Below are 53,182 nucleotides of genomic sequence, written 5' to 3'. Positions count from 1 at the left end.
GAACGCCGCGAGCGTCTCGGCGACGACCCGACTACCGAGGTCGCGGAAGGCGATAGAGATGATCCCGGTCGACATGACGAAGCCGAAGTACGCCGGGTCGAGCCGCCGGATCGTCTCGCCGAAGCGACGAGCGGCCGACGGGTCCGCAGAGTCGGGTTCGCTGTCTCCGTCGTGGACGTCGTCGATCTCGTCGATCATGGCCAACACTCGTGGGTCTGTCAGTCGCTCCTCCAGCCGGCCGCAAATGACTGTCGCTACGTATCGTCGACAAACCGGCTGGCGAGGTAGAGGTCGACCGGCGAGTGAGGATCGGCTGACGAGAGACGAGCGAGCGCGCGGATCGCCTGAACGCACAGGTCGCCGCCGACGTCGGACGAAAAGAGCCGACAGCGCGGTCGACGACGGTCAGTCGTCTGCGGTCGCGGGTTGACCGTGCTGTATCTCGGTGCCGAGCAGGTCGAGGAACTGCGCCAGCCACTCGGGGTGGTCCGGCCACGCCTGCGCGGTCACGAGGTTGCCGTCGGTCGTCACCTCGTCGACCCACGAACAGCCGGCGGCCTCGACTTCCGGCTGGACGGCGGGGTAGGCGGTCATCTCGTAGCCGTCGAGGACGCCCGCGGCGGCGAGGATCTGCGGGCCGTGACAGAGCGAGGCGACCGGTTTGTCCGCCTCGAAGAAGTGCCGTACTGCGTCGAGCACCTCGTCGTAGGTGCGGAGATACTCGGGGGCGCGGCCGCCGGGGACGACGAGCGCGTCGTAGTCGGCGGGGTCGATCTCGTCGAACGTCGCCGTGAGTTCGAAGTCGTGCCCACGCTCCTCGAGGTACGTCTGATCGCCCCGGAAGTCGTGGATGGCCGTCTTCACCGTCTCGCCTTCCTCCCGCTCGGGACAGACGGCGTGGACCTCGTGGCCGACCGCCTGCAGCGCCTGAAACGGCACCATAATCTCGTAGTCTTCGCCGAAGTCACCGACGATCATGAGGATCTGCTGTCCGGACATGGCGTTCGAATCGTCTCGCCGAGAACCCATAACGGTACCTCCGGGAGCGGCGTCTCCTGAATCGGCGCGTCGAATCGGTAGGGACCGGTCGACGTCGGCCAGTCGGTCGTCTCCGGCGATCGCGCCTGCGTGTTCGTCGGCCGTTCAGTTCTCGAGCACCGTTCCGATGTCGGCGACCGAGTCGAGTACGTAGTCCGGTTGCACGTCCGAGTCGTTCAGCGTCCGCTCGTCGGTGACGCCCGTCCGGACGAGCACCGTCGTCATCCCCGCCCGGGCCCCGAGCGCGATGTCGGTGTTCAGTCGGTCACCGACGACGAGACAGTGCTCGGCGGGAATTCCCAGATAGTCCAGCGCCAGCGACCGGGCGTACGCGTCGGGTTTACCGAGCACGCGGTCGGGGTCGCGCTCGGCGACGCCCGCGACGGCCCGGATGATGGCACCGGAGCCGGGGACCAACCCTTCGTCGGTCGGGATGGTGACGTCGGGGTCGGTGCCGACGAACGGGACGCCGTCGTCGAGTGCGTAGAGCGCGGCCGTCAGTCGGTCGTAGCTGAACTCGCGGTCGATGGAGACGACGACCGCCTCGGCGGCGTCCGGGTCGGCGACGACGTTCAGTCCGGCGTCGACAACCTGTTCGTGGAACCCCGACTCGGCGACGAGAAACAGCGCGTCGTCGGCGTGGTGTTCGCGGAGGTACGACACCGTCACCGTCCCCGAGGTCATCACCTCGTCGGCGTCGACGTCGAGACCGGCGCGGTCGAGCCGTTCGACGTATGCCGCCGGCGCTTTCGTCGGGTTGTTCGAGAGGAACAGTCGTCGGAGGCCGGCGTCGTCGAGCGCGTCGAGCGCCTCGCGTGCGCCGGGGATCGGGGTGTCGCCGCGGACGACCGTCCCGTCGACGTCGAGCACCACACCGCGATAGGTCATTGGAGGCCGTAGGGAGGGCGGCGGATTGAACCTTGCCACCGACGACGTCGGTCGGCGGTCGCTTCGGCGAACCAAAGAACGAATAGCCAGCGACCCTCAGGGCGTCGTAGTGACGAACACGCAGCTGACGCACATCCAGATCGACAACTACGGCCCGTGGACGGTGACGCCGGAGCCACGGAGAGAGATGGACCTCCAGACGCTCCAGTCGCGGCTGTTCGCGGACCTCGCGCAGTTCGTCGGCGGACGCGGCGGGTACGTCTTCTTCACCCGCTTCGACAACATGGTCGCCGTCACGAACGGGCTGGACCGACGGGACCACGAACTGCTGCAGGAGTCGGTCGGCAACCGCTATCCGGTGACCCTGAGTCTGGGCGTCGGCGTCCACGAGACTCCCGTCGAGGCGCTCGAGACGGCGACGGCGTACGTACAGGCCGCCGGGAGCGCACAGGACAGTACGCGACGCGAGGTGCTCGCCGGGGACTTTCACGCCGACGGCGCGGCCGACGACCTCCACGTCGCCCACTTCGACGTCGACGACGCCACCGGCAAGTACACCGACCGTCTCAACGAGTTCGACACGTTCATCCGCATCGAGCAGGGGTACGCAGCACTCATGCGGTACATGCGCGAGGAACACGGCGCGCTCTCCTTCTTCGTCGGCGGCGACAACATCATCGCCGTCTGTCCGGAGCTCTCCGCCCAGCAGTACGCCGCCGCGATCGACGCCGTCGAGGAGTCGGTCGGCGTCGAACTGAAGGTCGGCGTCGGTACCGCGGCGACGCCCCACGAGGCCGGGTTCGCCGCGAAGCACGCCCTCGAAGACTGCCGGCACCGGGGCACCGCCGTCGAGTTCGCCGGTGCGGCCGACCACCCGCTCCCGGACACCGACTGACGATGCCCGCCCGGTCGCTCTACTTCACCGCTCCCGGCGAGGTGCGCGTCCGCGAGCGGCCCGTCCCTGCTCCCGCCTCGGGCGAGGTGCGCGTTCGGACCGTCGTCTCCGCGGTGAGTCCGGGCACCGAACGGCTCGTCTACCGGGGCGACGCGCCGACGGACCTCTCGGCGGACGCCTCGATACCGAGTCTCCAGGGCGACCTGGACTATCCGCTGCAGTACGGCTACGCGGCCGTCGGAACGGTGAGTGCCGTCGGCGACGACGTCGACGACCGCTGGCTCGACCGGACGGTGTTCGCGTTCAACCCCCACGAGAGCCACTTCCTGGCCGACCCCGACGACCTCCACGTCGTCCCTGACGACTGTTCGCTCGAGACGGCGGCGCTCCTCCCGAACGTCGAGACGGCGCTGAACTTCGTGATGGACGGCCGTCCGGTCGTCGGCGAGCGCGTCGTCGTCTTCGGTCAGGGCGTCGTCGGGTTGCTCACGACGGCGATACTGTCGACGTTCCCGCTGGAGCGACTAGTCACCGTCGAAACCGTCGCTCGCCGCCGGGAGCTGTCGCGGTCGTTCGGGGCTGACGAGAGTTTCTCGCCGGACGGGGTACGGGCGGAGTTCTCACCCTCGGAGTCGTCGGTCGACGCCGACGTGCCGACGGGCGCGGACCTCGTCTACGAACTCTCGGGGAACCCCGAGGCGCTCGACGACGCCATCGACGTCACCGGTTACGACGGTCGCGTCGTCGTCGGCTCGTGGTACGGCGAGAAGCGATCTGACCTCGCGCTCGGCGGGCGGTTCCACCGGAGTCGGATCGACATTCGGAGCAGTCAGGTGAGCACCATCGACCCCGACCTCCGCGGCCGGTGGACCGCAGAGCGGCGGTTCGAGCAGGCGTGGCAGTGGCTCTGCCGACTCGACGCCGACCGCCTCGTCACCGACCGGTTCGCGCTCGGAGACGCCGCCGACGCCTACCGTCGCCTCGACACCGACCGGGAACGGACCGTCCAAATCCTCTTTACTTACGGACAGTGATGGGGTGGACATGTATCGCGTGACCGTCGAGCGCTCGTTCGTCGCACAGCACTTCCTGACGGTGCCCGACCCCGGCCCCGAAGGCGAGGTCCACTCGCATCGGTTCACGGCCGAGGTGGGGTTCGAGGGACCGGAGCTCGACGAGTTCGGCTACCTCGTCGACATCGACGCAGTGAAGGCGGCGACGACGACGGTCGTCGACCGCTACCGGGATACGACGCTCAACGACCACGAACCGTTCGCGGGTGAGAACCCGAGCGTCGAGCGGTTCGCACGGATCTTCTGCGAGGCGGTCGTCGCCGAGGTCGACGCCGACGTCCCCGAGCGCGCACGAGTCAAACTCTGGGAGGACGACGAGGCGTGGGCGAGCTACGAGACCGCCCTGTGAGCGACTGATGCGCGTCGGTCTCGTCGTCTACGGCGACCTCGACACGCGCTCCGGCGGCTACGTCTACGATCGGCAGCTCGTCGACCACCTCCGGGAACTGGGCGACGAGGTCGAGCTGTTCTCGCTGCCGGAACGGCGGTACGGCCGGGCGTTCGCACAGAACGTCGACCGGTCGTTCCGTCGCCGTCTCCGTGCGGCCGACCTCGACGTGCTCCTCGAAGACGAACTGTGTCACCCATCGCTCCTCTGGACTAACCGTCGACTCGACTTCGACGCCCCGGTCGTCGCGCTCGTCCACCACCTCCGGTCGGCCGAACGGCACGCTCCTTGGAAGAACGGGTTCTATCGTCGGGTCGAACGACAGTACCTCCGGGGCGTCGACGGCTACGTCTACAACAGCGAGACGACCAGATCGACGGTCGCGGCGCTCGCGGAGCCGTCGCCCGGAGTCGTCGCCTACCCTGCCGGCGACCGCTTCGGAGGAGCACTCTCGCCGGAGACGGTCCGCGAGCGGGCGCGAACACCGACGCTCCGCGTCGTCACGCTCGGCAACGTCACTCCCCGGAAGGGGATCCACACGCTCGTCGAGGGGCTGGAACGAACGCGGGGCGACTGGACGTTGACCGTCGTCGGCGACGACGCGGCCGACTCGGCGTACACGGCGTTCCTCCGGCAGCGGATCAAGCGACTCGGCGTCGCTGGGTCGGTCAGCTTCACGGGACGACTCGCGGACGACGACGTCGCCGACGTGCTCGCGCGGAGTCACGTACTGGCGATGCCGTCGACCTACGAGGGGTTCGGTATCGCGTACCTCGAAGGGATGGCGTTCGGACTGCCGGCGGTGGCGACGACGGCGGGCGGGGCCGCCGAGCTGGTGACGGACCGCGTGAACGGGCTGCTCGTCGAACCCGACGACCCGAGCGCCGTCACCGACGCACTCGCGCCGCTGTGTCGCAACCGCGAGCGACTCGTCAGACTGAGTCTCGCGGCGCTGGACCGCTACCGGTCGCATCCGACGTGGCGCGAGACGGCCGAGACGGTGCAGGGGTTCCTCCGGTCGCTCGCCTGAGTGCTCCTGCCGACACATTCTTTATTTTAATAATATCTTTTTATCCGATGAATACAAGCAGGTAGATAATGAACAGAACGGTATGGGCGTGCCGGAACCAGGTCTCGCTCCGGAGTCGGAGTTCCGGTTACTCGTCGAGCAGGTCGAAGACTACGCAATCTCGCTGCTCGACCCGGCGGGGCGAGTGGTCACGTGGAACGCGGGGGCTGAGCGGCTCAAAGGCTACACCGCCGAAGAGATACGAGGGGAGCACTTCTCGACGTTCTACCCGGAGGAGGCCCGCGAACGACGCGTTCCGGAACGACAGTTGGCGGTCGCCGCCGACGAGGGGCGAGTCGAGGACTACGGCTGGCGCGTCCGGAAGGACGGATCGCGGTTCTGGGCACACGTCGTCGTCACCTCGCTCTGGGAGGACGGTGAGCTCCGCGGGTACGGCGAGGTCATCCACGACCTCGACGAACACAGGCGGGTCGACGAGATCCTCGACCGCATCAGCGACGCCGTCGTCGCCTTCGACGAGCGACTCCGGTTCACGTACGTGAACGACCGGGCGACGAAGTTGTTCGCCCGACAGGAGGAAGAGCTCGTCGGCAGCGCACTCACGGAACTCGTTCCGGCAGTCGAGTCGACGCGGATACACCGCGAGCTGCGGCGAGCGCTCGAGACCCAACAGCCGAGGACTTTCGAGCACCACTCGGAGCTACTGGATCGCTGGGTCGACGTGCGGATCTACCCCTCTGACAGCGGTCTCTCGGTCTCCGTCCAGTCCGTCTCCGAACAGCGTGAGCAGCACGAACGGCTCCGCGAGGAGAAGGCGCTCGTCGAACAGATCCTCGAGGTGAGTCCGATGGCGATGGCCGTCTTCGACGCGACGGGGACGGTCGTCCAGAGCAACGCACGGGCCGAGGCGTTGCTCGGCGAGGAGGGACGGCCGCTGTTGGGCCGCAGTCTGGAGGGGACGGAGGGGACGCTGTACGACGAACAGGGCGACCCGCTGTCGCTCGAGGACTACCCGACCCGGACGGTGCTCGAAGAGGGCGAGCCGGTGCTCGGCTACAAACACGGGGTCTAACTGGAAGACGGGACGTTCCGCTGGCTCTCGACGAGCTTCGCGCCGATACGGAACGAGAGCGGCGACGTCGTCCGGATGGTCGTCGCCGCCGAAGACATCACCGACCTCAAACGGAGCGAACAGCTGTTACAACAGCAGCAGGCGGAACTCGACGAGACGATCGCCGAACTCGAACGGTCGAACGCCGAACTGGAGCAGTTCGCCTACGTCGCCTCCCACGACCTCCGGGAACCGCTGCGGATGGTGTCGAGCTACCTCGAACTGCTCGAACGTCGGCACGGCGAGACGTTGCCCGAGGACGCGATGGAGTTCCTGCAGTTCGCACTCGACGGGTCGAAGCGACTCCAACGGATGATAAACGACCTGCTGGCCTACTCGCAGGTCTCTCGGGAGTTCGACGACGTGGAACCGGTCGACTTCGAGACGGTCGTCGAGCGCGCGAAAGAGAACCTCACCGTCAGTGTCGACCGGACGGGCGCCGAGATCACGAGCGACGACCTCCCGACCGTCGAAGGGAGCGAGACGCTCCTCGTCCAACTGCTGCAGAACCTGTTGAACAACGCCATCAACTACTCCGAGGGGACGCCACGGGTCCACGTGTCGGTCGAGCGGCGAGACGACGAGTGGCGGTTCGCAGTCGAAGACGAGGGCGTCGGACTCGACCCCGAGGAAGGAGAGCGGATCTTCACGCTCTTCTACGGCAACAGCGTCGACGGCGCGGGGATCGGCCTCGCGATCTGTCAGAAGATCGTCGAACTCCACGACGGACGGATCTGGGTCGAGTCGACGCCGGGGGAAGGGTCGACGTTCTACTTCACGCTCCCCTGTGGATGAGAATCACGCCGACGTCGAACGACTGCACTCTTTTTCCGTCGCAACAGACGACGGTACTCCCGAACTCCGACGGCGTACGCACTACTCGACGGTGACCGAGGGGTACCGACGTTCGCGGTCGGTACGCGTCCGGCTGAAAAGCTCGGCTATGCGGTCGACGTATCGGCTTGCACTTGGTTCTCCCACTCGCGCCGTTGGTCCAACTTCTGCCGCCCGAGGTCGGTCAGATGGTAGTAGTTGGTCCGCCGGTCGAGTTGGCCCTTCTCGACGAACCCGCTCTCGACGAGGTGATCGAGGTTCGGGTAGAGCCGACCGTGTTTGATCTGTTGTCCGAAGTCGCGCTCGAACCGTTCTTTGATGTCCTGTCCCGACGGGTGGTCGAGTCCACTGATGACGTATAGCAGGTCACGCTGGAACCCGGTGAGGTCGAACAGCATACTCCTACAGTACGTCCTGCGAGAGCATAGCAATTGTCAATAGTATAGAATATACGGAGCATCTGCTGCCGCAGAAGGACAGTTTCTAGCTCCTTTTTCGTTGAACCGTTCGGCCTCTCACCGCCGACACGAGTTACACGAATCCCGTGCGTCGATTGATGAACTGCGACACACCCCTATTTCAACCAGGCTGCGTCGAGAACAAACATATCGACGTATTGATACGACGTCGGTTGGAACTCGAAACGCGATACGGCCGTACTCCGCTCTGGAGGCGGTCGTGTCGCCTCGTCAGAGGCACTCACCCCTCCATCCCATCCGCTCGCCGTCTCGCAGACGTCCGTCGGTGAACGCGAAGATCGGGAGAGCGATTTCACTCGCCGTGTGAGTTCGCAAGGAAGTGGGGTCGGAGGGATTTGAACCCCCGATCGACTGATATCTCCGGTCTGCCTCGGTACTCCAGAGGGTCGTCAACGCGAACCGATGATCAGTCGGTCGCTCGGAATATCAGTCTGGAGTTCGTCACCGGGCGTTACCTCTGGAGTCAGTCGCCATGCCGGGCTTGGCCACGACCCCTTGCACTTCTTCGTATGGCGAATTGCCTAAAAGGGGTTTCGGTTATCGGTCGTCGTCGGCCCAGTCGCAGTCCTGACATTTGTAGCCCGTGACGAACTCCGTCACGCTGGGCATATATCCGACTTGCAGGACGTTGCCGCCGCACTCGGGACAGTCCCGATCGGCGTCCTCGATAGGTTCGGCCTCCATCGGCTGTTCGCCCTCGATCAGTTTCGCGAGTCGCTTCGGCGTGACCATCCGCCCTTGGACGACGCGGTTGCTCATACGCTGTCGAATCGGCCCAGCCACCTAAACACTCCGTCACGGCACCGCAGAACGAAAGCGACGAGCGAGAGCCGACCCGCTCAGAGCCAGGGAGCGCGAGCCTCGTCTTCGCCGGGGTAGCCGTAGCCGGAGTCGGAGTCGTCCGACTCGGCGGTCGTCGGGTCCGGGACGTCGTCGACCGCCGGGTCCGTCTCGTCGGCGTCGACGTCCGAGGCCTCGTTCTCGTCGTCGCCACCGTCGGGGACGGCGGCGTCCGCGTCGACCGACTCGGACGCCTCGAGCGTCGACCCCGAGTTGGGGTCGAGCGCGAAGACGGCCGTCACGCCGAGCGTGACGAGCGCGATCGGTGCGTCGCTGGGGATGCCGGGGACGCCCAGCACCGACAGCGCCAGCATCCCGAGCGCGACCGAACTACCGAAGCGGAACAGGTCGATGTCGACCACGCCACGCAGGCGAGGTGCGAGCAGCGCCACCGTGAGCGCGAAGGCCAGCCCCACGCCGACGGCGGCGACGGCCGGGAACACCGTCGCCATCTCCGGCGTCAGTTCGAGACCGCCACCGGAGGGGTCGAAGCTCGCGACGAGTCCGAGTCCGATGATGGCACCCGGGCTCGGCAGATACTCGCCGACCTTCGAGGAGGCCGTCTTCGCGGCGATCGCGAGGATGACGATGCCCGCGAACCGCTGGAAGGTGTCGAGATCGAGCACGTTCGCTAACGTCTGGGCGAACATCGCCTCCAGTGCGGCGACCGGCAGGAGGATGGCCGCCAACAGCAGGATCGAGAGCACCTGTTCGCGGCGGGTACCCTCCATCTCCGCGAGGATGACCGCCATCGTCGCCGACCCCCCGAAGACGAGGAGTCCGGTCTCGACGATGTCGGTCGGCGTCTGTAACGCGCCTGCGACGATGAGCGCCGGCAGGATGCCGTCGACGAGTGGGAGCCCCATCACCGTCGCGAGGAGTTTCGTCGCGCCGCCTACCTGTTGCTCGAGTCGGAGAGCGACCGGATGCTGTGAGACACTCATTCGGAACTAACGGCCGTCACCATCGGCCAAACGGCGATACGAACGCAACTCTCCCGAAGCCGCGCCGTCGGATCCGAAAAATCCGAAATTCGACTCCGGTTTAAATGTTCGCCACATCGCTGTAAAGGAGACGCCGGATACGGGGATCATCTGACCGGCAATGCGCGATGCAGCGAGACTGTCGGAGTCCATGTCTCAACTGTGTGGGAGTAAAGTAATAAACGTTGTGTGGGACGTGGCCGCATGTGACAACAGATACTACAGTACACTACTTAAACTCGCCTTGAGAACGTAGCGAATCGGCAATATTCTTCGACACACCGTCATTGTGAACGCGTGACTAGGGTGATTATTCGGGCAGGATTCGGGCGCCTCCGCGGGCCGCCGCCGCCGGAACGCGTTACACAAACGTGACTATTATGGTGGGATTCTCTGTGAATAGAACGCACGGACGTGCTGACTCGCAACGCTTTTGCCCCGGGAGAGTTCACGATTTATATGGCGAACGACGTTCCCGAACGAGAGTCCTTTTCGGAGAAACTGCGCGTACCCGAGTCGTTGACCTTCGACGACGTGTTGCTCCGCCCGATGGAGAGTCGGGTCGAACCCGACGACGCCGACGTCTCGACACGCGTCTCGACGAACGTCGAGCTCAACATCCCTATCCTCTCGGCAGCGATGGACACCGTCACTACGAGCGACATGGCCATCGGGATGGCCCGCGAAGGTGGTCTCGGAGTTCTCCACCGAAACATGACCGTCGACGAGATGGTCGAGGAGATCGGACGCATCAAGCGTGCCGACGAACTCGTCATCGCCCGCGACGACGTCGTCACCGCGAGTCCCGACCAGACTGTCAGCGAGGTCGACACGATGATGGAGCGTGCGGGCGTCTCCGGTGCACCCGTCGTCGACGACGACGACACGGTGCTGGGAATCATCTCCGGCACCGACATCCGACCGTACCTCGAGGTCGGCGAGTCCGACGCCGTCCGCGAGGCGATGACCGACGAGGTCATCACCGCCGGCGAAGACGTCACTGCGCGTGAGGCGCTCGAGCTGATGTACGACTACAAGATCGAGCGCGTCCCCATCGTCGACGAGGAGAACCGCCTCGTCGGACTGGTCACGATGCAGGGCATCCTCCAGCGCCGCGAACACGAGAACGCCGCCCGCGACGACGACGGGTCGCTGCTCTGCGGCGTCGCCGTCGGCCCGTTCGACGAGGAACGTGCCGTCGCCGCCGACGAGGCCGGCGCGGACGTGCTGTTCATCGACTGTGCGCACGCACACAACCTGAACGTCATCGACGCCGCCCGCGCGATCAAAGAGAACGTCGACGCCGACGTCGTCGTCGGCAACGTCGGTACCCGCGAGGCCGCCGAGGCGGTCGTCGACTTCGCCGACGGTATCAAAGTCGGCATCGGCCCGGGGTCGATCTGTACCACGCGCGTCGTCTCCGGCTCCGGCATGCCGCAGATCTCGGCGGTCGCCGAGGTGGCCGACGTCGCCGCCCCCGAGGGCGTCCCCGTCATCGCCGACGGCGGTATCCGCTACTCCGGCGACGCCATCAAGGCGGTCGCCGCCGGTGCCGACGCGGTGATGCTCGGTTCCTACTTCGCCGGCACCGACGAGGCGCCGGGTCGCGTCATCACGATGAACGGCAAGAAGTACAAGCAGTACCGCGGCATGGGCAGCGTCGGCGCGATGAAGTCCGGCGGCGGCGACCGCTATCTCAAAGAGGCCGAAGAGGACGAGGAGTTCGTCCCCGAAGGCGTCGAGGCCGCCACGCCGTACAAGGGGAGTCTCGCCTCCGAACTCCACCAGCTCGTCGGCGGGATGCAGTCCGGCATGGGGTACGTCGGTGCCGTGACCATCCCAGCGTTCAAGGAGAAATCCCAGTTCGTTCGTGTCTCTGCGGCCGGCCAGACCGAGGGCCACCCGCACGACGTGATGATCACGGACGAAGCGCCGAACTACAGTCCCGACGAGTAGCGACGGGACGATCGCCCCCGAGCGTCGTCGACGACGAGGGTCGCCCGGGGATGCGAGTGACGCGTCAGTCGAGTCCGTCTCCTTCGACTTCGCACTTCGGACTGCAGTACCCGTTCTCCGCCGCGTTCGATCCGCCTAACGCGCGGAACGATTCGCCACAGTTCGTACAGTCGTAACTCTCGAAGTCGCTCATGGTCCACCGGGAGTTGTCGCCGGACGGTCAAATCCGTTGTGGCGGTCAGTGCAGACAGAAGCGGCCGCCGCCGACGGTACAGCGGAGACGCGGCTGCGTGTCGAGGTCGGATATACGGCGCCGTCGACGACACCTCGATAAACTCCTCCGAGCCGAGGGAACGCATTAATATCCGTGTGGGGCGTGAACCCTCGATAATGGACTCTGCGGAGTTACGGGGTGCCCTGGAGGACGCGGGGCTCTCGCAGTATCAGGCCGAGGCGTACAACACGCTGCTTCAGTTGGGCTCTGCGAGTGCGACCGAGCTCGCCGACGCGTGTGCCGTCCCGACCGCCCGGATCTACGACGTGTTGCGCGATCTGGAGTCGAAAGACTACATCGAGACGTACGACCAAGATAGTCTTCACGCGCGCGCACGGAACCCCGAGGACGTCCTCGCGGACCTCCGCGGACGCGCGGAGATGCTCGTCGACGCCGCCGACGAGATCGAAGAGCGGTGGGAACAGCCGGAGGTCGACCGCCACAAGGTCAGCATCGTCAAACGGTTCGACACCGTCTTCGACCGGGCGGCCGCGACCATCAGAGACGCCGAGTACGAGGTCCAACTCTCGGTGACGGTTGCGCAGTTCCGCGAGTTGCGTCCGGCGCTGCAGGCAGCCGTCGACAACGGTGCCATCGTCAAGATCTCGATCCACACGCCGCCGACCGAAAGGCAGGAGCTCCCCCCACAGTCGGCGTTCGAAGACGTTGCGACGGAGGTCCGCCACCGGGAGCTCCCGACGCCGTTCGTCGCCCTCGTCGACCGGACCGAGACCTGCTTCGCTCCGCACGCGGGGTCGCTCAACCAGTACGGCGTGTTGGTGGACGACTACACGCTGACCTACGTGTTCCACTGGTACTTCCAGACGTGTCTGTGGGAGGTGTGGGACGTCGTCTACGACGGCCGCCCCGACGACCCACCGATGTCCTACGCCGACATCCGACGCTGCGTCCGCGACATCGAACCGTTGCTCGAGGCGGGCGTCGGACTCACGGTGACGGTCGAGGGGTTCGCGACCGACACGGGCGAGAGCGTCTCCATCAGCGGAACCGTCGTCGATCTCCTCTACGAGGGGATGGGGTCGACGGAGGGGTCGCCGCCGCTGTCGCAGTTGGCCGGACAGGTCGCCATCTCCGTCGAGACCGATCGGGACGTGCTCACCGTCGGCGGCTGGGGGTCGGTGCTCGAGGAGGTCGAGGCGACCCGCATCACCATCGAGGCGATCGAGGAGAACTCCCACGTACTCGAACGGTGAACGACCTAAATTGAACACCAAGTGGTATTTTGATATAGTCGCACGGACCATTGCAGGGCGTGAGTGTTGACACGGCACCACTGACCGACAAATGAGTGACGCACCCCCGCTCGTCCTCGTGGTCGAAGACGAGCGCGATCTCGCCGACCTGTACGCGACGTGGCTGAGCAGCGAGTACCGCGTTCGGACCGCCTACGGAGGATACGAGGCGCTCGACGCGCTCGACGACGAGGTCGACGTCGTCCTGTTGGACCGGCGGATGCCCGGCCTGTCGGGCGACGAAGTGCTGGAGGCCGTGCGCGACCGCGGTATCGACTGTCGCGTCGCGATGGTGACGGCCGTCGAACCGGACTTCGACATCGTCGCGATGGGGTTCGACGACTACCTCGTCAAACCCGTCACGAAGGAGGCGCTCCGGGAGACCGTCTCGACGCTCTGTACGCGAAACGACTACGACGAAGGCGTCCAAGAGCTGTTCTCGCTCGCGTCGAAGAAGGCGCTCCTCGAAGCGGAGAAAGGAGGGTCGGAACTCGAGGAGAGCGACGAGTACGCCGAACTCACCGCGCGCATCGAAGCGCTCCAGTCCGACCTCGACGAGACCGTCGGCGGCGTCGACGACCACGACTCGTTCGTCGGCTTCTATCGGGACCTCGACCGCGAGACGAGCGAGAAAGAGTGATCCGGACCTGTAGCGGCGACTAACGGCGGCCGTACCCCCACGCCTCCATCACGTCGACGACGTCATCGACGTTCCGAAGCCCGGCTCTCACCACCGCCTCGCGGACGTCGAGCGACATCACGTCGTCGCCGCCGAACCGCTCGTCTATCTCCCGTTCCAGTTCGTCCAGCTCCGCCGCCGTCGTCTCGCGAACGTAGACGGGCAGCGCGTCGCGGTCTGCCTTCACCGTCCGCCGCGCGAAGATGAACGGGAGGTCGGCGACGCCGGACCCGTCCGACTGTGTCGCCGACTCGGCGTCGTCTATCTCGTGGACGGGGGTCGCGTCGCCTCCGTTACGACCGGTCGACGGCGACTCCTCGTAGCTGTCACCGCTCGACCCGTAGGTGTCGCCGGCCGAACCGTACCGGTCGTCTTTCGTCATCGAGCCACCTCCTCGGGCGTCGCCGCGGCGTCGACGCTCCCTTCCTCGACGATACGCGCGACCGCCTCGAACTGGTCGAGCAGGTCCTTCTCGTAGTCCCGGAGTTCGCGCGTCTCCGAGGACTCCGCGAAGGTGAACAGATCCATCTGCGCCTGCCACGCCTGTTTCAGCACGTCGCGCTTGCGGATACCGAACGGCGTGACCGGTTTCCCCTCACCCTCTAACTGCTCGCGCACCTCGCGGTAGATGTTCGAGTCGCCCACCTCGTTGGGGACGACCGCGACGATGCCCAGCCGAAAGTCCTCGTCGAACGTCTGGAAGCCGCGCTGCATACTGTCGAGCGTGTCTTCGAGACCGTCGATCGAGACGCTCCCCTTCCGGGTCAACTCGATGGGGATGACGACGTCGCGGGCGGCGACGAGCGCGTTGTCGACGAGCACGTTGAGCGTCGCCGGCGGGTCGATGAGGAAGTAGTCGTACTCCGCTGCCAGCGGCGCCAACGCCGACCGGAGGCGGAACTCTCGGAGGTTCGTCCCGCGGGCGGCCATCTCGCTTTCGATGTTGGCCAGTGCCTCGTGAGAGGGGATGAGGTCGAACGCGCCGGCGTCGACGACGAGGTCGCTCGCGTCGCCGTCCTCCGCGAGGAGCACGTCGCCGAGGTGGTCGCGGTCGCCGGTCTTCAGCTCGCCGTAGCCGACGTGGTCGGTGAGACTGCCGAGTTGCGGGTCGAGGTCGACGACCAGCACGTCGGCACCGCGTCGTCCGAGCGCCGCGGCGGTGTTCGTCGCCAACGTCGTCTTTCCGACACCACCGGATTCGCTCCACAGAGTGACAGCCCGTTTCATACGCCGGGTCTACCGTAGAACCCTACATAAAGTTCCGTCAGACACTCGTACCGGAGAGTACAGATAGAGAGATATCCAGACATTTCTCCAGACAGCTATCCAGCTATCTGTAGAGACAACCGAGAAATAGCAGCCCAATCGGTGAGACTTCGACTGTGGGGTCGTTACCGTCCCGTTCGGGGCTCACAGCGGAATGGTCGTCCCGACGTCCGCCTCGCTCGCGCGGTCGAGCAGCTGTTCGGCGGCCGCGGCGTCGAGCACCGCCGACCCGACAGAGTCGACGACGAGTATCTCGTCGGCCGTCGCTCGGCCGACCTCCCCCTCGAAGACCGCAGAGAGCGGGTGGAGGTCCTCGACCTCGAAGCCGACGGCCGCGAGGTCTCCGACGGTGACGGCCTCCTCGGGGACGTCGGCGAAGACCCGCGCCGCTCGCTCTATCGTCCTCGCGTCGAGTTCGCGCATCGACGGCGTGTAGGCACCGACGGCGACGACCAACGTCCCCGGTTCGAGCGCGTCGCCGTCGAAGACGGGATCGATGCTCGTCGTCGCCGTGACGACCACCGACGACCCTGCGAGCGCCGCCTCCGGCGAGTCGACCGCCGTCGCTTCGAGACCCTCCTCGCGGAGCGCCGCCGCGCAGGCCTCCCGCGAGTCGCTCGGCGAGTAGACGGAGACGCGTTCGACGTCCGTCGCCGCGGCGATCGCTCGCGTCTGCCACCGCGCCTGCGTCCCCGCGCCGACGACGCCGAGCGTGACCGGTTCGCTCGCCGCCAGATGCGCGGCCGCGAGACCGCCGATACAGCCCGTCCGTGCGTTAGTGACCCGCGTCCCGGCCATGTAGGCCGCCGGCAGCCCCGTCTCCGCGTCCGCCAGTGCGATCGTCGCGTTCACCGTCGGCAACCCCCGTTCGGCGTTGCCCTCGTGGACGCTCGCGAGTTTCGTCGCGAAGTAGGTCGCGCCGTGAACGTAGGCCGGCATCGTCAGCGCCGTCCCGAGCGGGTCGTCGCCAACGAGACCCCTCCCGATGGGGTAGTGCGGGCGCTCCGGGCGTTCGACCTCGCCGCGACCCTGCTTGACGAACGCCTCCTCGAGCACTGGGAGGAGCGACTCGAGGTCGAGTACGGCGGCGACGTCGTCGTCCGACAGGAACCGAACCATACTCCCCCGTTGCGCCGGGACCCAGTTAGCGGTTGTCCCGTGCCAACGTTTATCAGATGATGTGCAGTAGCTCCCCCATGACCGTCGTCGTCGTCGGAGGGGGGATCGTCGGACTCGCGAGCGCCTACTACCTCGCGACTCGCGGCCGAGACGTCGTCGTCTGCGAGAGGGGGACCGTCGGCGGTGGGAGCACCGAGCGCTCGGCCGGCGGGATCCGCGCACAGTTCTCGACGCCGGTGAACGTCGAACTCTCCGTCGAGAGCATGCGGGTCTGGGACCGCTTCGAGGCGGAGTTCGGCGTCGACATCGGCTACCGGCAGGTCGGCTACCTCTTTCTCGCTCGGACGGCGGCGACCGCCGAGGCGTTCCGCGAGAACGTCGCGATGCAGCGGGAGCGGGGCGTCCCGAGCGAACTGCTCGACCCCGAGACCGCCCGCGAGCACTGTCCGGCGTTGCACGCAGAGCAGTTCCAGGCCGCCACCTACTCGCCGACCGACGGCTTCGCCGATCCGTATCTCGCCCTCCAAGGGTTCGCGACCGCGGCCCGAGAGGCAGGAGTCGACGTTCGCACGAAGACGCCGGTGACGGCGATACACCGCGAGCGCGGCGGGGCGGGGCGAGTCACGGGCGTCGACGCGGGCGGCGAACACGTCGAGGCGACGCACGTCGTCGACGCCGCCGGCGCGTGGGCGGCGGACGTCGCCGCGCTGGCCGACGTCGATCTCCCCATCGCGCCGCGGCGCCGACAGGCGCTGGTCGTCGACCCCGAGACGCCCCTCCCGGAGGACGTTCCGCTGACGATCGACCTCGACACGGGGTCGTACTTCCGTCCCGAGCGGGAGGGGGCAGCCATCGTCGGCGGACACTTCGAGGCGACCGATCCGGACCAAGACCCCGACGACTACTGCCAGTCGATCGACCTCGAGTGGGCCGCGACGGCGCTCGAACGCGCCGCCGACTGTGCGGGCTACTTCGGTCCCGACTCTCGTATCCGACGCGGGTGGGCCGGCCTCTACGCCGTCACGCCCGACCACCACCCCATCGTCGAGGAGACAGTCCCCGGGTTCGTCACCGCCGCAGGGTTCTCCGGCCACGGCTTCCAGCACGCGCCGGCGACGGGACGGCTCGTGGCGGAACTCGTCTGTGACGGCTGCGCGTCGCTCGTCGACGTCGGCGACCTCCACAGCGACCGTTTCGTCGACGGGGAGAGTCTCGTCGAACGCAACGTCGCGTAGCGGTCGTTACTCGCCGATCTCGTCGACGGCGACGTTCACGGACTCCGGGAGGTCGTCGATGAGGACGACCGCCTCGCCCTCGATAGCCTGCGTGTCGTCTTCGGTGTAGACGTCGGTCGTCAGTCGGTAGCGGTCGCCGCCGAGATCCTCGACGATCTCACAGGAGGCCGTGGCCCGACTGCCGATCTCGACCGGTGCCTGGAACGAGAGATCCTGCGAGAGATACACCGTCAGCCCCGGGAGTCGAGCGAGTGCGGCGCTGACGAGTCCTGCAGCGAGCGCGCCGTGGGCGATGCGCCGCCCGAATCGGGTCTCCGCGGCGTACTCGTCTTCGAGATGGAGACGGTTCGTGTCGCCGGTGCTCGTCGCGAACCGTTCGACGTCCTCCCGACTGAGGGTCTTCGTGAACTCGGCGACGTCGCCGACGGCGACGCGCCCCCGCTCGAGACACCGACACTCGAATTCCCACTCGGGGTCTTCGAGCGCCGTCTCCGGACGGACGACGTACGTCGTCTCTTCGGGTGGTTTCGACGCTGGTTCGGGGCGCGCGTAGCGCGGAAGGTAGTACGAGAGGTCGGTCGTCGCGAGCATCCCGACGAGTTCGTCCCCGTCGGTGACCGGGAGATGTTCGATTCGCTCTTCGCGAAGCAGTCTCGCCGCCTCCGTGATGTCGTCGTCGTAGCCGACCGTGACTAGCGGTTCGGAGGCGAACTCCGAGACGGTCGTCGTGTCGGGGTCGGTGTCGGCAGCCAAGATGTGGGTGAGGTCGGATTCGGTGACGATACCCACCGGGTCGCTGTCTCGGCACACGATGAGTGAGTCGACCTCTCCCTCGACGAGTTTGACGGCCACCTCTCGGGCCGTCGCATCGGGTGCAATCGTCCGCACGTCGGCAGTCATAACTTCTGACACGGGGATGGAGACGAGCATCGTGTACGAAACGGAACACGTACTGGTATGCTCTTTGGGCGAAATATCGGAAAGAGCGTCAGGAGGGACTGTCCCGTTCTCGTAGCTTCTCGGGTGGGGTGCCACCAGAACCCGACACTGTGTATCTCCGTATGGGATTTATTCGCCGTCCTCCTCCGAGGGCGGCGCTCGCGGGTTACGACGAGACGAACGTCTCGATGCGGTCGAGCGCCTCTCTGAGGTCGTTCATCCCCGTCGCGTACGACACGCGGAGGTGGCCCTCGCCGCCGTCGCCGAAGATCCGACCGGGGACGACGGCGACGTTCTGCTCTTCGAGGAGCGCCTCGGCGAACGCCTCGTCGTCGCCGCCGCAGTGGGGGAACGCGTAGAACGCGCCCTTCGCCTCGAAGCAGTCCAGCCCCATCTCGTTGAACCGCGAGAGCACGAACCGGCGACGCCGGTTGTACTGCGTCCGCATCTCGACGACCTCGTCGTCGCAACTGCGCAGGGCCTCCAGCGCCGCGAACTGCGCCGTCGTCGGGGCCGAGAGCATCGAGTACTGGTGGATGCGGTTCATGGCGCCGATGGCGTCCGACGGACCGAGCGCGTAGCCGAGTCGGAGCCCGGTCATCGCGTAGGCCTTCGAGAACCCGTTGAAGACGACCGTCCGCTCGCGCATCCCGGGGAGCGTCGCGATGGAGGTGTGCTCTCCCGAGTACGTCAGCGCCGCGTAGATCTCGTCGGCGAGGACGGCGAGGTCGTGTTCCCGGACGAACTCGGCGACCTCCGCGAGGTCCTCGCGGTCCATCGTCGCGCCGGTCGGGTTGTTCGGATAGCAGAGCACGAGCACGTCGGCGTCGGCCGCGCCAGCCGCCTCGAGGTCCTCGTACGTGAGTTTGAAGTCGTTCTCCATCCGCGTCGGCACGGCGAGCGGTTCGCCGCCGGCGAAGACGACACCCGGGACGTAGGAGATGTACGACGGCTGGTGGACGGCGACGGTGTCGCCGGGGTCGACGAGTGCCCGCATCGCGACGTCGACGGCCTCGCTCGCGCCGGAGGTGACGAGGATCTCCTCGTCGGGGTCGTACGACTGGTCGTACCGGGTGACGTGCTCGGAGATGGCCTGTCGAAGGTCACGCCGACCGCGGTTGGCGGTGTAGGAGGTCTTCCCCCGTTCCAGCGAGTCGATGGCGGCAGACCGGGCGGCCCACGGCGCGCTGAAGTCGGGTTCGCCCACGCCGAGAGAGATGACCTCGTCTTTCTCCTCTGCGAGTTCGAAGAACCGCCGGATACCCGACGGTGGGACCTGCTGCACTCTGTCTGCGAGCTTCATGGTGAGACGGAGAGACGGTCGTCGTCGTCGCGGTCGCCGAACTCGATGCCCCGCTCCTTGTAGGTCTCCATCACGAAGTGCGTCACCGTCTGGGTGACCTCCGGGATCGGCGCGATCTGTTCGGAGACGAAGTTCGAGACGTCGTGCATCGAGTCGCCCTCGACGTCGACGGCGAAGTCGTAGTCGCCGCTGATGAGTCGCAAGGAGGCGACCTGCGGGAACTTCGTGATCCGCCGGGCGATCTCCTCGTACCCCGTCTCGCGGTCGAGTTCGACGTTCAGTTCCACCTCTGCCTGCACGTGCTCCTCGTCGACGCGGTCCCAGTCGACGACGGCCTGGTAGCCGCGGACGGTACCGTCGGCCTCCAGTTCCGCGATGAGAGACTCGACCTCCGCCGCGTCTCGTCCGATCTGACGTGCGAGGTCGTCGGTGTCTTCGCGGGCGTTCGACAACAGGAGGTCGAGGAGTTCTCGTTTCGCGTCCATACCAACCCCCTCTCCGTCACGGACAAAAGTGTTTGCCACCGCCGCAATACACGGCATGGCACGATACGAAACGGCGATTCGGTTCCGCGACCTGCGTCAGCGCTCGCGGAGACGCCAGTTCGCCTCGAGTCCGCCCCACGTCAGCGCGGCCAGCGCGCCCAGCACGACGGCGAACACCTCGGGAACCCCCATCCAGACGGGCGTGATGTACATCAGCCCGTTCAGATACTTCCCGGGGATGAAGTTCTTGACGGCGATCCAGAACTGGTCGCCGACGTTCCCGGTGCGAGAGTCGACGTCGGCCGACTGGGCGCTGGGACCGTTCGTCGACTCGTCGCCCGTCCCCAGTCGCTCCGCCTCGTAGGGGAAGGCGATGTTGACGTCCCAGACGATCTCGCCGTTCTCGTCGACCTCGAAGACGCGGTTGCCGTTCGAATCCGAGATCAGCGTGTGACCGTTGGGCAGGCGATCGGCGTCGCGGGGCCACTGCATCCGGGCGTCGCGCCAGATCCACGTCCGTTCCCACTCACCGTCGTCGGTGCGCTGGTACTCGAGGACGCGGTTGTTCTCGCTGTCGGCGACGATCGCCGCCGGGCCGCCGTTGCTTTCGTTGATGAAGTCGGGGTTGTGCTGCTCGTAGAGGACGCTGTAGTCGTCCTCCTCGCCGAGCGTCCACTCCTTGTCGAGCGACGTCGAATTCGGTTGCAGGAACACGACGCGGTCCATGTTCCGCGGACTGACCATGATGCGGCCGTCGTCGAGCACCTCGACGTCGTTGATGTGCGACCAGTCTTTCGGGAACTCGCCGCCGGTGTCCTCGGTGGAGAGCGATTCGGTGGCGTTCCAGCGCCACTCGACCTCGTCGGTCTCGGTGTTCACGACGAACACGCCGTCGAGGAAGATGTCGGCGACGACGAGATGCGTCTCGTTGAGGCGGTCGACGTCGTGGTAGCGAGTCGCCTCCTTCCCCGGCGTAGCGTGACCCCAGACCTGCTCGGACTCACCGGTCGAGAGGTTCACTCGCTCGACGCCGTTGTACGTACAGGCACCGGCCTCGCTGTGGACGTCGTAGTACGTGTCCCACGTCTCCTGATCGACGCCGTAGTCGCTCGGGTTCCACTCGGTTGGGCACTCCTCGGATTCGAGGTGGTCCGCGTAGGAGTACTCGACGGTCGCCTGTGTCCCCTCAACGGGGTCGACGTCCCAGTATCGGGTGTGGGAGTCGTTGTAGTAGAGAACGCTCCCGTCGGGGTTGAACGCGACCAGTTCGGCCAGGGCGCGCGGGCCTTCGCTTCGTTCGCCGCGCCAGGAGTTCGAGTCGGTGGCGACGACGGTGATGCCGTCGGCCTCGGGGGCGATCGGGTCGTCGGTGGTGACGTCGCCGTCGCCGGTCAGGTGTGACTCGAACGTCGTCTCGGACGACGACTGTGCGAACCCGTAACCGACGCCGACCACGGAGAGGACGATCACCGAGGCGAGGGCGATCCGAAGGTGGCGTTTGGAGATCCTGCTCATGTCGTCGTGTCTGCGTCGAAAACTGCTGTCGACTGGTGGCTCGTGTTCCGGTCCATCAGAGGAAGGGTACGAGACACCCAGGTTTGAGCGTTCTGTCTTAGTCGTTCGAGCGGGCCTTGTCGAACTGCTGGGCGGGGAGTCGAAGCTCCTCCAGCCCCGGCAGCGACTTCACGTTGTAGATGATCTTCAGTTCGTCCGTCTTCGGCACGCTGATGCAGGAGAGTCGAAGTCCGCGGTCGACCATCTCCTGCGAGAGGATGTGGTTCGAGGGCATCTCCACCTCCCCCTCGACGACGGCGATGGCGCAGTTCGCGCACGCACCGCCGCGACACGCGTAGGGCCACGGGTAGCCGCACTTCTCGGCCGCGGCGAGCAGGTTCTTGTCCGAGGTGAACGACAGTTGGCCGTAGTCCTCGGGATCGAGGTTCGCGTCGGCCGCCTTCTCGAATAAGTCGTCGTCGCCGAGGTCCCACCCGTGGTCCGCGAGCGTCTCGTAGTTGAGATACTCGACGCGGTAGCCCTCCTCCTGCTCGTCGTCTTCGTCCTCGTGGTCGGCATCGTCGGCGCCGCCGGCACCGTTAGTCGCCTCGTGTGCGGGGTCGTGGCCGTTCCGGCTGGCAGTGTCGTCGTTCGCTCGGTCCGCACGCTCGATCTCGAGCGGTTCGTCGGCGTGGCCGTCTTGGATCTTCTCGTAGGCCGTCTGGACCAACAGGAACTCGCGCGTCGACCCGCCCTGGTCGGGGTGAGCCTCCTTCACTCGCTTTCGGTACGCACGGACGACCTCGTCGTCGTCGGCGTCCGACTCGATGCCGAGAATCTCGAACGGAGAATCCACACGCGTGATTAGGGGGGGCGAGCCATAAATGCTGATTCATCGGCGACTGCTGCCCGCTCCCTTCCCGGTCGCGTCGACAGGGTAGAGGCAGTCACCCCTCCAGAACCGATTAGTCCGTGACGGTCCAAGGGACAGACGACCATGGTGACGATGGAGTCCGACTCAGAACTGACGCGCGGGGACGCCGCACCCGCGTTCGAACTGCCCGGAACCGACGGCGAGACGTACACGCTCGACTCGTTTGCGGACGAGGAGGCGCTGCTCGTCGTGTTTACCTGCAACCACTGCCCCTACGCACAGGCGAAGATCGACCTCCTGAACGACGTCGCCGCCGAGTACGACGACGTCGCCGTCGTCGGCATCAACCCCAACGACGCCGAGGAGTACCCTGACGACTCCTTCGAGACGATGCGCGAGTGGGTCGAGGAGGGTCGCATCCGGTACGACGCCTACCTGCGCGACGAGTCACAGGAGGTCGCTCGCGAGTACGGCGCGGTCTGTACGCCCGACCCGTTCCTGTTCGCCCGCGAGGGCGACGGGTTCGTCCTCGCGTACCACGGCCGCGTCGACGACGCGCTCAACCCCGACGACGACCCGACGGAGTTCTACATCCGTGAGGCCATCGACGCCGTCCTCGCCGACGACGACGTCCCGTTCGAGGATATGCCCTCCCGCGGCTGTTCGATCAAGTGGAAGAACTGAGAGGACGACCGGCCGACCCGAGCGTGTCTACTCGGCCGTCGACCGGACGTCTTCGAGGGCGTTCCGGGCGTTCTCGATGGCGGCCTCCCGCTTCGCCGGATACGCCTCGACCTTCGCACGGAGGGTGAGACCCGCCCCGCGTCTGACCTCGCCTTTGAACGCGGCCTGTTTGTCGAGCGTCAGGAAGAACGCGCAGTTGTCGTCGACGCGGTCGTCGAGTTCGTCCATGACGGTCTCGACGTCGGGGAGTTCGCTGAGTCTGGTGAGCACGTGGCGGATGTCGTCCGCGCGCTCGACGCGGGCCGAGAGGACGACGATGCGGTCGCCGTGGTGGCCGGCGTTCTCGACGCGGTCGATCTCGAACTCCTCGGGGAGGAACGTCCGGACCGCCTCGGTGACGCGTTTCTCGTCTTCGGTGGCGTAGCAGAACGTACGAAGGTCGATATAGTGAAACGGCACGCTCGACATGAAGAGTGCTACGAGGGCGGAGGGAAAAAGGCCTGCTTCTCGGGCGTCGCGTCGACGTCGGTTACGCTTCGTCGGCTTCGTCTTCGTCGGCGTCGACGTCGTCTGCGGCCTCGAGCTGGTCGGCGGCGATGCCGACCTCCTGTCCGTCGTCGAAGCTAACGGTGTAAGTTGCTTCGCCGAACATCGACTCCATCACCTGTGTGATGGTGCCAGTCTCGCCGTCGAACTCGCTGTGCTTGTCGTTCAGGACGACCTTGTCGTCTTTCTCGAAGCTCATACCCGACCTTCCGCCGCTCCGAATAAAAGGCCGATGATTCCCCTGCGGACGGCGTCGAAGCCTTATTTTTCCGTCCCCATCTAGAAGAGGGTATGTCACTCTCACGTCGTCTGCATCGCCGTCGACCACCCGACCGTCACGAGGAATGACGACCGTCGACGAACTCTGGTTCCTCGCGGACGAAGCGAGTCAACAGGCCGAACAGGCGTACCACACGCTCGACGACCGCCACGACGGGTTCGTCGAACACGAGCGGACGAACCGAGTGTCGCGTCCCCGGTTCCGCACGCTCGCGACGCGGATCAAGCAGTGCGGCGCGCCGTTCGGAGCCCACACCATCGTCTACCGCGACTCGGGCGAACTCCTCTTGGTCCGCCACGAGGGCGTCGACAAGTGGGTGCTCCCCGGCGGCGGCGTCAGGCCCGACGAGAGCTTCCGCGAGGCCGCCGAGCGCGAACTCGCCGAGGAGGCCGGCGTCGACGCCGACTACGACGGGTTGGCGATGACGACGCGCGTCAGCGTCGAGTGCGACAGCTACCGGACGTGGGGTGTCCTCCCCGTCTTCGAAGCGCGTGCGACGTCGTTCGAACCCACCGTCGCCGACCCCGACGACGAGATCTCCGCCGCCCGCTGGTTCGCCGACCTCCCGCCGGACACCCGCGACCGCGCCGACCTCGTCGCGTGGCGTCGACGGCAGTCGTGGTAGCTAAACGGAACCGGCGTCTCCCCCCAGATATGGGACTCATCAGCGTCTCCTGTCCAGCTTGCGGCGCGTCGACCTACCTGTCGCTCCCGACGGGGCGACGGTTCGTAACGGCGGAGCCGGGAGAAGGCGACGACCGGCGAGACGACCTGACCGAGACGACGGCGACGTGCGACAGCTGTGAGACGACGTTCCCGGTCGTTCACGGGCCGGAGCGGGACCGGTAGGCGTTCGGATCGATCATCGGTCGAACCGGGACCGGCCTCAGTCGGCCTGCGTCTGGACGCGGTGGTAGGGGGTGTGTTGGATCGACTCGCGGAGTTCGCCCAGCGAGTCGCCGCTGCCGCCGGTCATCGTCGAGACGACGGCGAACACCTCCTGTCTGGAGACCTTCACCCCGCGGTCCGAGAGGGCGTCCTCCGGGTTGGCGAGCAGTTCACGGAGCGTCCCGACTGCGAGGAGATACGGGATCCCCCACGCCGCGACGGTGTTGCCGTCGGTCAGCGGGACCGTCTCGAGGTAGGTCTGGGCGTCGTCGAGGAACGACCGGGCGTGTCGGGCCGTCCGCGCGACGACGTTCGCGGCCTGCGGTTCGTGTTCGGGAGCGACGACCTCGTCCTGTGGGACCCCCTCGTCGGCCAGCCAGTCGGCGGGGAGATAGACGTTGTTCTCCTCCTCGTAGTCGCTGTGGACGTCCTTCGCGATGTTCACCAGTTGGAGGAGGAGGCCGAACTCCTCGGCGGTCTCGTAGAGGCGGTTGCGACGCTCGTCGTCGATGTCGCCGCGCGTGACGAGGTTGGTGATGAGATTGCCGACCGTTCCGGCGGCGTAGTAACAGTACTCCTCGAGCTCTTCACGCGACTGGATGCGGAGCCCGTCGGTGTCGGCGTAGCGCTCGACGAACATCGCCATCCCCTGGACGAGTTCGCGGGCCGGCGGGATGACGGCCTCTCGGACGTCGGCCGGGAGTGCCTCGAACGTCCGGACGACACGCGTCGCGTTGATGACGACGTTCCAGTCCTCGGTGCGCTCTTCGGGGACGTACGGTTCGACGGCTTCGACGAACGCCTCGATGTCGGTGTCGTCGTCGGGGTCGAGCGCGGCGTCGTACAGCCGGAGAATATCTGCTTGGTCGGCCGGGGGGATGTGGCCCGCGTCCTCGACGGTGTCGGCGATCCGACAGACGAGATAGCCGACGCAGATGTACGACGACATCGGTTCGTCAAGCACGTCGACGGTCAGTGCGAAGGTGCGTGAGACGCCCTGTACTGACTCGTGGCACCACGCGAGGTCAGCCTCGTCGCCGGGCGGTCGGTCGAGTGTGTCTCCAGACATTCAAGTGAAAGGGCATTGGAATCGGGGGATAAAAAGTGTCTTGCCCACACTGCCTCTGTCGGTCACCATGAACCATGTAGAAAGCCTAAAGCAGTGAGGCCCGAACGTGGGGTTATGGACTTCAGCCTCTCCACTGAACAGAAGCAGATTCGCGACATGGTCGCGGAGTTCGTCGACGAGGAGATCAAGCCCGTCGCCGCCGACATCGACGAGACTGACGAGTTCCCTCGAGAACTGGTCGACGAGATGGCGGAACTCGGACTGATGGGGATGCCGTTCCCCGAGGAGTACGGCGGCGCGGGCCTCGACTACCACTCCTACGCGATCGGCCTCGAAGAGATCTCCCGCGGTTCGGGCGGACTGGGGACCATCGTCGCCGCCCACACCAGTCTCGCGGGCAACATGCTCTACGAGTTCGGAGACGAGAAGCAGAAGCAGGAGTATCTCACGCCGCTGAACGAGGGGACCGACGTCGGCGCGTTCGCGCTCTCGGAGGCCGGCGCGGGCAGCGACGTGCCGGCGATGACGACGACGGCCGAGAAAGACGGCGACGAATACGTCGTCGACGGCGGCAAACTCTGGATCTCGAACGGCTCTGTCGCCGATACGGTGACGGTCTTCGCGAAGACCGACCCCGACGCCGGCAGGAAGGGAATCTCCTCGTTCGTCGTCCGTCCGGAGGAGGACGACGGCTTCGTCGTCGAAGGGACCGAGGACAAACTCGGCGACAAGGGCTGTCCGACGGCCGAACTCCGCTTCGACGACATGCGCATCCCCGAGGACCGTCTGCTCGGCGAGGAGGGCGACGGGTTCGTCCACGCGCTGAAGACGCTCAACGGCGGCCGCATCACCATCGCTGCCCGCTCTATCGGCATCGCCCGCGCGGCGCTCGAAGACTCGCTGCAGTACGCACAGGACCGCGAGCAGTTCGAGCAGCCCATCTCGGAGTTCCAGGCCATCCAGCACAAGTTGGCCGACATGGACACGAAGGTCCAGTGCGCCAAACTGCTCATGCACCGGGCGGCGGACAAGAAGATCCGCGGCGAGCGGTTCATCAAGGAGGCCGCACAGGCGAAGCTCTACGCCTCCGAGATCTCCCGCGAAGTGGCGAACGAGGGTATCCAGATTCACGGCGGCTACGGCTACACGAAGGACTTCCCGGTCGAGCGCTACTACCGCGACGCCAAGCTGAACGAGATCTACGAGGGGACGTCGGAGATCCTGCGTAACACTATCGCCGCGCAGCTGCTCGACTAGACGGAACCTGTTTTCTGGAGCTCTTTTAGTCCCCAGTGGTGGAATATCCACCGGGTGTACGCCTCGGTCCACGCGGCGCGCGTCTCCACCGGCAGGTCGGCCTCCGTCACCTCGAAGATGGCCGTCGGGATGCCGAGATCGGCCCGCGCCTTGTCGGCGATCATCGCGAGGTTCTTGCTCATCGTCGTCGTGACGAACGCGTACCTCGGCTTTCGCGATTCGGGGACGTAGTTCTCGTTGAGGTACGCCGTCGCCTCCTCGGCGTCCGGCCCCATCGTCCCCCGCTGAGAGTGAAAGATGTTCTGCCCGACGTAGCCGTCGTCGTCCGCCTGGAACCCCATCGAACTGTGGAGGTCGACGAGCACGTCCGGGTCGTGGCGGACGATGGTGTACCAGATGTCGTGAGCGAGCTGCGTCTTCGGGGGCTTCCCGCGCTCGAACTGTCGGTTCAGGTCTCTCCCCTCCGGGTAGGTTCTGCTCTCACGTTCGACGGCCTGGACGTTCGCCGTCGGTAGCACGACCAGCGTACCGGCGTCGATCTCCCACTCGGTCGCGGCACTCGCCGTCTTCCAGCCGCTCACTTCGTCACCGTGGACGCCGCCGACGAGGAAGAACGTCGGCCCGTCCTCGGGCGCGTCGACGACGTACCCGACTCATCCGAACCGCGCCGACGGGGATGTCGAGCGTCCGGAGTGCATCGCCGACGCTCCGCGCTTGTTCTCGCCCTGACTCGGTGAGCGTGGGCTGGGTCCGACACGTTCCGAGTTCGACCGCGGTGCTGTCGGGTGCGGGGGCCGTCTCTGGAGGGGCGAAAGCGAGGACGTAGCCGCCGTCAGAGAGGTACTCGAAGCGCGACTGGCCACGACTCGTCGAGGTCGTCGTGTCCGTCGCAGTCGACGAGCCGGTCGGAGTCGTTTTGTCGTCGCTACCGGTACAACCGGCGACGAGGGTTCCAATCGCCGTCGCACCGACTGTCTGGAGGAGTGCCCGTCTGTTCATGATGAGGGGTGTCTCGTTCCGTCGAATCTCACGCGAAGAAAAAATACACTGTCGGATGCGTTTCCGACCAAACTGACGTTCGGCTGATGGGTGGCGGAGCCGTGTTAGTTCGACTGCGCCGTTCTGACTGCGTCGCCAGCGAACTCGACCTGTCCGGAGAGGTCGCGCTGCGGGAACGGGATCTCGATGCCCGCGGCGTCGAACCGCTCCTTGACGTTCTGGACGTACTCGGCGCGCGTCTTCACGAAGTCCGCGCGACTGGGGTTCGAGATCCAGAAGCGCGACTGGAGGCCGACGTAGGAGTCGGCGAGTTCGTTGAGACGGACCGTCGGTTCGGGTTCGTCGAGGATGTCGGAATGCTTCTCGGCCTCCTCGACGATGATGTCGGTCGCTTTGTCGATGTCGTCGTCGTAACCGATGCCGAAGACGAACTTCAGTCGGAGTTTGTTCTTGGCGACCGGGTTCTTGACGACGCCGTCTGTGAGCTGAGAGTTCGGCACCGTCAGCAGTTCGTTGTCGAACGTGCGGACGCGGGTGACGCGGAAGCTGATGTCCTCGACGATGCCGGAGTTGCCGTCCCACTCGATCCAGTCGCCGATGCGGAACGGTTTGTCGGTGAAGATGAACACGCCTGCGACGAAGTTGCCGATGACGTCCTGCATCGCGAACCCGACGGCGAGCGTGGCGGCCGCGGCCACCGTCGCCAGCGCGGTCAGGAAGTCGCCGAAGCCGGCGAAGCCGAACGCGATGGCGACGGCGACGAAGACGACGAGTACCCAGACGATCTTTCGGATCGGCTTCTTGCCGTGTTCGCCGAGCCCGCGAGAGTCGAGAATCCGATCGACGAGCGGGATAGTTATCGCACGCCCGACGAGGAAGACGGCGACGAACGCGGCGACGAACGCGAGACCCGGTCCGATGAGGTTCGCGATGCCTGCGCCGAGACCGAGATCGATCAGCCACTGGGTGATCGGGTCGGTTCCGTCCGCCTGCAGACTCTGCAGCGGTATCATCGCTTGTGCAGCACCGCCGTGTTGCCGCGCGTCTCGATCACCGTCGCGTTGACGTCCTCGGCTAGCTGCTCGGTCAGTTCCTCGACCGTCCCCTCCGCGCGCGCCGCGCGGTGGAACTTCACCTTCACCAGTTTCCGGTCTTTGAGTTGGTCGAACAGTTCGTCGCGCACGGCACTGATCCCACTCTTGCCGACCCACACCGTCACGTCGAGGTCGTGGGCCTGCTTTCGTAGCTCGTGTTCGTCCATGGTATCTCGGCTTAGGAGTGAGACGGTTTCAAGGTTGAGATTGCGAGATGCGTCCGCGAGACGGTGACGGCAGTCGAGAGTCGGTCTCGTCAGTCTCGATACGGGTAGCGTTTCAACTCGCCGCAGTCGCAGGCGACGACGATGTGACCGTTCTGCGTTCGAACGCGGGCGTTGACGCCGGGTCGGAGGTAGACGTCGCAGTTCGAGCAGGCGAAACGTTTGAACTCCCGCGGGAGACCACAGCGGTTGCGCTCGGCGATGCGACGGGCGAGACGGACGTACTCCCGCGAGCGGTCGAACTCCCTGTCCGCCGTCGCCTGCTTCGCCAACGCGTGTAACCGCTCGATACGCTCCTCGGCGATGCTCATTGGTCGTCTGTCTCGATGGGGGGTACGGCGCGTGATAGGCGTTCCGAACTGGGCGACGCCAGCGGGTGGGCGTCCGACGAGCTAGTCGTCGAGATAGCCGGATATCTTTCTGGAAATCTATCCATATTTCCATTCGCATCCGTCAACCGATCTTTCGGTCCGGCGGTGACGACAGCGAGTCGTCGAGGGGGTCGTCGTCGACGGACGAGCCCGTGCCGGTAGCCTAAAGCGAACCAGTCGAGAAGGCCGACCACATGCGGGTTCTCAACTATCTCGAACTGTCGTCGCAGCTCCGAGGCGGGATGGTGACGGCGACGAAGCAGCAACGGGCGGCGCTCGCGCGGACGGACGTCGAAGTGGTCACCACGCCGTGGCGGGGAGGCGACCCCGTCGCCGCGGCGGAACACCAGCTTCGTGGACGTGGCGGCTTTGGCGAGTACGACGTCGCTCACTGCAACCTCGTCGGCCCGGGGTCGCTCGCCGTCGCCCGCCACGCGAAGCGCCACGGGATCCCGCTCGTCCTCCACGCACACGTCACCGGCGAAGACTTCGCCGAGAGTTTCCGCGGGTCGAACTACGTCGCCGGCCCGCTCAAGCGGTATCTGAAGTGGTTCTACTCGCAGGCCGACCTCGTACTCTGTCCGAGCGAGTACACGAAGGGCGTCCTCGACTCCTACCCCGTCGACGCACCGGTTCGCCCGATATCCAACGGCGTCGACGCCGACTCGCTGGCGGGCTACGAGCAGTTCCGCGAGGAGACGCGCGAGCGGTTCGACCTCGACGGCGTCGTCGTCTTCGCCGTCGGCGAAGTGTTCGAGCGCAAAGGGCTGTCGACGTTCTGCGAGTTGGCTCGGGAGACCGACTACGACTTCGCGTGGTTCGGGACGTACGAGGAGGGGCCGCAGGCGTCGGCGATCGTCAAGAAGTGGACGCAGAACCCCCCGGAGAACGTCACCTTCACCGGGTGGATGGACGACAAGCGCGCGGCGTTCGGCGCGGGTGACGTCTACCTCTTCCCGGCGAAAGTCGAGAACCAGGGGATCGCCGTGCTGGAGGCGATGGCCTGCGGGAAGGCGGTCGTGCTGCGGGACATCCCCGTGTTCCGGGAGTTCTACACCGACGGCGAGGACTGTCTCATGTGTTCGACCCGCGAGGAGTTCTGCGAGGCGGTCGACCGCCTGGCGGCCGACCCCGACCTCCGCCGCCGACTCGGAGAGAACGCCCGGGAGACGGCAGCGGAACACAGCCTCGACCGGGTCGGCGAGCGACTGGTCGAAGCTTACGAGGAAGTCACAAGCGATTAAGTCTCGGTCGGTGAACCCTCGAACAATGGACGCGGTGGCAGCCTTCACGGACACGTATCTGCCGACGGTTAACGGCGTTACCTACACGGTGAAAACCTGGCGAGACACGTGGCGTGCCCGTGGCGGTCGGATGGACGTCGTCTACCCCGGATCGGACGACTACGAACCGGACCACGGCGAGTATCCGGTCCGCAGTCTCCCCTTCCCGTTCTACGAGGGGTTCAGACTGGGAGTCCCGCGTATCCCCGACGAAGTCGAGAACGCCGACGTCGTCCACGCGCACACGCCGTTCGCGCTGGGTCTCAGCGGTCTCCGACTGGCCCGACGCGAGGAGATCCCGTTCGTGGCCTCCTACCACACGCCGACCGGCGAGTACGCCGCCTACCTCACGTCGGTCGAATCGTTCGAGGACCGCCTCGAAGGGTTGAGCGAACGGTACGAGCGGTGGTTCTTCGATCACGCCGAGACGATCATCACGCCGAGCGAGGTGACCCGGCGCTATCTGCTCGAGACGGTCGGCGTCGACGCCGACGTGACGGTCGTCTCCAACGGCGTCGACGTCGGCCAGTTCGCCCCGGTCGACACGACGGCGTTCCGCGAGAAGTACGACCTCGACGGGCCGCTCGTGGGCTACACGGGTCGCCACGGCTTCGAGAAATGTCTCGGCGACGTCGTCGACGCCGTCGCCGAGGCCGACGTCGACGCGACGCTCGTGTTCGGCGGCGACGGGCCGGCCCGCGAGAGTCTCGAACGGCGGGCGGCGAACCGCGGCGTCGACGCGCGGTTCCTCGGATTTCTCCCTCGAGAGGAACTGCCGGCGTTCTACTCCGCGCTCGACGCGTTCCTCTTCCCGAGTCCGGTCGAGACGCAGGGGCTCGTCGCGCTCGAGGCCAACGCCTGCGGGACGCCGGTCGTCGGCGTCGACAGCGGCGCACTCGCCGACACCGTCGACGACGGCGTCACCGGCTACCACTTCCAACCCGGCGACGTCGACGGGTTCGCCGCCGCGCTCCGCCGGACGCTCGCCGAGCGGGGCCGACTAAGTCGGAACTGTCTGGACCGCAGAGACGGTATCAGCGTCGGACACGCGGTCGACGAACTCGCCGCCGTCTACGAGCGCGTCCGACGGTAGCGGTCGACGTCGCCTCGCCTGCTCGGAGCTATCTACTCGATCTGCGCCGTCGATAAAAGAGGTCGTCGCGGACGCGGAGACGCCGAGCGGTCGACCGCCGGCGTCTCGTCGTCGCGTTCAGTCGTCGTCTTCGAGCGCCTGCGCGATGCGCTGCAGCTGGCGAGTGGCGTCGCGGACCTCGTCGCGGAGCTGTCGGACCTCGCGGACGAGCTCCTCGTTGCCGGCGCTGCTCTCCTCGCGACCGCCGGGGCCGCCCGGACCGGCGCCGGGACCGCCGCCCATCCCACCAGGGGCACCGCCGGGGCCGCCGCCGCCGCCCATCATCCCGCTCATCATCTGTGCGAAGGGGTTGCCACCGCCGCCGCCCATCCCGCCGGGGCCGCCGCCACCCATCATCTCCTCGGGGCTCGGGCGCTCGCCCTCGCCCTCCTCTCGCTCCTGGGCACGTCGCTCACGAATCTCCTCGACTCGCTCGCGGAACGACTTCTCCTCCTCGTCGCTTCCCGATTCGGGCTCCGGTTCGGCCTCTGCGTCCGTCGGCTCGTCGTTGTGTTCGTCTTCGGCCATGCGCGCCGATTGGCTACCCAGGGGGAAAGGATTGTTGTTTGCCTCACCCACTGACCGCGGTCGGGCGAGGTCGGGACGGGTCGGCGGCGTCACTTCCGACACCGGGTGCGACGAGGGACTGCGGACCCGCAGCGACCGCCGACTTTATCTCGTACCGTGAGTTCGTAGCGAGTAGATGCTGTACTTCTGGGCGGCGAAACTCGTCCTCTGGGTCGTCTTCTGGCTCCTCCGATACACCCCTATCGTCGGTGCGAAACTCTCGGATGCGTACGAGGACCGCGTGTTCCGACCGATCGTCGAGGAGGTGTCGGTAACCGACGTCCGTGCGCAACTGACGGACGACCCGCCGAGTCTCGTCGTCGAGTACGACCTCGAGAACGACAGTTGGGTCGACCTCGGTCTCGCCGGGATGAACGTCCGTGTCGGCCTTCGAGAGGAGGGGGGAACCGTCCGCAACGTCGTCTGGACGCCGGCGTTCCAGGAGCGGCCGCAGAACATCACCGCAGAGCCGCTCCCGAGCGACGGCACCACCGCCGTCGGCTTCGAGTACCTCGCCGGGTCGGCTATCGATGACGGGACGACCGTCCATCTGGACGGCAACCTCGTCTTCGAGTACTCTTTCACGCTCCGTGGTCGACGGTTCCGGTTCGGCGAACGGACGTTCCCGCTCCCGGACCGCGCACTCACCGTCGAACACGAGTGATCTGTCTCGTTACCCGAACGCACCGAGACTCGACTGGACGTCGCGGTCGGTCCGCCCCGCCGTGACCTCGTGGCCGACGAGGTCCCGCAGGTCGACGGCGTAGGTACTCCCCGCGTGATCGAGCACGAGCAGGCGTCCCTTCGTCCCGCGAACCGTCCCGGTGGCGATCGTCTCGCTCATCGGCCGGTCGACGAGGTCGAGACCGTAGTCGAACGCGAACGTCTCCAGAGGGTCGAAGTCGGCGAGGAGGGCGGTCCAGGCGTCGCCGTCGACGGCGCGGTGGAGACCCCGGCGCTTCGTCGGGACTCGCACCCGGTCGGAGACCGTCTCGGCGATGCCGGCCTCGATCTCCCGGGCGAGTCGCCCGTCCCCGACGGTGCGGACGTGGGCGGCGCGGTCGGCACCCTGTTCTCGGAGCCGCGTCTCCAGTCGCCACCGTCGCGTCACGCCTACCTTGAACACGTCGGGCGCGAACGCGGCGAGATACACCGCGTGGTCCTCGTGACAGTCCATCTCGTCTTTGAGGCAGGTGCCGGTACAGCGCGCACAGACCCACGTGTACTGGTGGTCGCGGCAGTACGGCGCGCGTTCGGCGTCGCACGCGAGGTGGCTGTCCTCGTGGACCGTCCCCGCACAGTGACGCTCGCCGAGCGTGTACGCCAGTTCGGTTCCGGGGTCCAGGGCGACGTAGTCGAGGCTGTCGCCCTCGCTCACGAGCAGTCCCGCGTCCGAACCGGCGTCGTACCCGACGATCTGCACGGATAGAGGGAGAGGACCGAACGGTAAAGGTGTGTCTCTCCGACGAGTCGGGAGATTAGATACGGATCTCTATCATCTCGGTAGAATAGATAATGGTAATAAAATGAATAACAGTTTAGGAAGATTTAATTGTGTGTGAGATATTCTCATTTGTGCTATGGTGTACAATAACAATGGCACGTCGCGTCGTGACCTCCTCAAAGCGACGGGGACGGCCGTCACGACGACTGGGTTGATGGGAATGGCCTCGGCCTCGAACGGAAACACCGTCGAAGTCAACGTCGGATACGCGGCGGAGAGCGGCCGCCGGGCCGCACGGAGCGAGGCGAAACGTGTCGAGCGCGAGTTCGCCTTCGACGCGCTGACCATCGAGGTCAACGAGAGCGCGATCCAGGGGCTCCGAAAGCGCAGGGACGTCCGCTACGTCGAGAAGAACGGGACGATGCACGCGCTGGCGCCGAAGGGAGGCAACGGTGGCGGCGGGAGCACCACAGCCGCACAGCAGCTCCCGTGGGGGATCGACCGCGTCGACGCGGAGGTCGCACACGCCAACGGCGAGACGGGTGCCGGCGCAGACGTCGCCATCATCGACACCGGCATCGACTCCGACCATCCGGATCTCGTCGCCAACCTCGGCGCGGGGAAGGCGTTCGTGAAGGCTCGCGGTGGCTACGCCGAGAGCTGGGACGACGACAACGACCACGGGACACACTGCGCCGGGACTGCCGGCGCGGTCGACAACAGCGAGGGCGTCGTCGGTGTCTCGACGGAGGCGACGCTCCACGCCGTGAAGGTGCTCGACAAGCGCGGCAGCGGGTCGTTCTCCGACATCGCCGCCGGCGTCGAGTACGTCGCCGACCAGGGGTGGGACGTCGGCAGCATGAGTCTCGGCGGGAGTTCGGGCACACAAGTGCTGAAAGACGCCTGCCAGTACGCCGTCGACAAGGGCGTGTTCCTCGTCGCCGCGGCCGGCAACTCCGGCCCCTGTACCGACTGTGTCGGCTACCCCGCCGCCTACGACACCGTGATGGCGGTCGGGTCGACGACGAGCAGCGACGGTCTCTCCGAGTTCTCCTCGACCGGCCCGGAGGTCGAGATCGCCGCACCCGGCAGCGACGTCTACTCCACGATACCGGGTGGCTACGACACCTTCTCTGGCACGTCGATGGCCTGTCCGCACGTAGCCGGTGCGGCCGGCCAACTCGCGGCCGACGGGTCGTCGAACGACCAGATCCGAAGTCAACTCGCCTCGACGGCCGAGGACATCGGCCTCGCGAGCAACGAGAGCGGTTCAGGGCTGCTCGACGCCGCCGCTGCACTCGGACTCGACTCGAGCGACGACTAGCCGTCTCCGCTGGTGTTCTCGTCGGTGTCGTCGATGGCGTAGACGCCACTCGCGCCGCAGTCGGGACACCGGATCCGAGTCATCCGCGTCTTCGGCCGCTCGAACGTCGTCTCGCATCGACCGCACTGGTACGCGAACGTTTCTTCCGACTCGTAGCTGGGTTCGAGTCGCGACGTGACTGCACTGAGCAGTCCCATCTGTGGTCACCTCGGCGGCGGTTGTCGATTGATTCCCTTAGGCTTTGGGCAGTCCCGCCGCGACCCTTATGTCTCTCTCACGAGTGTGCTACGGTATGGTCACTGCGACGCTCGACGCCGAACCCGAGGGCACCGTCGTCCGGTTCACGCTCACGGTCGAGAACGACAGCGAGGATCCGCTCGAACTCTCCTTCCCCGACGGTCAGCGCGCGGAGTTCCTGGCACAGCGGGGCGGCGAGACCGTCTGGCGCTGGAGCGAGGGGCAGATGTTCATGCAGATGCTCGGCTCCGAGACCGTCGAACCGGGCGAGACGGTCACCTACGAGGGGGTCTGGGAGAGCCCCGAGTCGGGGACCTACGACTGTCGGGGCGAGGTCGTCGCCGAGGGTCACGGTATCGACGCCGAGACGACGGTGTCGATCTAGTCGGTCAGTTCGTCGACGAGATCACGAGTGGCCTTCCGGACGGCGTCGTCCGAGGAGGTGGTCGGCTCCCAGCCGAGCGCCGACAGTTTCTCGATGGAGAGACGCATCTTCGGGACGTCGCCCTTCCAGCCACGGTCGCCGCCAGTGTACTCGTAGTCGGGGTCGAGCCCCATCTCATCTGCGACGATGTCGGCGATGGTCGTCACCGACGTCGTCGTCCGCGTACCGAGGTTGTAGCTGTTCATCTCCCGGTCGGCGTGCTCGACGACGTGGCACATCGCGTCGACGCAGTCCTCGACGTGGAGATAGGACTTCTCCTGTCGGCCGTCGCCGAGGATCTCCAGCGTCTCGGGGTCGTCGAGGAGTTTCTGGATGAAGTCGGGGACGACGTTGCCGCGCTGGTGGGGACCGACGATGTTGGCGAAGCGGAACACCCACGCGGTGAACCCCTCGGAGTGAGCGTAGGTGGAGACGAGTCCCTCGTCTGCGAGCTTCGAGGCGCCGTAGACGCTGATCGGTTCCAGCGGCGCGTAGTCCTCGGGCGTCGGCATCGGTGCCTCGCCGTAGACCGTCGACGAGGAGGTGAACGCGACGTCGTCGACGCCGACCTCGGCCATCCGTTCGAGGACGTTGTACGTCATCTCGGTGTTCTCCTCGAACAGCTGTCGGGGGTTGGCGTAGTTGGTGTCCGTGTAGGCCGCGAAGTGGAAGACGACGTCGAGGTCCTCGGTGACGGCCTCGGCGACGTCGGCCTCGTCGGTCATGTCGGCTTCGACGAACTCGACGCCGTCGGGGACGCGTTCGCGGTCGCCCTTCGAGAGGTCGTCGGCGACGACGACGTCGTTGTCGGCGGCGAGACGCTTCGCGAGATGCGACCCCACGAGACCCGCACCGCCCGTCACGAGTACGCGCTTGTCGGAGAGGTTCATGTTCGCGAGTGGGTCAGGCGGGAGTAAGTGTATTCTGATTCGCCGGGTCGTCGCCCCTGCGCCTCGACGAACGTTGATGTTCTTCGACACCGTAGTCCACGCTGAGCGTGCAGGTCCGGCACCCATGTCGCTGAAAGCGTTTCTCCGAGAGATGGAGGGCAGACGAAAGACGGTCACCGTCTTCGCCCACGAACCGCAGTTCGGGCTGGGGAACTACTTCGGGGCACGACACGTCACCGTCGAGTACGAACGGCTGCCACCCCACGAGACCGAGGAGTTCGTCACCGTCAGCGAGGGCGAGGAGTTCCTCGGCAGCATCGCCTTCGAGTCGCTGACGGCGCTCGACTCGCCCGTCGTCTGTGACCCCGGTTCGGCGGACGTCGCCGAGGCAGATCTGCGTCACCTGTTCGAACTCCTCGACGACACGCTGTTCTCGTCGTTCGACCGCCGCAAGATGCTCGCGACGTCCCGCGAGATCGAGGACCGGGCGGTGCGCGTCGGTCGCGGGACGCTCTACGCGGGGTTTCAGAACCTCTCGGCGTACCGGGATCAGACGGACGTCTACCGAGACATCGCCGCGGTTCCCGGCCTCGAGGTCCACGTCTACGGCCAGCCCGACTGGGACCCGCCCCTGATTCCGGACGTCACCGTCCACCGCATCCTCAACGACGAGATCGGCGACGTGTGGTTCGTCGCCTACGACGGCGGCGGCGACGACGACTACAAGTGTGCGCTGCTCGCCGAGGAACGCTCTCCGGGCGAGTTCTACGGTTTCTGGACCTACGATCCGACGCTCGTCGACGACGTCGTCGGTCGGATCGAACGCGCGTTCACCCGCTCGACTGACCTCCGAACGTGCCACGACGTCGACGATGGAAACGAAACCCCCTAAGTCGCCGGGCGTCTCGCTTCGGCCATGCAGGACGAACCCGAAGTCGCGGTGCTCCGGTACGGCCACCGACCGGGTCGCGACGATCGGATGACGACGCACGTCGGCCTGACGGCCCGCGCACTGGGCGCCGACCGCGTCATCTTCCCCGGCAACGCCGGGCAGTCACAGGAGACGGTCGAAGACATCACGGGACGCTTCGGCGGCCCCTTCGCGGTCGAACTGACCGACGAACTGAACGCCACGATCCGCGACTGGGAGGGCGTCGTCGTCCACCTGACCATGTACGGCGAGCGCGTCCAGGACGTCGAGGCGGACGTCCGCGAGGCGCACCGCGAGCGACCCATCCTCGTCGTCGTCGGCGGCGAGAAGGTCCCCTTCGAGGTGTACGACGAGGCCGACTGGAACGTCGGCGTCACCAACCAACCGCACTCGGAGGTGGCCGGACTCGCCGTCTTCCTCGACCGACTGTTCGACGGCCGGGAGTTGGAGCGCGAGTGGGAGGACGCGGACCGACGGGTGGTTCCGATGGCGACCGGGAAGAAAGTCGTCGACCCCGAGGAGTGAAGAGGAGCGGAGAGGTGGAGACGCACGGATCGGAACGCGGGAGCGGAGGCAGACGGGAACCCGGTGTGAGAGCTCCGACAGCCGCCTTCGACGGCCTCAGCAGCCGTCGTCGACCGTCACCGTGCCGGCGTTGACGACGGGCTTGCCGTCCGTCGTGTACGGACCGTCTTCCTGCCCGTCCGAGGTGATGAAGTCGTATTCGCCGTTGTCGTTGCTGTCGAAGTGCGGCATCGCGACGAGCGTCTCGTCCCCCGTCAGTCGCTCGTGGTCGAAGTCGCCACCGGGGACCCCCTCGAACAGGTCGATCTCGAGGTCCGTGTGCGTGCCCGCGTCGAGCGCCTCGGAGACGCCGACGACGCTGTCGAACACCTTTCCGTCCTGCAGACTGCTGTCGTGGATAGTGACGAACCCACCCTCCGACAGCGTCGCCTCCGGCACGTAGACCGTCGTCCCGTCGGAGGTCTGGTCCGGGAAGCAGATCTCGGCCGTCGGCATCTCGCTCGCCTCGACCGTGATCTCGGCGTCGTCGAGCACGGCCTCGCCGTTCGCGGTGTACGGTCCGTCGTCCTTCCCGCCAGAGGAGACGAAGTCGTAGGTGTCGTTGTCGTTGGTGTCGAGATGCGGCATCGCGATGAGCGTCTGGTCTTCTTCTAGCATCATCTCGGCGTCGAAGTCGGCCCCGTTCACCTCGAACAGCGTGACCGAGACGTCCTCGTGCGTACCGGCGTTGAGATACGCCGAGACGCCGACGACGCTCTCCAGAACCTTACCGTCGAGGAGACTGGCGTCGTGGATGGCGAGGAACCCGCCCTCCGAGAGGGTGGTCTTCGCGACCTCGACCGTCTTGCCACCGGTCGTCTGGTCGTCGATCGTCACCGACGCCGTCGGGTTCGCGTCGACGGTGATCGCCGCCGAGTCGACGACCGCGCCGCCGTCTCTCGTGTACGGCCCGTCGGCCTTCCCGCCGGAGGAGACGAACTCGTACGTCTCGTTGCCGTTCGTCTCGCGGTGCGGCATGGCGACGAGCGGCTGGTCTCTCTCTAGCATCTCCACGTCGAACTCCGCCCCTTCGACGTCGAACAGCGTGATCTCGACGTGTTCGTGCGTTCCCGCTTCGAGATACGCCGAGACGCCGACGACGCTCTCGAGCGCCTTCCCGTCGTTCAATCGCGCGTCGTGGATGGCGACGTAGCCGCCCTCCGGGAGCGTCGTCTCCGCGACGGTGACGGTCTCGCCGCCGGTCGTCTGATCGTCGAAGGCGACCGTCGCGGACGACTGCTGTGCCACGGCGGTCCCGCCGAGCGCCACGGTAGCACCCGTCGCGGCGGCGACGGTCAGGAAGCGTCTTCGCGACGCCGTTTCGTGGGACGATGCTGTACTGGACCGGCTGATCTCGTCGGCGCGTTCGTCTTCAGACATGGTGTGCGGTCGGGGTGACCCGACATGCGAGACGACGACAGTCCGGGTAAAGGGAATTTTGGCAAATCCGTACATACTCTCACCCAAATTGGTGGCTTTGTCAACCTCGAAGCTACAGAGTCCGGACACGTGTAGTTACGCGCTCCGAGACCACAGAAGGTACGGAGTCGAACTCGGTTCGGGTGGAGATCCGTCGTTCTCGCGCGGTGGACCGACCCGGTGGCCGTATTCGGTGCTTTTAAACTGCTTTGCGGCGGATGTAGAGGCAATGGCTTTTGAGGACCTGCTGAACGACCCTGTCATCCAGAAGTACCTCCACGAGCTGGTTGGCCCCACGGGGATGCCGGTCGCCGCCGCGCCGCCGGACGGCGAAGTGACCGACGAGGAACTGGCCGAGGAGTTGGGTCTCGAACTCAACGACGTGCGTCGGGCACTGTTCATCCTGTACGAGAACGACCTCGCGACGTACCGTCGCGTCCGCGACGAGGACTCCGGGTGGCTCACCTATCTGTGGACCTTCGAGTACGAGAACATCCCAGAGAACCTCAAAGAGGAGATGCACCGGCTGCTGGAGGCGATCGAACAGCGCGAGGAGTACGAGCGCACCCACGAGTTCTACCTCTGTGAGGTCTGTTCGATCCGCTTCGAGTTCGGCGAGGCGATGGACTTCGGCTTCGAGTGTCCCGAGTGCGGGTCGCCGCTCGAGTCGATGGAGAACAACCACCTCGTCGACGCGATGACACGACGCGTCGACGAACTGCGAGACGAACTCAACGTGGACGCCACGAGCTAATGGTCGTACTCGCAACCAAATGTTACGTCGGCGGCGACGCACGCAACCGGGCACTCGACAGCCTCACGTCGATGATCGACAACGACATCGGCGATCTGGACGTCGAGTACGACGTCGGCGTCCGCGACGACGACTTCATCAGCGTCACCGTCACGGGCGAGGACGCCAACGTCGCCCGCAACCTCCTGCGCGAGGAGTGGGGCGAGGTCGTCCCGCAGCACAGAGACGGCGAGACCTACGTCGGCACGCTCGACGCCTGGGACGACGAGGGATTCTACCTCGACGTCGGCCACGGCAACCGCATGTTCGTTCCGACCGAGGAACTCGGCCTCGGACAGGGGACGCCGACGCAGATCCGCGAGCGGTTCGGTATCGTCCAGCACACGCCGCTGAAGTTCGTCGCCGGCGACCCGCCGCGACTGGCCGACGAGACGCGCGACGTGCTCTACGAGTGGACGCGTGGCGAGGGGCGTGTCAACGTCAACAGTGCGACCCGTGGCGAGGTTCGAGCGACGGTGAACCGTGCAGGCCACGCACAGGACATCGTCACGGTCGAGCGACTCGGCCTGCTGGAGCAGAGCATCGTCTGCAAGGAGAGCACCGACCCGCCGGGGCTCCTGTCCAGCATCGGTCAGTATCTGCCTGCGGAACTCCGTTGCGTCGTCGCATGAACAGACGACTGGTCCTCGGGACGGCGTCGCTCGTCGTCCTCCTCCTCTCGGCTGGCTGTCTCGGTGCGGTCATGGGACCGCAGGACGTCTCCGACGAGCGACTGAACGAACCGCCGGCGGCGGCGTACGAGTGGGACAGCGACCGCGACGCCCACATCACTGTCACCGAGAACGCGTCGTTCGCGGCCGTCTACGACGTCAACGAGACCGAGGTCCAACTGTTCCGCCGTGACGGGCTCGGTGGTCGCAACGCCATCTCGGTCAGTGCACTCCAGTACCGGTACGAAAACGGGACCGTCGTCGGTGGCACCGAGTTCCGCGAACGCGGCGGCACCGTCAAACAGACGAACGACGCGGTCACGGTCACCCTCCCGCAGGACGCCCGCGACTCGCCCGGCGAACTCGCGTTCACCTCGTCGTCGACGCCGAAACGGTTCGCACTGCCGACGTTCGTGAAGGGGTCCTACGAGGTCGTCCTCCCGCCGGACCGCCGCATCGACTTCTTCCTCTTCGGACAGGTGCGGCCGACCTACACCGAGCGCACCGTCGACGACCAGAGTCGAACCCACGTCCTGTGGGACGACGTCCAGAGCGACTCGATACTCGTCCAGTTCTATCTCCAGCGTGATCTGACGATCTTCGGCGGCATCGCCGCCGTCGGAGTCGTCGTCGCCGTCGCCGGACTGTTCTACTACAAACGGCAGATCGAAGCGCTCGAGGACCAGCGCCGGGATATGGGCCTCAACGTCGACATCGAAGACGACGACGACGGGCCGCCGCCGGGGATGCGCTGACCGAACGCTCGAACCCGTCTGCAAGCGGCGACTTTTTCCTCACGACGCCCGTGGTCAGCGTATGCGCGTAGCGGTGGTTACCGTCGGCGACGAACTGCTCGCCGGCGACACGGTGAACACGAACGCGACGTGGCTCTGCGAGCGGCTGACGGAACGCGGCGTCCGCGTCGAGCGCGTGACGACGATCCCCGACGACCTGGCCGACATCGCCCGCGTCGTCAACGAGTACAACGCCGAGTACGACGCGGTGATCGTCACCGGTGGGCTCGGCCCGACGCACGACGACCGGACGATGGAGGCGGTCGCCACGGCGTTCGGTCGCGAGACGACAGAACACCCCGACGTCGTCGAGTGGTTCGAGGAGCACGAGGGCTACTCCGGCGACGACCTCGCCGAGGGGACGACGCATCTCCCGGCGGACGCGCGGATGCTGCCGAACGAGGAGGGAGTCGCTCCCGGCTGTGTCGTCGACCGCGTCTACGTCCTCCCGGGCGTCCCGAGCGAGATGAAGGCGATGTTCGAAGAGATCGTAGAGGAGTTTGCCGGCGAGCTGACGTACACGGAGACGGTGACGACGTCGGAACCGGAGAGCGCGCTCCTCGACCGGATGCAGGGAGTCCAAGCGGCGTTCGACGTCGACCTCGGAAGCTACCCCGGCGAGAACGTCCGGCTGAAGGTGACGGCGACCGACCCCGAGACGGTCGCTGCGGCGGCGGCGTGGCTCCGCGAGCGCGTCGACGTGGTCGACGTCCAAGAGGAACGAGCGAGTTAGCGGTACAGGTAGGCCAGCCACCCGACCGTGATGAGCAGGCTTGCCACGAGTACGACGGCACCGGTCTCTGCGATCGGGAGCGCTTCTCCTGAGGTTGCGAGCGGAATCATATCCGGGGGTTACAGTCCGGCCCGCTTAAAGATTCGACATCCGGTCGGTCTGTCGGGTCGGCGAGACTGTCGTCTCGGTCGGCGAACCTGTCTTATGACCGTCGACGACGTACCGAACGTATGACTCGTGCGCTGGCGACCGTCGCGGTCGTCCTCCTCCTCGTCCTCGCAGGCTGTTCGTCGTTCAGCGGTGGTACGCCCACCTCCGAAGCGACCCCGACACCGGAACCGGAGCCAGTGTCGACCCCGACACCGACGACGGAGACGGCAACGACAGAACCGACGGCGACGGCGACCCGGTCTGCCGACGACCCCTACGCCGACCCCGCGAGCGACGTTCTCGGGTGGGAGGACGGCTACTGGTACGACGAGCAGATCGACGTCGACCAGTCGGACGGACTCACCGACGCCGAGCTGGCGGCGTACGTCGGCCGAGCGAAAGCCCGCGTCGAACAGTTACGTCGACAGGAGTTCACCCGCGACGTGCGTATCGAGGTGCTGACCCGCGAGGCGTTCGCCGAGCGCGAACGCGAGCGTAGCCTCGAAGGGCCCGAAGACCCCGAGTACAACCGCTGGAACAACCAGGTATGGGAGGCGCTGTTCGTCGTCGACGAGGACGCGGATATCTCGCGGGCGTTCGACTCACTCGGTGAAACACTCATCCTCGGGCAGTACTTCCGCGGCGAGGACGCGCTGCTCGTCGTCTCCGACGACCCCGAACGTCCCGTCGTCGACAACGAGACGCTGGTCCACGAACTCGTCCACGCGCTGCAGGACCAACAGTACAACCTGAGCGCACCGCAGTACGACCCACAGACGCAGGACGCCCAACTCGCCCGGAACGGACTCACCGAGGGCGAGGCAGAGTACGTGACGACCCGCTACGTCGAACTGTGCGGCACCGAGTGGGACTGCGTGACGACCCCGGCGTCGAACCGACCGACGCCGGACTACAGCCAACTCAACCTCGGCGTCGTGCTCGTCGTCGTCCAACCTTACGGCGACGGGACGGCCTACGTCCACTCGCTCGTCGAACGCGGAGGGTGGGACGCCGTCGACGCCGCCCACGCCGACGTCCCGCGGTCGACCGAGCGCATCATGCACCGCCGCGCCGACGACGAGATCCGGCCGCTCTCCGTCCCCGACACTGCTCGCAACGGCTGGGAGCGCTACGACGTCGCCGACGTCGCCGACGAGGGAGCCGACACAGCCGGCGAGGCGTCCATCTACGTCATGTTCTGGTATCAGGGCTACCGCTACGGCAACGAGGTGATCGACCGCTCGACCGTCCTCCCGCCGGACGCCGGCAGATACGACACCTACAACTTCACGAGCGCGCCCTCACAGGGATGGGGGAACGACAAGATCGTCCCGTACAAGAACGGAGAAGAGGACGGCTACGTCTGGCTGTCGACGTGGGACACCGAACGCGACGCCCGCGAGTTCCACGACGCGTATCTCCGGGTTCTCGAGGGTCACGGAGCCGAACAGCTCGCCGACTCGACGTGGGTGATCGAGGACGGCGGGTTCGCCGACGCGTTCTACGTCGTTCGCGACGGGAGGCGGGTAGTCGTCGTCAACGGGCCGACCGTCGATGACCTCGGCGACATCAGCGCGGACGCCCGGTAGCACCGGAGAAACGGAACACAGGAACCGCTCGCCCGTTCCGGACTGTTTTTGACGCTCGCTTCCCTGCCCACAGCCATGCGTATCGGCGTCGTCGTCAACCCCGTCGCCGGGATGGGCGGCCGAGTAGGGCTGAAAGGGACCGACGGCAAGGTTGCCGAGGCCCGCGAACGTGGTGCGGAGCCACGGGCACCGCAGCGAGCGCGGCGCGCGCTCGATCGACTCGCCGAACTGGCCGACGACGCCGAGATCCTGACCTACGGCGACCCGATGGGGGAGTGCGAGGTCCGCGAGGCCGGGTTCGACCCGACGGTCGTCGGTCGGCCGGACGCGAACGAGACGGACGCGACGGACACGCAGACGGCCGTCGAAGCGCTTCTCGACGCCGACGTCGACCTCGTCCTGTTCGTCGGCGGCGACGGCACCGCCGCGGACGTCGCCGAAGTGCTCGACGGCACCGACACGCCGATGCTGGGCGTCCCAGCCGGCGTGAAGGTCTACTCGTCGGTATTCGGCGTCTCTCCCGAAGACGCGGGTGAGATCGCGGCGACGTTCGACCGGACGGAGCGCCGCGAGGTGATGGACATCGACGAAGACGACTACCGGGCGGGCGAGGTCAGCCCGGAGCTCCGCGGCGTGGCGTTCGTCCCCGTCGCCGACGACCTCCAGTCGTCGAAACAGCTGGGCGGCGGCACCGTCGAGGCGCTCGCCGCGGGCGTCGCCGACAGCGTCGAACCGGGCGTCACCTACGTACTCGGGCCGGGAAGCACCGTCGGCGCGGTGAAGGACGCCCTCGGGTTCGAGGGGTCGGCGCTCGGCGTCGACGTCTGGCGCGACGGAGAACTGCTCGCCCGCGACGCGACGGAAGAGGAGATCCTCGACTGTCTCGGCGAGCGGAACGTCATCGTCGTCACGCCGATCGGGGGACAGGGGTTCGTCTTCGGCCGCGGCAACCCACAGCTCTCGCCCGCCGTCGTCCGGCAGTGCGACGTGGAGATCGTCGCCTCCCGGGCCAAACTCGACGATCTCGGCGTGCTCCGCGTCGACACCGACGACCCCGCCCTCGACGAGGAACTGCGCGGGTGGACGAAGGTCCGAGTCGGCCGGTTCGAACGGCGGATGATGGAAGTGGTGTGAATCGTCTCCTCCCGCCGCGCTCGATTCGAATATAAGGATTCCTGCCTCTAGTCGAATCTTGTACAAATGTTATACGGCGTATAATGGGCATATAGTCAAGATTAAGGTCATCGGTGCGGTACGAAGTCGCATGGAAACGCGGAAGGTCCAGCGACTGGGACCGTCGACGCTAGCGATGACGCTCCCGGCGGAGTGGGCGAAGGAACACGGTGTGAACAAAGGCGACGAGGTGTCGCTCCGGATGGGCGGGAAGGGGACGCTCACCGTCCTCCCCGAGTCTGCCAACACGGAGGACTCGGAGGCGGTGCTCCACGCGGATAACCTCGACGCGGACGCGCTCGAACGTGCGATCGTCGCTCAGTACGTTCTCGGGCGACGCGTCATTCACGTCGAGAAGCGCGAGGGGGCGCTCGACAGCGAACACATCAACGCCGTCTACAAGGCCGAGACGCAACTGATGGGACTGGGCGTCATCGAGGAGACACCCGAACGCATCGCGATCCGGTGTTCGGTCGACCCCGAGGACTTCACCCTCGACAACCTGCTCAGTCGACTGGAGAATACGGGCAGCACGATGCGAGGAGAGGCGGTCAAGGCGCTCGCACACGGCAACCCGGATCTGGCGCAGCGCGCGCTCAACCGCGAACGACAGGCGAACAAGATCTTCGTCCTCCTCCTCCGACTGATCTTCACCGCCTACCAGAACCCGAACCTCTGTCGGGCAGTGGGGCTCGAATCGGGGTTCCCGCTCATCGGCTACCGCTCGGTGGCGAAGAACCTCGAACTGACCGCCGACAACGCCGAGGACATCGCCGAGATCGTCCTCGACACCGAGGGTCACACCCTCGACGTCGAGTCGTCGACCATGCGGCGCATCCGCGAGTACACCGACCAGGTCGACGAGATCACCGTCAAGGCAGTCGAGGCGGTCGTCGAACGGAACTACGACAAGACCATCGAGGTACGGCGTCTGTTCCACGACATCAGCGACCGCGAACGCGACATCCTCAACGACCTGCCGGAGATGTCGAACCAGGACCTCCTCCGCGTGCGCGAGGTGCTCGTGAGCCTCCAGCAGACCGCCCAGTACGCCATGCGGAACGCCGAGATCGCGGCGAACCTCGCGCTGAACGAGGAGAACGAACACGTCACGATCACCTGAGCCGCCGCATGACGTGAGTTCGGGTCAGGACAGTCGACAGCCACTTTTCGTCGCTCTCTGTCGTTCGCCCGTGAACCGAGCACGCGTCGTCACTGGCCTGTACGGTGTCACTGGCGTCGCGTCTCTCGTGTAGGGTCTCCTCATGCACACCCGTGTCGGGGTGACGCTCGGGGCTGTGCTCCTCGTCGTCGGCGGTCTCCTCACTGTCGGCGTCGCCCTCGACTTCGTCTGAAACGCTCGCTACCGGTCGACTCGATCGGGTCAGTCGGCGGTTGCCTCCACGAGCGTCGTTGTCGACGTCTTCTTCGCTCGCAACGGGTTTCGACGTTCGATCTCGCAGTCGAACGCCGGATGCTCACAGAAGTGCCGGATCAGCATGTGGCGTCGCGACCCGGTGATGCCGGTCCGGCCGACGTCGTCGGCGTCGAACTCGTCGGGAAGCCGACTGTACAACCGCTGGAGTGTCTCGAAACTCTCGAACACCTTCGCGTTGCCCGTCGAGTCCGCACTGCGTCGCGAGACGACGTAGCTGCCGTCCTCGCGGTACTCGCCGGCGGTACGGAAGAACTCGCGTTTCTCTGTCAGCGCCGACCCGAGTGCGGACTGCAGCTCGGCGGCGTCGGATCTGGACAGTTCGCACGTTCGGTCGTCCAACTGAACGACGACGGACTCGCCGTCCGTCGAGACGGTGACTGTGGTCTCATCGCGCGAGAAGAACTCGATCAGGAGACTGGGTACTCCGTGACATACACTGTCCGACGGGCGTCTCCGATAAAACCCTGTCGACGGTCCCGAGCGTTCACACGGTCGGGGGCGCGCGGCGATCCGAGAGCAGTCCACCGTCGTCGGTCGTCGTGCTGTCGTCCTGAGACGTCGACGTCGGTGTGGCGGTCGGGGTCGCCGGCGAGTCTCCACCGTCGGCGTCCGGCTCGTCGTCGGTTGCGGTCGTCGTAGTCTCGTCGGCGTCCGGTGTGGTCGCCGCTGTCGACGTCGCTCCGTCACCGCCGTCGGTCTCCGTCTCCGCTCCGACCGCAGTCTCCCCTTTCGTCCCGAACAGGTCCGTCTCGACGGTCTCGGTGTAGGTCAACTCGTCGAGCGGAACGCGGACGGTTTCACCGCTCACGTCGATCTTCGCGTAGAAGTCGATCTCGAGGTCGGTCCGCTGGTTCGCCTCCAGATGGCTCACCCACCACTCGTCGAGCGTCGGGTTTTCGATCGTCGTCCGCGTCTCGACGGTTCGTTCGGAACGCGCCGGGACGACGTAGCTCTGTGCCGACGTTCCGTTGCCGACGGTGATGTCGTTCATCGTGACGGTGTAGCCGACTTCCGAGATCGGAATCGGGTAGCTCTTCGGGTTGTACATCGTGAACTCCATCGCGATGGGCGTCGCCGACTCGTTGACGGTCCCCCACCGTGCGCTCGTCTCGTTGACGTAGAGCACCGGGTCGGAGATGAGGGCGGCGTCGGCGTTCACCGGACGGGTCTCCGTGGAGTTGAACTCCGAGATGATGTCGGTCTCGACGGACCGCTCGACCTGTGGTGCACCGAACGACCGATCGACGAGCGACGAGTGGATGTTCGCGTCGACCCGCATCGTCGTCGCGAACGGGAGCGTCGAGTTCCCCCGCTCGATGTCGACGCTGGCCTTCTTCCCGTGAGCCATCTCGACGTCGTTCATCGACACGGCGTAGTCGACCGACAGTCCGCCGAGGGTGACACCGAGAGGGTTGGGGTTCGACACCTGCAGGTCGCTCTCGACGACCGTCGCCGTCTCGTTGACGCTACCGAACCGGTTCTCTACTCTCGTCACCGACGGGGTGCCGACGACACCGAGCGCGACGGTACCGCCGACGACACCGACGAGCAATACCACTCCGATTAGACTGACTTTCCACTTTTCGAACATAGACGTCGGTGGTCGTTCGTCCTATATATTCGGTGCGACTCGAAGCGACAGGGTTCGACGTGGGCGAAGGTCGTCTGCCCGGGCGGTCGGCCGTCGGGTGTGTGAGGGTGTCGAATGAACTAAGTGCTGGCCATCGAACCCAGAGATATGGACGTGCACGTGGTTCAGTCGGACAAGGGAATCGGACTCGCGATGCTGTTTTCGCTGCTGGCGATCGGCGGTGCGGCCGTCATGCTGGGCGCACCCGGGCAGGTGACGAAGGCGTGGGGGTTCGCATTGGCGATGCTCGCCGCCTCGTTGGCCATCGTCGGAACCCATCTCTACTGGGAGTAGCGACAATCGTTAATATCCACAGTCCCTAGAGAGCGTCGAATGACGAAGTACACCGAAGAGGAACAGCGGATCGTCGCCTACCTCAGCGACGCCGTCGCCGGCGGGGAGCGATATTTCCGGGCGAAGAATATCGCCGAAGCCATCGGCCTCTCGGCGAAACAGGTGGGTTCACGCCTCCCGCGGCTCGCAGAGAAGTCCGAAGACGTCGAAATCGAAAAGTGGGGTCGTGCTCGCTCGACGACCTGGCGCGTCAGCCCGAGCTAACACCCCGTTTTTTTAGTGTCTCGCCCGAAGAGGTTTCCATGACTGTCCGGGTTCAGCGGACGTTCGAGTTCGACGCAGCGCCTCGGCGCGTCTGGGAGTTCATCGCCGATCCAGCGAAGCGTGCCGAGGCCATCAGCGTCGTCGAGGAGTACGAGATCGACCCGACCGACGAGCGGAAGGCGACGTGGCACATCGAACTCCCTATCCCGCTTCTCAGCTCCACCGTCAGTGTCGAAACCGAGGACATCGCACGCGACGAACCGCGCTACGTGAAGTTCGCCGGTAAGTCGCGCGCACTCCGCGTGACCGGCGAGCACACCATCGAAGAGACCGAGAACGGCTGTAAGCTCCACAACGAGTTCGTCGTCGACGGCCGGCTTCCGGGCGTCGAGAAGTTCTTCAAACGCAACCTCGATCGGGAACTCGACAACCTCGAAGACGCTCTGCGGCGTGATCTCGGGTTGACCGCATGATACTCGCGCTCGCCCAACTCGACCAGACCGCAGGCGACATCGACGGCAACCTCGAACGGGCGGAACGCGCCGTCGCCGACGCCGCCGACCGGGGTGCGGACCTCGTCGCACTCCCCGAACTGTTCACAGTCGGCTACTTCGCCTTCGAGTCGTACGCCCGAGACGCCGAGGGACTGAACGGTTCGACGTTCGTCAGACTCGGCGAGATGGCCGCCGAACACGGGGTCGGTCTCCTCGCCGGGAGCCACGTCGAGGATCTCGAAGTCAGCGCCGAAGCGGGGTACGACGTCCCCGACGACAGCGGACTCGCCAACACGGCTGTGTTCTTCGACCGCGACGGCGACCAGCGAGCGGTGTACCGGAAACACCATCTGTTCGGGTACGAGTCGGCCGAGTCGCGACTGTTGACTCCCGGTAACGTCCTCGAGACCGTGTCGTTCGAAGGGTTCGAGGTCGGGATGACGACGTGTTACGACCTCCGGTTCCCCGAACTCTACCGATCGCTCGCGGAAGCGGGTGCGACGCTCGTGCTCGTTCCGAGCGCCTGGCCGTACCCACGCGTCGAACACTGGCAGACGCTGCCGCGAGCGCGCGCGATCGAGAACCAGTGTTACGTCGCGAGCGTCAACGGGGCCACGGAATTCGACGAGGCGCGACTGCTCGGTCGCTCGACCGTCTTCGACCCCTGGGGGACGCCGATTGCGAGCGCGGGCGACGAGCCGACGCTCGTCACGGCCGAGATCGACCCCGAACGGGTCGAGACGGTTCGCGAAGAGTTCCCTGCGCTCGCAGACCGACGGTAGCGACGCGCTACAGCCGGTCGCCTCGTCTCCGAACGGCGAGTCTCGTGTGAACGGCCGATGCCGGTGGCTTTATCCATCACGCCCTCCAAGCACCAGTGCCGGAAGTCGACGCTTTTCTCGTCGCTGCCGGCAGCAACCGCCGCATCGTACTGCAGTGCAGGGGTCCACTGTAGTGCATCATCGAAGGCGGCTCCGCCAGCCGCCGCACGTCGCCGCTCGGTTTCATCCGCCGCGCCGGTGACACGCCATGGCCATGGCACGTTCGCCCCTGATCCCGGCAGGGGCGCACTTTCACGCACCTCAGTCTCTTCCCTTCGAGTTCACACTCGCGAGCGACTGCGCTCGCTCACCGATCGGAGAGACGGGGGAGAAAGAACCAGGACCCGACGTGTCTCGTCCGGACTAGGCGTCCAGGTTCGCGACAGCCGGCTCAGTTAACTCAGATGTCATCGAGGAACTGCGAAGGCGTCACCACGTCCATATCCTTCTTCGCGACGTGGTTGACGATGTTCTCGAAGTCGTCCATCGGGGTCTCGTAGTCGGGACCGTCGCCGATGCCGTGCCACGCGATGGAGACCATCTGGTTGTACTCCTCTGCGATGTTGAGTACGCGACGGGTGCCACGGGGGTCACGACCCATCACACGGGACATCGTGAGCATGCTGCTCGGGTGCTGGGCGTTGTTCGGACAGGCGCCGAACATGAACCCCGTGTCGTGGAACTCGGAGACGATGTCGAGCGTCGTACTGTCGACGCGGTGGTACGGCGCGACGAAGTGGCGGGCGCCCTTCGGGAACCCTTTCAGGTCAAGGTAGTTGTACGTCTGCTGGATGACCTCACGCTGTTTCTGCTCGGAGTACGACGGCAGCGGGTTCGGTACCTGCGGGTGCGCCATCATATCCCACCCCGCGTCGCGCATCTCGCGCATCTGGCCGGTCGTGAGGTTCCCCTGACTGTTGATTGCGTCCGGGATGACGGCGACCCCTCCGGCCCACCCGTTCTCCTGGAGCATCGGGAACGCCACTTCGTACTGGGAGGTGACGGCGTCGTCGAAAGTGAACATTACCTTCCCCTTGTCCGGTTTCGGTATCTTGCGGAGGTCGTCGACGCGGAAGTCGATGGGTGTTCCCTCCTCCGAGAGGACGAGGAGGCGGAGTTCCTGAACGGCCGAGAGATCCGGGTCCCCCTTCCGACCGGTGTAGCCGAGGTCGATGCGAACCCAGCCGTTCAGCTCTTGGGGGATGAACCGCTTGCTCGTGAGCATGTCGCTGCGGGCGGGGGCGATGAACTCCATCGCGACCTTCCCGCTCGCGGGCTTCTCGAGTTTGACCGCCAGCGACAGGTCGTGTTTCGAGAGGTCGAGCCCGTCCGGGAACGCCTTGTAGATCCCCGCCGCACCGCCGTCTTTGTTCCGGAGGTGGAGCGACTGGCTACCGGCGTACACGTCGTTCGTGTCGGTCGCGACGTCGCCACGGATGGTTCCCCACCGGGCCTCCTCGTAGTTCTCGAAGTCTTCGACGAGTTCGCCGCGCGAGAACGCCGGGTCGTTCGACTGTGCAGGTGTCTCCGTCCCCTCGTCCGTCGTCGTCGCGGTCGTCTGTGCGGTCGGCGTCCCGGTCGCAGTCGCGTTGGAGGGCGCAGTGCCGTCGGGATCACCGGTACAGCCTGCGACGCCAGCCACACCGACTGCACCGATGCTCGCGAGGAACCGTCGACGGGTCGAGTTTCGCTTCGTCATTCTACTTCACTGTTGGGGCCGACGGTCTTTCCTATGGTCTGGCTAAACGATACGTTCGATGCTAAACTCTCGGTTTTTGAATCTGATATCGCAGGCGTGGGCGGCATAGGACACACCTAAACGGCACACGACGCCTCGACGAAGAAAAGAGGGAAGCGCCGGAGGTTCAGTCGTCTTTGGTTTTGATGTCGGCGGAGAGCCCCTGAGCCATCTGGATGTCTTTGGAGTTGTTGAGCGTCCAGGCGGTCCGCTCGGTGACAGCCTCGATGATCTCACGGGCCGAGGGGTAGCCGTTGCCGGACTTCTTGACCCCGCCGAACGGCAGGTGGACCTCCGCGCCGATACACGGGAGGTTGCCGTAGGCGAGGCCGACCTCGGCGTTGTCGCGGTAGTAGTTGATCTGGCGGTAGTTCTCCGAGATGATGGCACCGGCGAGTCCGTAGTCGGTGTCGTTCTGGATCGCGACGCCCTCCTCGACGTCACCGGAGTATTTCAGCAGCGCCACGTGCGGGCCGAACACTTCCTCGTGGGTACAGCGGAGGTCCTCCCAGGCGTCGGCCTCGTAGACGAACGGAC

65 protein-coding genes and 1 tRNA gene (1 of these 66 cut by a window edge) are annotated in these 53,182 nt (G+C 66.0%); 32 read left to right on the top strand and 34 right to left on the bottom strand.

All coding sequences use genetic code 11. The features are described 5' to 3' along the window. From BSG17_RS11235 to BSG17_RS11225, 3 genes are all read right to left on the bottom strand, one after another. On the bottom strand, positions 1-198 hold the 5' end (the start) of the coding sequence (locus BSG17_RS11235; RefSeq protein ID WP_089824076.1) for a tellurite resistance/C4-dicarboxylate transporter family protein. It extends 996 nt beyond the left edge of the window; the window shows 198 of its 1,194 coding nt (coding positions 1-198); it begins with the start codon at positions 196-198; the stop codon falls past the left edge of the window. A 207-nt stretch (positions 199-405) separates the two neighbouring features. Then, entirely contained in the window at positions 406-999 is a 594-nt protein-coding gene (locus tag BSG17_RS11230; protein ID WP_089824074.1) for a DJ-1/PfpI family protein, read from the bottom strand. A gap of 144 nt (positions 1,000-1,143) precedes the next feature. Beyond that, positions 1,144-1,926 carry an HAD-IIA family hydrolase gene (locus BSG17_RS11225; RefSeq protein ID WP_089824072.1) on the bottom strand — a complete coding sequence of 261 codons (783 nt, stop codon included), beginning with the start codon at positions 1,924-1,926 and terminating at the stop codon, positions 1,144-1,146. A gap of 109 nt (positions 1,927-2,035) precedes the next feature. Between BSG17_RS11225 and BSG17_RS11220 the strand changes: the two genes are divergently transcribed. The 6 genes from BSG17_RS11220 (at position 2,036) to BSG17_RS11195 (ending at position 7,218) form a co-directional block, all read left to right on the top strand. Further along, on the top strand, positions 2,036-2,821 hold the full coding sequence (locus BSG17_RS11220; RefSeq protein WP_089824070.1) for a GTP cyclohydrolase III: 786 nt from the start codon (positions 2,036-2,038) through the stop codon (positions 2,819-2,821). Between the two features lie 2 nt (positions 2,822-2,823). After that, positions 2,824-3,855, top strand: coding sequence for a zinc-binding dehydrogenase (locus tag BSG17_RS11215; RefSeq protein ID WP_089824067.1), 1,032 nt, complete (start codon positions 2,824-2,826; stop codon positions 3,853-3,855). A 10-nt stretch (positions 3,856-3,865) separates the two neighbouring features. Next, positions 3,866-4,243 carry a 6-pyruvoyl trahydropterin synthase family protein gene (locus BSG17_RS11210; protein WP_089824694.1) on the top strand — a complete coding sequence of 126 codons (378 nt, stop codon included), beginning with the start codon at positions 3,866-3,868 and terminating at the stop codon, positions 4,241-4,243. Positions 4,244-4,250: 7 nt separating this feature from the next. Continuing rightward, positions 4,251-5,312, top strand: coding sequence for a glycosyltransferase family 4 protein (locus tag BSG17_RS11205; protein WP_089824065.1), 1,062 nt, complete (start codon positions 4,251-4,253; stop codon positions 5,310-5,312). 82 nt (positions 5,313-5,394) lie between these two features. Next, positions 5,395-6,384 carry a PAS domain-containing protein gene (locus BSG17_RS11200; protein WP_089824064.1) on the top strand — a complete coding sequence of 330 codons (990 nt, stop codon included), beginning with the start codon at positions 5,395-5,397 and terminating at the stop codon, positions 6,382-6,384. Positions 6,385-6,459: 75 nt separating this feature from the next. After that, positions 6,460-7,218 (top strand): sensor histidine kinase, encoded by a 759-nt coding sequence (locus tag BSG17_RS11195; RefSeq protein WP_089824062.1) that lies wholly within the window; start codon positions 6,460-6,462, stop codon positions 7,216-7,218. 146 nt (positions 7,219-7,364) lie between these two features. On the opposite strand, the gene BSG17_RS11190 is transcribed toward BSG17_RS11195, so the two are convergent. The 5 genes from BSG17_RS11190 to BSG17_RS11175 all read right to left on the bottom strand — a co-directional run bounded on the left by BSG17_RS11190 (position 7,365) and on the right by BSG17_RS11175 (position 9,712). Beyond that, positions 7,365-7,652, bottom strand: coding sequence for a PadR family transcriptional regulator (locus BSG17_RS11190; RefSeq protein WP_089824692.1), 288 nt, complete (start codon positions 7,650-7,652; stop codon positions 7,365-7,367). 404 nt (positions 7,653-8,056) lie between these two features. After that, positions 8,057-8,231 (bottom strand) — tRNA-Trp (locus BSG17_RS26985). A 42-nt stretch (positions 8,232-8,273) separates the two neighbouring features. Beyond that, entirely contained in the window at positions 8,274-8,495 is a 222-nt protein-coding gene (locus BSG17_RS11185) for a DUF5795 family protein (protein WP_089824060.1), read from the bottom strand. An 80-nt stretch (positions 8,496-8,575) separates the two neighbouring features. Further along, positions 8,576-9,520, bottom strand: a complete 945-nt coding sequence (locus BSG17_RS11180) for a DUF5794 domain-containing protein (RefSeq protein ID WP_089824058.1) — start codon at positions 9,518-9,520, stop codon at positions 8,576-8,578. 6 nt (positions 9,521-9,526) lie between these two features. Further along, positions 9,527-9,712 (bottom strand): DUF8099 family protein, encoded by a 186-nt coding sequence (locus tag BSG17_RS11175; protein ID WP_089824056.1) that lies wholly within the window; start codon positions 9,710-9,712, stop codon positions 9,527-9,529. Positions 9,713-10,018: 306 nt separating this feature from the next. On the opposite strand from BSG17_RS11175, the gene guaB reads away from it, so the two are divergent. Continuing rightward, on the top strand, positions 10,019-11,515 hold the full coding sequence (gene guaB / locus BSG17_RS11170) for an IMP dehydrogenase (protein WP_089824054.1): 1,497 nt from the start codon (positions 10,019-10,021) through the stop codon (positions 11,513-11,515). A gap of 64 nt (positions 11,516-11,579) precedes the next feature. On the opposite strand, the gene BSG17_RS28240 is transcribed toward guaB, so the two are convergent. Continuing rightward, positions 11,580-11,708 carry a hypothetical protein gene (locus tag BSG17_RS28240; RefSeq protein ID WP_280141168.1) on the bottom strand — a complete coding sequence of 43 codons (129 nt, stop codon included), beginning with the start codon at positions 11,706-11,708 and terminating at the stop codon, positions 11,580-11,582. A 197-nt stretch (positions 11,709-11,905) separates the two neighbouring features. On the opposite strand from BSG17_RS28240, the gene BSG17_RS11165 reads away from it, so the two are divergent. Further along, a complete protein-coding gene (locus tag BSG17_RS11165; protein ID WP_089824052.1) occupies positions 11,906-13,003 on the top strand; it encodes a TrmB family transcriptional regulator in 1,098 nt (365 codons plus the stop codon). A gap of 91 nt (positions 13,004-13,094) precedes the next feature. Continuing rightward, on the top strand, positions 13,095-13,682 hold the full coding sequence (locus BSG17_RS11160; protein WP_089824050.1) for a HalX domain-containing protein: 588 nt from the start codon (positions 13,095-13,097) through the stop codon (positions 13,680-13,682). Between the two features lie 19 nt (positions 13,683-13,701). Here BSG17_RS11160 and BSG17_RS11155 read toward each other — a convergent pair whose 3' ends face one another. From BSG17_RS11155 to BSG17_RS11145, 3 genes are all read right to left on the bottom strand, one after another. Then, a complete protein-coding gene (locus BSG17_RS11155) occupies positions 13,702-14,103 on the bottom strand; it encodes a DUF7970 domain-containing protein (protein ID WP_089824048.1) in 402 nt (133 codons plus the stop codon). Continuing rightward, on the bottom strand, positions 14,100-14,948 hold the full coding sequence (locus BSG17_RS11150; RefSeq protein WP_089824046.1) for a ParA family protein: 849 nt from the start codon (positions 14,946-14,948) through the stop codon (positions 14,100-14,102). The genes BSG17_RS11155 and BSG17_RS11150 overlap by 4 nt, the downstream gene beginning before the upstream one ends. A gap of 183 nt (positions 14,949-15,131) precedes the next feature. Next, positions 15,132-16,106, bottom strand: coding sequence for an ornithine cyclodeaminase family protein (locus tag BSG17_RS11145; protein WP_089824044.1), 975 nt, complete (start codon positions 16,104-16,106; stop codon positions 15,132-15,134). A 77-nt stretch (positions 16,107-16,183) separates the two neighbouring features. On the opposite strand from BSG17_RS11145, the gene BSG17_RS11140 reads away from it, so the two are divergent. Then, a complete protein-coding gene (locus BSG17_RS11140; protein ID WP_089824042.1) occupies positions 16,184-17,341 on the top strand; it encodes an NAD(P)/FAD-dependent oxidoreductase in 1,158 nt (385 codons plus the stop codon). Between the two features lie 6 nt (positions 17,342-17,347). Here BSG17_RS11140 and BSG17_RS11135 read toward each other — a convergent pair whose 3' ends face one another. The 5 genes from BSG17_RS11135 to fer form a co-directional block, all read right to left on the bottom strand. Next, positions 17,348-18,271 carry a CBS domain-containing protein gene (locus tag BSG17_RS11135; RefSeq protein ID WP_089824040.1) on the bottom strand — a complete coding sequence of 308 codons (924 nt, stop codon included), beginning with the start codon at positions 18,269-18,271 and terminating at the stop codon, positions 17,348-17,350. Between the two features lie 175 nt (positions 18,272-18,446). Further along, positions 18,447-19,583: a pyridoxal phosphate-dependent aminotransferase gene (locus tag BSG17_RS11130; protein ID WP_089824039.1), complete on the bottom strand. Its 1,137-nt coding sequence runs from the start codon at positions 19,581-19,583 to the stop codon at positions 18,447-18,449. After that, complete coding sequence (locus tag BSG17_RS11125; RefSeq protein WP_089824037.1) at positions 19,580-20,068, bottom strand: Lrp/AsnC family transcriptional regulator; 489 nt, start codon at positions 20,066-20,068, stop codon at positions 19,580-19,582. The genes BSG17_RS11130 and BSG17_RS11125 overlap by 4 nt, the downstream gene beginning before the upstream one ends. A gap of 96 nt (positions 20,069-20,164) precedes the next feature. After that, the gene (locus BSG17_RS11120) at positions 20,165-21,583 is read right to left on the bottom strand and encodes an arylsulfotransferase family protein (protein ID WP_089824035.1); all 1,419 of its coding nucleotides are present in this window, start codon (positions 21,581-21,583) and stop codon (positions 20,165-20,167) included. A gap of 97 nt (positions 21,584-21,680) precedes the next feature. Beyond that, complete coding sequence (fer, locus tag BSG17_RS11115) at positions 21,681-22,418, bottom strand: ferredoxin Fer (RefSeq protein ID WP_089824033.1); 738 nt, start codon at positions 22,416-22,418, stop codon at positions 21,681-21,683. Positions 22,419-22,559: 141 nt separating this feature from the next. Between fer and BSG17_RS11110 the strand changes: the two genes are divergently transcribed. Further along, on the top strand, positions 22,560-23,120 hold the full coding sequence (locus tag BSG17_RS11110) for a thioredoxin family protein (RefSeq protein ID WP_089824032.1): 561 nt from the start codon (positions 22,560-22,562) through the stop codon (positions 23,118-23,120). Between the two features lie 27 nt (positions 23,121-23,147). On the opposite strand, the gene BSG17_RS11105 is transcribed toward BSG17_RS11110, so the two are convergent. Beyond that, on the bottom strand, positions 23,148-23,588 hold the full coding sequence (locus BSG17_RS11105) for an RNA-binding protein (protein WP_089824030.1): 441 nt from the start codon (positions 23,586-23,588) through the stop codon (positions 23,148-23,150). 61 nt (positions 23,589-23,649) lie between these two features. After that, complete coding sequence (locus tag BSG17_RS11100; RefSeq protein ID WP_089824028.1) at positions 23,650-23,865, bottom strand: DUF1918 domain-containing protein; 216 nt, start codon at positions 23,863-23,865, stop codon at positions 23,650-23,652. 145 nt (positions 23,866-24,010) lie between these two features. On the opposite strand from BSG17_RS11100, the gene BSG17_RS11095 reads away from it, so the two are divergent. Both BSG17_RS11095 and BSG17_RS11090 read left to right on the top strand, forming a co-directional pair. Continuing rightward, the gene (locus BSG17_RS11095) at positions 24,011-24,571 is read left to right on the top strand and encodes an NUDIX domain-containing protein (protein WP_089824026.1); all 561 of its coding nucleotides are present in this window, start codon (positions 24,011-24,013) and stop codon (positions 24,569-24,571) included. Positions 24,572-24,600: 29 nt separating this feature from the next. Then, a complete protein-coding gene (locus tag BSG17_RS11090) occupies positions 24,601-24,795 on the top strand; it encodes a hypothetical protein (protein ID WP_089824024.1) in 195 nt (64 codons plus the stop codon). 37 nt (positions 24,796-24,832) lie between these two features. Here the strand turns inward: BSG17_RS11090 and BSG17_RS11085 are convergent, their stop codons facing one another. After that, on the bottom strand, positions 24,833-25,903 hold the full coding sequence (locus BSG17_RS11085) for a phytoene/squalene synthase family protein (protein ID WP_089824022.1): 1,071 nt from the start codon (positions 25,901-25,903) through the stop codon (positions 24,833-24,835). Between the two features lie 114 nt (positions 25,904-26,017). On the opposite strand from BSG17_RS11085, the gene BSG17_RS11080 reads away from it, so the two are divergent. After that, complete coding sequence (locus BSG17_RS11080) at positions 26,018-27,160, top strand: acyl-CoA dehydrogenase (RefSeq protein ID WP_089824020.1); 1,143 nt, start codon at positions 26,018-26,020, stop codon at positions 27,158-27,160. On the opposite strand, the gene BSG17_RS11075 is transcribed toward BSG17_RS11080, so the two are convergent. From BSG17_RS11075 to BSG17_RS11055, 5 genes are all read right to left on the bottom strand, one after another. After that, on the bottom strand, positions 27,157-27,741 hold the full coding sequence (locus BSG17_RS11075) for a M14 family metallopeptidase (protein ID WP_089824018.1): 585 nt from the start codon (positions 27,739-27,741) through the stop codon (positions 27,157-27,159). The genes BSG17_RS11080 and BSG17_RS11075 overlap by 4 nt on opposite strands. A 4-nt stretch (positions 27,742-27,745) precedes the next feature. Beyond that, entirely contained in the window at positions 27,746-28,159 is a 414-nt protein-coding gene (locus tag BSG17_RS11070) for a histidine phosphatase family protein (RefSeq protein WP_089824016.1), read from the bottom strand. Positions 28,160-28,263: 104 nt separating this feature from the next. Continuing rightward, entirely contained in the window at positions 28,264-29,172 is a 909-nt protein-coding gene (locus tag BSG17_RS11065; RefSeq protein WP_089824014.1) for a mechanosensitive ion channel family protein, read from the bottom strand. Next, on the bottom strand, positions 29,169-29,420 hold the full coding sequence (locus tag BSG17_RS11060; protein ID WP_089824012.1) for a YhbY family RNA-binding protein: 252 nt from the start codon (positions 29,418-29,420) through the stop codon (positions 29,169-29,171). Before BSG17_RS11060 ends, BSG17_RS11065 begins: the two co-directional genes overlap by 4 nt. Positions 29,421-29,509: 89 nt before the next feature. Next, positions 29,510-29,788 carry a ribonuclease P protein component 4 gene (locus tag BSG17_RS11055; RefSeq protein WP_089824010.1) on the bottom strand — a complete coding sequence of 93 codons (279 nt, stop codon included), beginning with the start codon at positions 29,786-29,788 and terminating at the stop codon, positions 29,510-29,512. A gap of 254 nt (positions 29,789-30,042) precedes the next feature. On the opposite strand from BSG17_RS11055, the gene BSG17_RS11050 reads away from it, so the two are divergent. Beyond that, a complete protein-coding gene (locus BSG17_RS11050) occupies positions 30,043-31,092 on the top strand; it encodes a glycosyltransferase family 4 protein (protein WP_089824008.1) in 1,050 nt (349 codons plus the stop codon). A 25-nt stretch (positions 31,093-31,117) separates the two neighbouring features. Next, positions 31,118-32,224, top strand: coding sequence for a glycosyltransferase (locus BSG17_RS11045; protein ID WP_089824006.1), 1,107 nt, complete (start codon positions 31,118-31,120; stop codon positions 32,222-32,224). Between the two features lie 117 nt (positions 32,225-32,341). On the opposite strand, the gene BSG17_RS11040 is transcribed toward BSG17_RS11045, so the two are convergent. Beyond that, complete coding sequence (locus BSG17_RS11040) at positions 32,342-32,791, bottom strand: hypothetical protein (RefSeq protein ID WP_089824004.1); 450 nt, start codon at positions 32,789-32,791, stop codon at positions 32,342-32,344. Positions 32,792-32,966: 175 nt separating this feature from the next. Between BSG17_RS11040 and BSG17_RS11035 the strand changes: the two genes are divergently transcribed. Further along, positions 32,967-33,494, top strand: coding sequence for a hypothetical protein (locus BSG17_RS11035; protein ID WP_089824002.1), 528 nt, complete (start codon positions 32,967-32,969; stop codon positions 33,492-33,494). Positions 33,495-33,503: 9 nt separating this feature from the next. On the opposite strand, the gene BSG17_RS11030 is transcribed toward BSG17_RS11035, so the two are convergent. Next, entirely contained in the window at positions 33,504-34,253 is a 750-nt protein-coding gene (locus tag BSG17_RS11030) for a DUF2797 domain-containing protein (protein ID WP_089824001.1), read from the bottom strand. Between the two features lie 157 nt (positions 34,254-34,410). On the opposite strand from BSG17_RS11030, the gene BSG17_RS11025 reads away from it, so the two are divergent. Then, complete coding sequence (locus BSG17_RS11025) at positions 34,411-35,598, top strand: S8 family peptidase (protein WP_089824000.1); 1,188 nt, start codon at positions 34,411-34,413, stop codon at positions 35,596-35,598. On the opposite strand, the gene BSG17_RS11020 is transcribed toward BSG17_RS11025, so the two are convergent. Continuing rightward, positions 35,595-35,795, bottom strand: a complete 201-nt coding sequence (locus BSG17_RS11020) for an Rpo12/RPC10 RNA polymerase subunit family protein (protein WP_089823998.1) — start codon at positions 35,793-35,795, stop codon at positions 35,595-35,597. The two genes, BSG17_RS11025 and BSG17_RS11020, sit on opposite strands and share 4 nt — an antisense overlap. A 95-nt stretch (positions 35,796-35,890) precedes the next feature. Between BSG17_RS11020 and BSG17_RS11015 the strand changes: the two genes are divergently transcribed. Continuing rightward, the gene (locus tag BSG17_RS11015) at positions 35,891-36,220 is read left to right on the top strand and encodes a BsuPI-related putative proteinase inhibitor (protein ID WP_089823996.1); all 330 of its coding nucleotides are present in this window, start codon (positions 35,891-35,893) and stop codon (positions 36,218-36,220) included. Here BSG17_RS11015 and BSG17_RS11010 read toward each other — a convergent pair. Next, positions 36,217-37,149 (bottom strand): NAD-dependent epimerase/dehydratase family protein, encoded by a 933-nt coding sequence (locus tag BSG17_RS11010; protein WP_089823994.1) that lies wholly within the window; start codon positions 37,147-37,149, stop codon positions 36,217-36,219. The genes BSG17_RS11015 and BSG17_RS11010 overlap by 4 nt on opposite strands. 76 nt (positions 37,150-37,225) lie before the next feature. Here BSG17_RS11010 and BSG17_RS11005 point away from each other — a divergent pair, with 76 nt between their 5' ends. Then, positions 37,226-38,041, top strand: coding sequence for a DICT sensory domain-containing protein (locus tag BSG17_RS11005; RefSeq protein WP_170864783.1), 816 nt, complete (start codon positions 37,226-37,228; stop codon positions 38,039-38,041). Positions 38,042-38,065: 24 nt separating this feature from the next. Further along, positions 38,066-38,605, top strand: a complete 540-nt coding sequence (locus BSG17_RS11000) for a tRNA (cytidine(56)-2'-O)-methyltransferase (RefSeq protein WP_089823989.1) — start codon at positions 38,066-38,068, stop codon at positions 38,603-38,605. A 96-nt stretch (positions 38,606-38,701) separates the two neighbouring features. Here the strand turns inward: BSG17_RS11000 and BSG17_RS27485 are convergent, their stop codons facing one another. Next, positions 38,702-40,024 (bottom strand): DUF7282 domain-containing protein, encoded by a 1,323-nt coding sequence (locus tag BSG17_RS27485; RefSeq protein ID WP_139246594.1) that lies wholly within the window; start codon positions 40,022-40,024, stop codon positions 38,702-38,704. Positions 40,025-40,292: 268 nt separating this feature from the next. On the opposite strand from BSG17_RS27485, the gene BSG17_RS10990 reads away from it, so the two are divergent. The 7 genes from BSG17_RS10990 (at position 40,293) to BSG17_RS10960 (ending at position 47,089) form a co-directional block, all read left to right on the top strand. Next, a complete protein-coding gene (locus BSG17_RS10990) occupies positions 40,293-40,817 on the top strand; it encodes a transcription factor (RefSeq protein WP_089823987.1) in 525 nt (174 codons plus the stop codon). Further along, complete coding sequence (locus tag BSG17_RS10985) at positions 40,817-41,488, top strand: DUF2110 family protein (RefSeq protein ID WP_089823984.1); 672 nt, start codon at positions 40,817-40,819, stop codon at positions 41,486-41,488. The genes BSG17_RS10990 and BSG17_RS10985 overlap by 1 nt, the downstream gene beginning before the upstream one ends. Then, positions 41,485-42,282 (top strand): DUF5803 family protein, encoded by a 798-nt coding sequence (locus tag BSG17_RS10980; protein ID WP_089823982.1) that lies wholly within the window; start codon positions 41,485-41,487, stop codon positions 42,280-42,282. The genes BSG17_RS10985 and BSG17_RS10980 overlap by 4 nt, the downstream gene beginning before the upstream one ends. A gap of 61 nt (positions 42,283-42,343) precedes the next feature. After that, a complete protein-coding gene (locus tag BSG17_RS10975; RefSeq protein ID WP_089823980.1) occupies positions 42,344-43,054 on the top strand; it encodes a competence/damage-inducible protein A in 711 nt (236 codons plus the stop codon). A 230-nt stretch (positions 43,055-43,284) separates the two neighbouring features. Then, a complete protein-coding gene (locus BSG17_RS10970; protein ID WP_089823978.1) occupies positions 43,285-44,793 on the top strand; it encodes an Hvo_1808 family surface protein in 1,509 nt (502 codons plus the stop codon). Positions 44,794-44,868: 75 nt separating this feature from the next. Next, on the top strand, positions 44,869-45,927 hold the full coding sequence (locus BSG17_RS10965) for an ATP-NAD kinase family protein (protein ID WP_089823976.1): 1,059 nt from the start codon (positions 44,869-44,871) through the stop codon (positions 45,925-45,927). 130 nt (positions 45,928-46,057) lie between these two features. After that, positions 46,058-47,089 (top strand): phosphate uptake regulator PhoU, encoded by a 1,032-nt coding sequence (locus tag BSG17_RS10960; protein ID WP_089823974.1) that lies wholly within the window; start codon positions 46,058-46,060, stop codon positions 47,087-47,089. A gap of 261 nt (positions 47,090-47,350) precedes the next feature. Here BSG17_RS10960 and BSG17_RS10955 read toward each other — a convergent pair whose 3' ends face one another. Continuing rightward, entirely contained in the window at positions 47,351-47,722 is a 372-nt protein-coding gene (locus tag BSG17_RS10955; protein ID WP_089824688.1) for a DUF7528 family protein, read from the bottom strand. Positions 47,723-47,888: 166 nt separating this feature from the next. Then, complete coding sequence (locus BSG17_RS10950) at positions 47,889-48,995, bottom strand: LEA type 2 family protein (RefSeq protein ID WP_089823972.1); 1,107 nt, start codon at positions 48,993-48,995, stop codon at positions 47,889-47,891. A gap of 147 nt (positions 48,996-49,142) precedes the next feature. Here BSG17_RS10950 and BSG17_RS10945 point away from each other — a divergent pair, with 147 nt between their 5' ends. Genes BSG17_RS10945 through BSG17_RS10930 form a run of 4 tightly spaced genes read left to right on the top strand, consistent with a single transcriptional unit; the run spans position 49,143 to position 50,868 of the window. Then, complete coding sequence (locus BSG17_RS10945; protein ID WP_089823970.1) at positions 49,143-49,328, top strand: DUF7525 family protein; 186 nt, start codon at positions 49,143-49,145, stop codon at positions 49,326-49,328. A 39-nt stretch (positions 49,329-49,367) separates the two neighbouring features. Continuing rightward, on the top strand, positions 49,368-49,592 hold the full coding sequence (locus BSG17_RS10940) for a DUF7123 family protein (RefSeq protein ID WP_089823968.1): 225 nt from the start codon (positions 49,368-49,370) through the stop codon (positions 49,590-49,592). A gap of 38 nt (positions 49,593-49,630) precedes the next feature. Next, a complete protein-coding gene (locus tag BSG17_RS10935) occupies positions 49,631-50,065 on the top strand; it encodes an SRPBCC family protein (RefSeq protein ID WP_089823966.1) in 435 nt (144 codons plus the stop codon). After that, positions 50,062-50,868 carry a carbon-nitrogen family hydrolase gene (locus BSG17_RS10930; RefSeq protein WP_089823964.1) on the top strand — a complete coding sequence of 269 codons (807 nt, stop codon included), beginning with the start codon at positions 50,062-50,064 and terminating at the stop codon, positions 50,866-50,868. Before BSG17_RS10935 ends, BSG17_RS10930 begins: the two co-directional genes overlap by 4 nt. Positions 50,869-51,307: 439 nt before the next feature. Here the strand turns inward: BSG17_RS10930 and BSG17_RS10925 are convergent, their stop codons facing one another. Both BSG17_RS10925 and BSG17_RS10920 read right to left on the bottom strand, forming a co-directional pair. Further along, entirely contained in the window at positions 51,308-52,606 is a 1,299-nt protein-coding gene (locus BSG17_RS10925; RefSeq protein ID WP_089823961.1) for a polysaccharide deacetylase family protein, read from the bottom strand. A 166-nt stretch (positions 52,607-52,772) separates the two neighbouring features. Further along, positions 52,773-53,182 (bottom strand): aldehyde dehydrogenase family protein (locus BSG17_RS10920; RefSeq protein ID WP_139246593.1); only part of this gene is annotated, 410 nt, incomplete at its 5' end.

Origin of the sequence: Halogranum amylolyticum, from assembly GCF_900110465.1 — an archaeon.
GTDB classification, from domain to species: domain Archaea; phylum Halobacteriota; class Halobacteria; order Halobacteriales; family Haloferacaceae; genus Halogranum; species Halogranum amylolyticum.
The sequence above is the reverse complement of the archived record's forward strand: the minus strand, read 5'-3'. Positions and strand labels throughout refer to the sequence as shown.

Bases quoted from the DNA above. Each gene is read 5' to 3' on its own strand.
- BSG17_RS10940 (WP_089823968.1), top strand. From the start codon at position 49,368: ATGACGAAGTACACCGAAGAGGAACAGCGGATCGTCGCCTACCTCAGC.
- BSG17_RS27485 (WP_139246594.1), bottom strand. From the start codon at position 40,024: ATGTCTGAAGACGAACGCGCCGACGAGATCAGCCGGTCCAGTACAGCA.
- BSG17_RS11035 (WP_089824002.1), top strand. From the start codon at position 32,967: ATGCTGTACTTCTGGGCGGCGAAACTCGTCCTCTGGGTCGTCTTCTGG.
- BSG17_RS11150 (WP_089824046.1), bottom strand. From the start codon at position 14,948: ATGAAACGGGCTGTCACTCTGTGGAGCGAATCCGGTGGTGTCGGAAAG.
- BSG17_RS11230 (WP_089824074.1), bottom strand. From the start codon at position 999: ATGTCCGGACAGCAGATCCTCATGATCGTCGGTGACTTCGGCGAAGAC.
- BSG17_RS11025 (WP_089824000.1), top strand. From the start codon at position 34,411: ATGGTGTACAATAACAATGGCACGTCGCGTCGTGACCTCCTCAAAGCG.
- BSG17_RS11165 (WP_089824052.1), top strand. From the start codon at position 11,906: ATGGACTCTGCGGAGTTACGGGGTGCCCTGGAGGACGCGGGGCTCTCG.
- BSG17_RS11135 (WP_089824040.1), bottom strand. From the start codon at position 18,271: ATGCTCGTCTCCATCCCCGTGTCAGAAGTTATGACTGCCGACGTGCGG.
- BSG17_RS11140 (WP_089824042.1), top strand. From the start codon at position 16,184: ATGACCGTCGTCGTCGTCGGAGGGGGGATCGTCGGACTCGCGAGCGCC.
- BSG17_RS11205 (WP_089824065.1), top strand. From the start codon at position 4,251: ATGCGCGTCGGTCTCGTCGTCTACGGCGACCTCGACACGCGCTCCGGC.
- BSG17_RS11120 (WP_089824035.1), bottom strand. From the start codon at position 21,583: ATGAGCAGGATCTCCAAACGCCACCTTCGGATCGCCCTCGCCTCGGTG.
- BSG17_RS10960 (WP_089823974.1), top strand. From the start codon at position 46,058: ATGGAAACGCGGAAGGTCCAGCGACTGGGACCGTCGACGCTAGCGATG.
- BSG17_RS11100 (WP_089824028.1), bottom strand. From the start codon at position 23,865: ATGAGCTTCGAGAAAGACGACAAGGTCGTCCTGAACGACAAGCACAGC.
- BSG17_RS10975 (WP_089823980.1), top strand. From the start codon at position 42,344: ATGCGCGTAGCGGTGGTTACCGTCGGCGACGAACTGCTCGCCGGCGAC.
- BSG17_RS10970 (WP_089823978.1), top strand. From the start codon at position 43,285: ATGACTCGTGCGCTGGCGACCGTCGCGGTCGTCCTCCTCCTCGTCCTC.
- BSG17_RS10930 (WP_089823964.1), top strand. From the start codon at position 50,062: ATGATACTCGCGCTCGCCCAACTCGACCAGACCGCAGGCGACATCGAC.
- BSG17_RS11180 (WP_089824058.1), bottom strand. From the start codon at position 9,520: ATGAGTGTCTCACAGCATCCGGTCGCTCTCCGACTCGAGCAACAGGTA.
- BSG17_RS11095 (WP_089824026.1), top strand. From the start codon at position 24,011: ATGACGACCGTCGACGAACTCTGGTTCCTCGCGGACGAAGCGAGTCAA.
- BSG17_RS11005 (WP_170864783.1), top strand. From the start codon at position 37,226: ATGTTCTTCGACACCGTAGTCCACGCTGAGCGTGCAGGTCCGGCACCC.
- BSG17_RS11110 (WP_089824032.1), top strand. From the start codon at position 22,560: ATGGTGACGATGGAGTCCGACTCAGAACTGACGCGCGGGGACGCCGCA.
- BSG17_RS10980 (WP_089823982.1), top strand. From the start codon at position 41,485: ATGAACAGACGACTGGTCCTCGGGACGGCGTCGCTCGTCGTCCTCCTC.
- BSG17_RS11145 (WP_089824044.1), bottom strand. From the start codon at position 16,106: ATGGTTCGGTTCCTGTCGGACGACGACGTCGCCGCCGTACTCGACCTC.
- BSG17_RS11060 (WP_089824012.1), bottom strand. From the start codon at position 29,420: ATGGACGAACACGAGCTACGAAAGCAGGCCCACGACCTCGACGTGACG.
- BSG17_RS11085 (WP_089824022.1), bottom strand. From the start codon at position 25,903: ATGTCTGGAGACACACTCGACCGACCGCCCGGCGACGAGGCTGACCTC.
- BSG17_RS11055 (WP_089824010.1), bottom strand. From the start codon at position 29,788: ATGAGCATCGCCGAGGAGCGTATCGAGCGGTTACACGCGTTGGCGAAG.
- BSG17_RS11185 (WP_089824060.1), bottom strand. From the start codon at position 8,495: ATGAGCAACCGCGTCGTCCAAGGGCGGATGGTCACGCCGAAGCGACTC.
- BSG17_RS11040 (WP_089824004.1), bottom strand. From the start codon at position 32,791: ATGGCCGAAGACGAACACAACGACGAGCCGACGGACGCAGAGGCCGAA.
- BSG17_RS11010 (WP_089823994.1), bottom strand. From the start codon at position 37,149: ATGAACCTCTCCGACAAGCGCGTACTCGTGACGGGCGGTGCGGGTCTC.
- BSG17_RS11050 (WP_089824008.1), top strand. From the start codon at position 30,043: ATGCGGGTTCTCAACTATCTCGAACTGTCGTCGCAGCTCCGAGGCGGG.
- BSG17_RS10950 (WP_089823972.1), bottom strand. From the start codon at position 48,995: ATGTTCGAAAAGTGGAAAGTCAGTCTAATCGGAGTGGTATTGCTCGTC.
- BSG17_RS10935 (WP_089823966.1), top strand. From the start codon at position 49,631: ATGACTGTCCGGGTTCAGCGGACGTTCGAGTTCGACGCAGCGCCTCGG.
- BSG17_RS11175 (WP_089824056.1), bottom strand. From the start codon at position 9,712: ATGGACTCCGACAGTCTCGCTGCATCGCGCATTGCCGGTCAGATGATC.
- guaB (WP_089824054.1), top strand. From the start codon at position 10,019: ATGGCGAACGACGTTCCCGAACGAGAGTCCTTTTCGGAGAAACTGCGC.
- BSG17_RS11080 (WP_089824020.1), top strand. From the start codon at position 26,018: ATGGACTTCAGCCTCTCCACTGAACAGAAGCAGATTCGCGACATGGTC.
- BSG17_RS11160 (WP_089824050.1), top strand. From the start codon at position 13,095: ATGAGTGACGCACCCCCGCTCGTCCTCGTGGTCGAAGACGAGCGCGAT.
- BSG17_RS11125 (WP_089824037.1), bottom strand. From the start codon at position 20,068: ATGGACGCGAAACGAGAACTCCTCGACCTCCTGTTGTCGAACGCCCGC.
- BSG17_RS11130 (WP_089824039.1), bottom strand. From the start codon at position 19,583: ATGAAGCTCGCAGACAGAGTGCAGCAGGTCCCACCGTCGGGTATCCGG.
- BSG17_RS10925 (WP_089823961.1), bottom strand. From the start codon at position 52,606: ATGACGAAGCGAAACTCGACCCGTCGACGGTTCCTCGCGAGCATCGGT.
- BSG17_RS11200 (WP_089824064.1), top strand. From the start codon at position 5,395: ATGGGCGTGCCGGAACCAGGTCTCGCTCCGGAGTCGGAGTTCCGGTTA.
- BSG17_RS11015 (WP_089823996.1), top strand. From the start codon at position 35,891: ATGGTCACTGCGACGCTCGACGCCGAACCCGAGGGCACCGTCGTCCGG.
- BSG17_RS11045 (WP_089824006.1), top strand. From the start codon at position 31,118: ATGGACGCGGTGGCAGCCTTCACGGACACGTATCTGCCGACGGTTAAC.
- BSG17_RS10990 (WP_089823987.1), top strand. From the start codon at position 40,293: ATGGCTTTTGAGGACCTGCTGAACGACCCTGTCATCCAGAAGTACCTC.
- BSG17_RS11155 (WP_089824048.1), bottom strand. From the start codon at position 14,103: ATGACGAAAGACGACCGGTACGGTTCGGCCGGCGACACCTACGGGTCG.
- BSG17_RS11210 (WP_089824694.1), top strand. From the start codon at position 3,866: ATGTATCGCGTGACCGTCGAGCGCTCGTTCGTCGCACAGCACTTCCTG.
- BSG17_RS11070 (WP_089824016.1), bottom strand. From the start codon at position 28,159: ATGAACAGACGGGCACTCCTCCAGACAGTCGGTGCGACGGCGATTGGA.
- BSG17_RS10985 (WP_089823984.1), top strand. From the start codon at position 40,817: ATGGTCGTACTCGCAACCAAATGTTACGTCGGCGGCGACGCACGCAAC.
- BSG17_RS11000 (WP_089823989.1), top strand. From the start codon at position 38,066: ATGCAGGACGAACCCGAAGTCGCGGTGCTCCGGTACGGCCACCGACCG.
- BSG17_RS11065 (WP_089824014.1), bottom strand. From the start codon at position 29,172: ATGATACCGCTGCAGAGTCTGCAGGCGGACGGAACCGACCCGATCACC.
- BSG17_RS11090 (WP_089824024.1), top strand. From the start codon at position 24,601: ATGGGACTCATCAGCGTCTCCTGTCCAGCTTGCGGCGCGTCGACCTAC.
- BSG17_RS11105 (WP_089824030.1), bottom strand. From the start codon at position 23,588: ATGTCGAGCGTGCCGTTTCACTATATCGACCTTCGTACGTTCTGCTAC.
- BSG17_RS11020 (WP_089823998.1), bottom strand. From the start codon at position 35,795: ATGGGACTGCTCAGTGCAGTCACGTCGCGACTCGAACCCAGCTACGAG.
- BSG17_RS11195 (WP_089824062.1), top strand. From the start codon at position 6,460: ATGGTCGTCGCCGCCGAAGACATCACCGACCTCAAACGGAGCGAACAG.
- BSG17_RS28240 (WP_280141168.1), bottom strand. From the start codon at position 11,708: ATGAGCGACTTCGAGAGTTACGACTGTACGAACTGTGGCGAATCGTTC.
- BSG17_RS10945 (WP_089823970.1), top strand. From the start codon at position 49,143: ATGGACGTGCACGTGGTTCAGTCGGACAAGGGAATCGGACTCGCGATG.
- BSG17_RS11215 (WP_089824067.1), top strand. From the start codon at position 2,824: ATGCCCGCCCGGTCGCTCTACTTCACCGCTCCCGGCGAGGTGCGCGTC.
- BSG17_RS11225 (WP_089824072.1), bottom strand. From the start codon at position 1,926: ATGACCTATCGCGGTGTGGTGCTCGACGTCGACGGGACGGTCGTCCGC.
- BSG17_RS10965 (WP_089823976.1), top strand. From the start codon at position 44,869: ATGCGTATCGGCGTCGTCGTCAACCCCGTCGCCGGGATGGGCGGCCGA.